The 56,354-nt window shown below is 61.5% G+C and carries 53 protein-coding genes and 1 pseudogene (2 of these 54 cut by a window edge); 31 read left to right on the top strand and 23 right to left on the bottom strand.

What is annotated here, in order from left to right; all coding sequences use genetic code 11:
* Window positions 1–1,631: the beginning of a transcription-repair coupling factor gene (gene mfd, locus P0Y58_21260; GenBank protein ID WEK29410.1), read on the bottom strand. The gene continues 1,819 nt to the left of window position 1, outside the view; the window shows 1,631 of its 3,450 coding nt (coding positions 1–1,631); its start codon is at window positions 1,629–1,631; its stop codon lies off the left edge, out of view.
* 167 nt (window positions 1,632–1,798) lie between these two features.
* Here mfd and P0Y58_21255 point away from each other — a divergent pair, with 167 nt between their 5' ends.
* The 3 genes from P0Y58_21255 (at window position 1,799) to sthA (ending at window position 6,070) form a co-directional block, all read left to right on the top strand.
* Window positions 1,799–3,262 carry a glyceraldehyde-3-phosphate dehydrogenase gene (locus P0Y58_21255; protein WEK29409.1) on the top strand — a complete coding sequence of 488 codons (1,464 nt, stop codon included), beginning with the start codon at window positions 1,799–1,801 and terminating at the stop codon, window positions 3,260–3,262.
* A 210-nt stretch (window positions 3,263–3,472) separates the two neighbouring features.
* Entirely contained in the window at window positions 3,473–4,471 is a 999-nt protein-coding gene (locus P0Y58_21250) for an FAD:protein FMN transferase (protein ID WEK29408.1), read from the top strand.
* Between the two features lie 204 nt (window positions 4,472–4,675).
* The gene (gene sthA / locus P0Y58_21245) at window positions 4,676–6,070 is read left to right on the top strand and encodes a Si-specific NAD(P)(+) transhydrogenase (GenBank protein ID WEK29407.1); all 1,395 of its coding nucleotides are present in this window, start codon (window positions 4,676–4,678) and stop codon (window positions 6,068–6,070) included.
* 48 nt (window positions 6,071–6,118) lie between these two features.
* Here the strand turns inward: sthA and P0Y58_21240 are convergent, their stop codons facing one another.
* Together P0Y58_21240 and P0Y58_21235 are read right to left on the bottom strand one after the other, a co-directional pair.
* Window positions 6,119–6,835, bottom strand: coding sequence for a glycerophosphodiester phosphodiesterase (locus P0Y58_21240; GenBank protein WEK29406.1), 717 nt, complete (start codon window positions 6,833–6,835; stop codon window positions 6,119–6,121).
* A gap of 31 nt (window positions 6,836–6,866) precedes the next feature.
* Window positions 6,867–7,451, bottom strand: coding sequence for a PilZ domain-containing protein (locus P0Y58_21235; protein ID WEK29405.1), 585 nt, complete (start codon window positions 7,449–7,451; stop codon window positions 6,867–6,869).
* A 93-nt stretch (window positions 7,452–7,544) separates the two neighbouring features.
* Between P0Y58_21235 and P0Y58_21230 the strand changes: the two genes are divergently transcribed.
* From P0Y58_21230 to P0Y58_21220, 3 genes are all read left to right on the top strand, one after another.
* Entirely contained in the window at window positions 7,545–8,795 is a 1,251-nt protein-coding gene (locus P0Y58_21230) for a lipoprotein-releasing ABC transporter permease subunit (GenBank protein WEK29404.1), read from the top strand.
* Between the two features lie 7 nt (window positions 8,796–8,802).
* Window positions 8,803–9,486 (top strand): lipoprotein-releasing ABC transporter ATP-binding protein LolD, encoded by a 684-nt coding sequence (gene lolD / locus P0Y58_21225; GenBank protein ID WEK29403.1) that lies wholly within the window; start codon window positions 8,803–8,805, stop codon window positions 9,484–9,486.
* 61 nt (window positions 9,487–9,547) lie between these two features.
* Complete coding sequence (locus tag P0Y58_21220; GenBank protein ID WEK29402.1) at window positions 9,548–10,789, top strand: lipoprotein-releasing ABC transporter permease subunit; 1,242 nt, start codon at window positions 9,548–9,550, stop codon at window positions 10,787–10,789.
* A gap of 121 nt (window positions 10,790–10,910) precedes the next feature.
* On the opposite strand, the gene P0Y58_21215 is transcribed toward P0Y58_21220, so the two are convergent.
* Both P0Y58_21215 and cinR read right to left on the bottom strand, forming a co-directional pair.
* Window positions 10,911–12,263, bottom strand: a complete 1,353-nt coding sequence (locus tag P0Y58_21215; protein ID WEK29401.1) for a heavy metal sensor histidine kinase — start codon at window positions 12,261–12,263, stop codon at window positions 10,911–10,913.
* Window positions 12,260–12,940 carry a two-component system response regulator CinR gene (gene cinR, locus P0Y58_21210; protein ID WEK29400.1) on the bottom strand — a complete coding sequence of 227 codons (681 nt, stop codon included), beginning with the start codon at window positions 12,938–12,940 and terminating at the stop codon, window positions 12,260–12,262. The genes P0Y58_21215 and cinR overlap by 4 nt, the downstream gene beginning before the upstream one ends.
* Window positions 12,941–13,245: 305 nt before the next feature.
* Between cinR and P0Y58_21205 the strand changes: the two genes are divergently transcribed.
* Together P0Y58_21205 and queF are read left to right on the top strand one after the other, a co-directional pair.
* Window positions 13,246–13,755, top strand: a complete 510-nt coding sequence (locus tag P0Y58_21205) for a cupredoxin family protein (GenBank protein WEK29399.1) — start codon at window positions 13,246–13,248, stop codon at window positions 13,753–13,755.
* Between the two features lie 68 nt (window positions 13,756–13,823).
* The gene (gene queF / locus P0Y58_21200; GenBank protein WEK29398.1) at window positions 13,824–14,654 is read left to right on the top strand and encodes an NADPH-dependent 7-cyano-7-deazaguanine reductase QueF; all 831 of its coding nucleotides are present in this window, start codon (window positions 13,824–13,826) and stop codon (window positions 14,652–14,654) included.
* Window positions 14,655–14,772: 118 nt separating this feature from the next.
* Here queF and P0Y58_21195 read toward each other — a convergent pair whose 3' ends face one another.
* Window positions 14,773–15,036, bottom strand: coding sequence for a DUF4404 family protein (locus tag P0Y58_21195; protein WEK29397.1), 264 nt, complete (start codon window positions 15,034–15,036; stop codon window positions 14,773–14,775).
* A 122-nt stretch (window positions 15,037–15,158) separates the two neighbouring features.
* Entirely contained in the window at window positions 15,159–15,725 is a 567-nt protein-coding gene (locus P0Y58_21190) for a phosphonoacetaldehyde phosphonohydrolase-related protein (GenBank protein ID WEK29396.1), read from the bottom strand.
* Between the two features lie 201 nt (window positions 15,726–15,926).
* On the opposite strand from P0Y58_21190, the gene P0Y58_21185 reads away from it, so the two are divergent.
* Complete coding sequence (locus tag P0Y58_21185) at window positions 15,927–16,634, top strand: VacJ family lipoprotein (protein ID WEK29395.1); 708 nt, start codon at window positions 15,927–15,929, stop codon at window positions 16,632–16,634.
* A gap of 33 nt (window positions 16,635–16,667) precedes the next feature.
* Here P0Y58_21185 and P0Y58_21180 read toward each other — a convergent pair whose 3' ends face one another.
* Window positions 16,668–16,967 (bottom strand): PilZ domain-containing protein, encoded by a 300-nt coding sequence (locus P0Y58_21180; protein WEK29394.1) that lies wholly within the window; start codon window positions 16,965–16,967, stop codon window positions 16,668–16,670.
* Window positions 16,968–17,248: 281 nt separating this feature from the next.
* Between P0Y58_21180 and P0Y58_21175 the strand changes: the two genes are divergently transcribed.
* The gene (locus P0Y58_21175; protein ID WEK29393.1) at window positions 17,249–18,430 is read left to right on the top strand and encodes a SpoIIE family protein phosphatase; all 1,182 of its coding nucleotides are present in this window, start codon (window positions 17,249–17,251) and stop codon (window positions 18,428–18,430) included.
* Window positions 18,427–18,909 carry an STAS domain-containing protein gene (locus P0Y58_21170; protein WEK29392.1) on the top strand — a complete coding sequence of 161 codons (483 nt, stop codon included), beginning with the start codon at window positions 18,427–18,429 and terminating at the stop codon, window positions 18,907–18,909. The genes P0Y58_21175 and P0Y58_21170 overlap by 4 nt, the downstream gene beginning before the upstream one ends.
* A 3-nt stretch (window positions 18,910–18,912) precedes the next feature.
* On the opposite strand, the gene P0Y58_21165 is transcribed toward P0Y58_21170, so the two are convergent.
* The 3 genes from P0Y58_21165 to dusA all read right to left on the bottom strand — a co-directional run bounded on the left by P0Y58_21165 (window position 18,913) and on the right by dusA (window position 23,188).
* The gene (locus tag P0Y58_21165) at window positions 18,913–20,778 is read right to left on the bottom strand and encodes an alkaline phosphatase D family protein (protein ID WEK29391.1); all 1,866 of its coding nucleotides are present in this window, start codon (window positions 20,776–20,778) and stop codon (window positions 18,913–18,915) included.
* A gap of 207 nt (window positions 20,779–20,985) precedes the next feature.
* Window positions 20,986–21,912, bottom strand: a complete 927-nt coding sequence (tal, locus tag P0Y58_21160) for a transaldolase (GenBank protein WEK29390.1) — start codon at window positions 21,910–21,912, stop codon at window positions 20,986–20,988.
* 256 nt (window positions 21,913–22,168) lie between these two features.
* Window positions 22,169–23,188, bottom strand: coding sequence for a tRNA dihydrouridine(20/20a) synthase DusA (gene dusA / locus P0Y58_21155; protein WEK29389.1), 1,020 nt, complete (start codon window positions 23,186–23,188; stop codon window positions 22,169–22,171).
* 182 nt (window positions 23,189–23,370) lie between these two features.
* Here dusA and P0Y58_21150 point away from each other — a divergent pair, with 182 nt between their 5' ends.
* On the top strand, window positions 23,371–23,658 hold the full coding sequence (locus P0Y58_21150) for a DUF1778 domain-containing protein (protein WEK29388.1): 288 nt from the start codon (window positions 23,371–23,373) through the stop codon (window positions 23,656–23,658).
* On the top strand, window positions 23,616–23,960 hold the full coding sequence (locus tag P0Y58_21145; protein WEK29387.1) for a hypothetical protein: 345 nt from the start codon (window positions 23,616–23,618) through the stop codon (window positions 23,958–23,960). The genes P0Y58_21150 and P0Y58_21145 overlap by 43 nt, the downstream gene beginning before the upstream one ends.
* Here P0Y58_21145 and P0Y58_21140 read toward each other — a convergent pair.
* The 6 genes and pseudogenes from P0Y58_21140 to P0Y58_21115 form a co-directional block, all read right to left on the bottom strand.
* A pseudogene (locus P0Y58_21140) lies at window positions 23,942–24,421 on the bottom strand (GyrI-like domain-containing protein). The gene P0Y58_21145 and the pseudogene P0Y58_21140 overlap by 19 nt on opposite strands.
* A gap of 88 nt (window positions 24,422–24,509) precedes the next feature.
* Complete coding sequence (locus P0Y58_21135; protein WEK29386.1) at window positions 24,510–26,066, bottom strand: hypothetical protein; 1,557 nt, start codon at window positions 26,064–26,066, stop codon at window positions 24,510–24,512.
* 146 nt (window positions 26,067–26,212) lie between these two features.
* Window positions 26,213–28,738: a TonB-dependent siderophore receptor gene (locus tag P0Y58_21130; GenBank protein ID WEK29385.1), complete on the bottom strand. Its 2,526-nt coding sequence runs from the start codon at window positions 28,736–28,738 to the stop codon at window positions 26,213–26,215.
* A 100-nt stretch (window positions 28,739–28,838) separates the two neighbouring features.
* Window positions 28,839–29,780, bottom strand: coding sequence for a FecR domain-containing protein (locus tag P0Y58_21125; protein ID WEK29384.1), 942 nt, complete (start codon window positions 29,778–29,780; stop codon window positions 28,839–28,841).
* The gene (locus P0Y58_21120; GenBank protein WEK29383.1) at window positions 29,777–30,262 is read right to left on the bottom strand and encodes a sigma-70 family RNA polymerase sigma factor; all 486 of its coding nucleotides are present in this window, start codon (window positions 30,260–30,262) and stop codon (window positions 29,777–29,779) included. Before P0Y58_21120 ends, P0Y58_21125 begins: the two co-directional genes overlap by 4 nt.
* Window positions 30,263–30,377: 115 nt before the next feature.
* Window positions 30,378–30,779: a GFA family protein gene (locus tag P0Y58_21115; protein WEK33376.1), complete on the bottom strand. Its 402-nt coding sequence runs from the start codon at window positions 30,777–30,779 to the stop codon at window positions 30,378–30,380.
* Between the two features lie 147 nt (window positions 30,780–30,926).
* Here P0Y58_21115 and P0Y58_21110 point away from each other — a divergent pair, with 147 nt between their 5' ends.
* The 6 genes from P0Y58_21110 to P0Y58_21085 all read left to right on the top strand — a co-directional run bounded on the left by P0Y58_21110 (window position 30,927) and on the right by P0Y58_21085 (window position 36,931).
* Window positions 30,927–31,454: a DUF3455 domain-containing protein gene (locus P0Y58_21110; GenBank protein ID WEK29382.1), complete on the top strand. Its 528-nt coding sequence runs from the start codon at window positions 30,927–30,929 to the stop codon at window positions 31,452–31,454.
* A 109-nt stretch (window positions 31,455–31,563) separates the two neighbouring features.
* A complete protein-coding gene (locus P0Y58_21105) occupies window positions 31,564–32,112 on the top strand; it encodes a sigma-70 family RNA polymerase sigma factor (protein WEK29381.1) in 549 nt (182 codons plus the stop codon).
* The gene (locus P0Y58_21100) at window positions 32,109–32,816 is read left to right on the top strand and encodes an anti-sigma factor (GenBank protein WEK29380.1); all 708 of its coding nucleotides are present in this window, start codon (window positions 32,109–32,111) and stop codon (window positions 32,814–32,816) included. The genes P0Y58_21105 and P0Y58_21100 overlap by 4 nt, the downstream gene beginning before the upstream one ends.
* Before the next feature lie 123 nt (window positions 32,817–32,939).
* Window positions 32,940–33,446, top strand: a complete 507-nt coding sequence (locus P0Y58_21095) for a sigma-70 family RNA polymerase sigma factor (GenBank protein ID WEK29379.1) — start codon at window positions 32,940–32,942, stop codon at window positions 33,444–33,446.
* Complete coding sequence (locus tag P0Y58_21090) at window positions 33,443–34,441, top strand: FecR domain-containing protein (GenBank protein WEK29378.1); 999 nt, start codon at window positions 33,443–33,445, stop codon at window positions 34,439–34,441. Before P0Y58_21095 ends, P0Y58_21090 begins: the two co-directional genes overlap by 4 nt.
* Window positions 34,442–34,594: 153 nt before the next feature.
* Window positions 34,595–36,931, top strand: a complete 2,337-nt coding sequence (locus P0Y58_21085) for a TonB-dependent siderophore receptor (protein ID WEK33375.1) — start codon at window positions 34,595–34,597, stop codon at window positions 36,929–36,931.
* A 53-nt stretch (window positions 36,932–36,984) separates the two neighbouring features.
* Here the strand turns inward: P0Y58_21085 and P0Y58_21080 are convergent, their stop codons facing one another.
* Window positions 36,985–38,505, bottom strand: coding sequence for an NCS1 family nucleobase:cation symporter-1 (locus P0Y58_21080; GenBank protein WEK29377.1), 1,521 nt, complete (start codon window positions 38,503–38,505; stop codon window positions 36,985–36,987).
* 294 nt (window positions 38,506–38,799) lie between these two features.
* Between P0Y58_21080 and P0Y58_21075 the strand changes: the two genes are divergently transcribed.
* Both P0Y58_21075 and P0Y58_21070 read left to right on the top strand, forming a co-directional pair.
* The gene (locus P0Y58_21075; GenBank protein ID WEK29376.1) at window positions 38,800–39,834 is read left to right on the top strand and encodes a L,D-transpeptidase; all 1,035 of its coding nucleotides are present in this window, start codon (window positions 38,800–38,802) and stop codon (window positions 39,832–39,834) included.
* An 83-nt stretch (window positions 39,835–39,917) separates the two neighbouring features.
* Complete coding sequence (locus P0Y58_21070; GenBank protein WEK29375.1) at window positions 39,918–40,634, top strand: murein L,D-transpeptidase catalytic domain family protein; 717 nt, start codon at window positions 39,918–39,920, stop codon at window positions 40,632–40,634.
* Between the two features lie 10 nt (window positions 40,635–40,644).
* Here the strand turns inward: P0Y58_21070 and P0Y58_21065 are convergent, their stop codons facing one another.
* The gene (locus P0Y58_21065; GenBank protein WEK29374.1) at window positions 40,645–41,349 is read right to left on the bottom strand and encodes an SDR family oxidoreductase; all 705 of its coding nucleotides are present in this window, start codon (window positions 41,347–41,349) and stop codon (window positions 40,645–40,647) included.
* Between the two features lie 99 nt (window positions 41,350–41,448).
* Complete coding sequence (locus tag P0Y58_21060; GenBank protein ID WEK33374.1) at window positions 41,449–42,342, bottom strand: LysR substrate-binding domain-containing protein; 894 nt, start codon at window positions 42,340–42,342, stop codon at window positions 41,449–41,451.
* A 199-nt stretch (window positions 42,343–42,541) separates the two neighbouring features.
* On the opposite strand from P0Y58_21060, the gene P0Y58_21055 reads away from it, so the two are divergent.
* The 4 genes from P0Y58_21055 (at window position 42,542) to P0Y58_21040 (ending at window position 46,747) form a co-directional block, all read left to right on the top strand.
* Window positions 42,542–43,096 (top strand): XRE family transcriptional regulator, encoded by a 555-nt coding sequence (locus tag P0Y58_21055; GenBank protein ID WEK29373.1) that lies wholly within the window; start codon window positions 42,542–42,544, stop codon window positions 43,094–43,096.
* A 27-nt stretch (window positions 43,097–43,123) separates the two neighbouring features.
* On the top strand, window positions 43,124–44,470 hold the full coding sequence (locus P0Y58_21050; GenBank protein ID WEK29372.1) for a glutamine synthetase family protein: 1,347 nt from the start codon (window positions 43,124–43,126) through the stop codon (window positions 44,468–44,470).
* A 75-nt stretch (window positions 44,471–44,545) separates the two neighbouring features.
* Window positions 44,546–45,319, top strand: coding sequence for a gamma-glutamyl-gamma-aminobutyrate hydrolase family protein (locus P0Y58_21045; protein WEK29371.1), 774 nt, complete (start codon window positions 44,546–44,548; stop codon window positions 45,317–45,319).
* Between the two features lie 69 nt (window positions 45,320–45,388).
* Entirely contained in the window at window positions 45,389–46,747 is a 1,359-nt protein-coding gene (locus P0Y58_21040) for an aspartate aminotransferase family protein (protein ID WEK29370.1), read from the top strand.
* A 162-nt stretch (window positions 46,748–46,909) separates the two neighbouring features.
* Here P0Y58_21040 and P0Y58_21035 read toward each other — a convergent pair whose 3' ends face one another.
* Window positions 46,910–48,010: an NADH:flavin oxidoreductase gene (locus P0Y58_21035; GenBank protein ID WEK29369.1), complete on the bottom strand. Its 1,101-nt coding sequence runs from the start codon at window positions 48,008–48,010 to the stop codon at window positions 46,910–46,912.
* Window positions 48,011–48,134: 124 nt separating this feature from the next.
* On the opposite strand from P0Y58_21035, the gene P0Y58_21030 reads away from it, so the two are divergent.
* Complete coding sequence (locus P0Y58_21030; protein WEK29368.1) at window positions 48,135–49,037, top strand: LysR family transcriptional regulator; 903 nt, start codon at window positions 48,135–48,137, stop codon at window positions 49,035–49,037.
* Between the two features lie 26 nt (window positions 49,038–49,063).
* Here P0Y58_21030 and P0Y58_21025 read toward each other — a convergent pair whose 3' ends face one another.
* Window positions 49,064–49,969, bottom strand: coding sequence for a LysR family transcriptional regulator (locus P0Y58_21025; GenBank protein WEK33373.1), 906 nt, complete (start codon window positions 49,967–49,969; stop codon window positions 49,064–49,066).
* Window positions 49,970–50,204: 235 nt separating this feature from the next.
* Here P0Y58_21025 and P0Y58_21020 point away from each other — a divergent pair, with 235 nt between their 5' ends.
* The 3 genes from P0Y58_21020 to P0Y58_21010 all read left to right on the top strand — a co-directional run bounded on the left by P0Y58_21020 (window position 50,205) and on the right by P0Y58_21010 (window position 53,282).
* A complete protein-coding gene (locus P0Y58_21020; protein ID WEK29367.1) occupies window positions 50,205–51,200 on the top strand; it encodes a zinc-dependent alcohol dehydrogenase family protein in 996 nt (331 codons plus the stop codon).
* Between the two features lie 201 nt (window positions 51,201–51,401).
* On the top strand, window positions 51,402–51,956 hold the full coding sequence (locus P0Y58_21015; protein WEK29366.1) for an XRE family transcriptional regulator: 555 nt from the start codon (window positions 51,402–51,404) through the stop codon (window positions 51,954–51,956).
* Window positions 51,957–52,094: 138 nt separating this feature from the next.
* On the top strand, window positions 52,095–53,282 hold the full coding sequence (locus P0Y58_21010; protein WEK29365.1) for an MFS transporter: 1,188 nt from the start codon (window positions 52,095–52,097) through the stop codon (window positions 53,280–53,282).
* A gap of 84 nt (window positions 53,283–53,366) precedes the next feature.
* On the opposite strand, the gene P0Y58_21005 is transcribed toward P0Y58_21010, so the two are convergent.
* A complete protein-coding gene (locus tag P0Y58_21005) occupies window positions 53,367–55,427 on the bottom strand; it encodes a TonB-dependent siderophore receptor (GenBank protein WEK33372.1) in 2,061 nt (686 codons plus the stop codon).
* Window positions 55,428–55,793: 366 nt separating this feature from the next.
* Between P0Y58_21005 and P0Y58_21000 the strand changes: the two genes are divergently transcribed.
* Both P0Y58_21000 and P0Y58_20995 read left to right on the top strand, forming a co-directional pair.
* Complete coding sequence (locus tag P0Y58_21000) at window positions 55,794–56,084, top strand: hypothetical protein (protein WEK29364.1); 291 nt, start codon at window positions 55,794–55,796, stop codon at window positions 56,082–56,084.
* Window positions 56,085–56,095: 11 nt separating this feature from the next.
* A protein-coding gene (locus tag P0Y58_20995) for a hypothetical protein (protein WEK29363.1) crosses the window boundary here: on the top strand, window positions 56,096–56,354 show its start. The gene runs 374 nt beyond the window's last position; 259 of the gene's 633 nt are visible here — the first part of the coding sequence; it begins with the start codon at window positions 56,096–56,098; its stop codon lies beyond the right edge, outside the window.

The raw sequence follows: 56,354 nt of genomic DNA, 5'->3' as shown, positions 1-56,354 counted from the left end.
AGCGGTGCCAGGGCATCGTCGCTGCCGGTGTAGCGGGCGATCAGGTGCAGGTTGGCCACCGGCACATACAGCTTGGCGTTCTCGGCGTATTCCAGGGTAAGAAATTCCGCCGCCTGGCCGTCGATTTCCAGGGTGGCCAGGCCCAGGTAGCGGCCGACGCCATGGTCGATGTGCACCACGGGTGCGCCTTCGCGCAGCTCGGTCAGGTTTTTGATGACCGCGTCGTTGGCGGTTTCGCCGCGTTTGTCGCGGCGGCGGCGCTGCATCACGCGCTGGCCGAACAGCGGGCTTTCCGCGACCAGGGCCAGGCCCGCGTCGTCCAGCACCAAGCCGTCATCCAGCGGCGCGATGGTGATTGCCAGGCGCTCGCTACCGGTAATGAAGTCGGCCCAGCCGTCGACGGTGTGCGGCCGCAGTTTCAGCCTTTCGAGCAGCTCCAGCAGCACTTCGCGGCGGCCCGCCGATTCGGCAGTGAACAGCACGCGGCCGGGGAACTGGTCGAGGAAGTTGGCCAGTTCGGCCAGTGGCTGGTTGGCCTTGGCCTCGATGGCCAGGTTGGGCAGGGCGCGCGCCGGGAAGCGCTCGCGGCCTGCGCCCGGCTCCAGGTCCTCGCTGCTGACCACCACCCGCGGCCATTGTTTGAGCCGGGCGAAGCAGTCTTCCACCGGCATGAACAGCTCGGCGGGTGGCAGCAGGGGGCGGCTGAGGTCGCCGCGGCGATCTTCATAGCGCCCGCGCACGTCGTTCCAGAAGTGTTCGGCGGCCTGCTCCACACCGGGCAGCGAAAACACCTGGGTGTCGGCTGGCAGGTAGTCGAACAGGGTGGCGGTTTCTTCGAAGAACAACGGCAGGTAGTACTCGATGCCAGCAGGGATGATACCGCTGGCCAGGTCCTGGAAGATCGCGCTGCGGCGAAAATCAACGTCGAAGCGTTCGCGGAAGCGTGCCTTGAAGCGAGTGACTTCCTCTTTTTGCATGGGGAACTCGCGTGCCGGCAGCAGGCGCACCGAGTCCACCTTGTCGATCGAGCGCTGGGTCTCGGGGTCGAAGGTGCGCAGTGTCTCGATCTCGTCATCGAACAGGTCGATGCGGTAGGGCAGTTTGCTGCCCATCGGGAACAGGTCGATCAGTGCGCCGCGCACGGCGAACTCGCCATGCTCGTAGACGGTGTCGACGCAGCGGTAGCCGCTGGCCTCCAGGCGCGTGCGCATTTGCTCCACGTCGATGGTCTGGCCCACGTCCAGCACCAGGCTGCTGCCCAGCAGGAAGCGCGTGGGGGCCAGGCGGTGCAGGGCGGTGGTGACCGGTACCACGAGGATGCCGTGGCTCAGCTCCGGCAGGCGGTACAGGCTGGCGATCCGCTGGGAAATGATGTCCTGGTGGGGCGAGAACAGGTCGTAGGGCAGGGTTTCCCAGTCGGGGAACGGCAGCACCGGCAGGTCCGGGGCGAAGAAGCGCAGCTCCTGCTCCAGACGGTCGGCGGCCTGGCTGTCGGCTGTCAGCAGCAGGGTGAAGCGGCCAGCGTTGCTGGCAGCCTCGGCGATGGCAAGGCTGAGGGCGGCACCGGGCAGGTTACCCCAGGTTTGTTTGCCGGCCGTGGCCGACAGTTTCGGTAGGCGCAGAACTGACACGGGAGATTGCACTCCAAGCGTTGCGGCAAAGACACCGATTGTACCGGTGACCGTGCCGGCTGTCAGGCTCGAAAGGGCGTGAACGCTGGCTTGCGTGACTGCGACAGGCGCTCATTGCCGGTTCCGCGTCGGGGCGTCATAATGTAGCCCCTTTTTTCTGTCCCTACATGTGGAAGGTTCCCGTGACTCAGAAGCCCGACCAGTGTCTTGGTGAGTGGATTGATCGTGAAGCTCTGGCTGAAGCGATGATCCCGCTTATCGGTCAGCTCTACCGCAACAACAACGTGGTGAGCTCGATTTATGGCCGTAGCCTGATCAACCGTTCGGTTATCTCGATCCTCAAGGCGCACCGCTTTGCGCGTCATCGTCAAGCTGACGAAACCGAACTGTCCGTCCACGAGACATTCCCCCTGCTCAAGGCCATGAGCGAGCTGAAACTGGGCGCCGCTTCGGTCGACCTGGGCAAGCTGGCCAACAAGTTCAAGCAGGAAGGCAATGGCCGCACTGCCGAGCAGTTCGTCCGTGAAGAGCTGGCCGACGTGGTTGGCCAGCAGAACGTATCGGCGCGCAAAGGCACCGACGTTGTGCTGTACGGCTTCGGCCGCATCGGCCGCCTGCTGGCGCGCATCCTGATCGAGAAGACCGGTGGTGGCGACGGCCTGCGCCTGCGTGCCATCGTCGTGCGCAAAGGTGCCGAGAACGACCTGGTCAAGCGTGCCAGCCTGCTGCGCCGTGACTCGGTGCACGGTCCGTTCGATGGCACCATCACCATCGACGAAGCCAACAACACCATCACCGCCAACGGCAACCTGATCCAGGTTATCTACGCCAAGAGCCCGAGCGAAGTCGACTACACCCAGTACGGCATCGACAACGCGCTGATCGTCGACAACACCGGCGTATGGCGTGATGCCGACGGCCTGGGCCAGCACCTGGCCTGCCCGGGCGCTGCTCGCGTGATCCTCACCGCACCTGGCAAGGGCGCGCTGAAGAACATCGTGCACGGTATCAACCACGGTGAAATCACCGCTGATGACAAGATCATCTCGGCCGCTTCGTGCACCACCAACGCCATCGTGCCGGTGCTGAAGGCTGTCAACGACAAGTACGGCATCATCAACGGCCACGTCGAAACCGTTCACTCGTTCACCAACGACCAGAACCTGATCGACAACTTCCACAAGGGCAGCCGCCGTGGCCGTGCCGCGCCGCTGAACATGGTCATCACCGAAACCGGCGCCGCCACTGCTGCTGCCAAGGCGCTGCCAGTGCTGAAGGGCAAGCTGACCGGCAACGCCATTCGCGTACCGACGCCGAACGTTTCGATGGCCATCCTGAACCTGAACCTGGAAAACGCCACCAACCGCGACGAGATCAACGAGTACCTGCGCCAGACCGCAATGCACTCGGAGCTGCACAAGCAGATCGACTACGTCAGCTCGCAGGAAGTGGTTTCCACCGACTTCGTTGGCTCGCGCCACGCCGGCGTGGTTGACGCTGAAGCCACCATCGCCAACGATAACCGCGTTGTCCTGTACGTCTGGTACGACAACGAATTCGGTTACAGCTGCCAGGTGGTTCGCGTGATGGAAGACATGGCCGGTGTGAACCCGCCAGCGTTTCCACGCTGATTCGCTTGTAAGGCAATGAAAAAACGGGAACCTTCGGGTTCCCGTTTTTTTTGCCTGATGAACTGATCGGGCATTTACTGTGTCTGTACTGGCCTCATCGCCGGCAAGCCAGCTCCCACAGGGATATCACACCCCTCAAGGCCGGTGGTGTCCTTGTGGGAGCTGGCTTGCCGGCGATGGGGCCAGTACCGGCAACCGAGAGCCCGAACCTTGCGCACAGCCTTGCTGTTCATCCTCCTGCTGCTCACCGCCTGCAACCAGGGCCCCACCCTGGAGCGCCTGGGCGGCCCGACCATGGGTAGCAGCTATAGCATCCAGTACGTGCGCGAGCCCGGTGGCCCGGCACCGTCGCAGGTACAGGCGGCAGTCGAAACCATCCTTGGCGACATCGATCAGCATTATTCGACCTACCGCGGCGACTCCACCGTCAGCCTTTTCAACCAGCTGCCCGCCCATCAGTGCATGCCCCTGCCGCCTGACATGCTCGAACTGGTTGCCCTTGGGCAGCACCTGGCCGAGCAAAGTGATGGCGCCTTTGACCTCACCGTCGAGCCGTTGCTCGACCTGTGGGGTTTTGGCCCGCAGGCCCGCCACGAGCAGGTGCCCGATCCGCAAGCCCTGGCACAGGTGCGCCAGCGTGTGGGCTACCGGCACTTGCATGTCGAGGGGCATACCTTGTGCAAAGACGCCCCGGTGCAGCTCGACTTCAACAGCATCGCCGCCGGCCACGCGGTTGACCTGATCGCTGCACGACTGCAGGCCATGGGCATAACCAGTTTTGTCGCCGAAGCCACTGGCGAGCTCAAGGCGGTTGGGCGCAAGCCCGATGGCAGCCCTTGGCGCATTGCACTGGAGCTGCCCCGCGAAGACCGCCAGATCGCCCGGCAGATCATTCCGGTCAATGGCCTTTCAGTATCAACCTCGGGTGACTATCGGCACTATTTCGAGGAGAATGGCCGGCGCTATTCGCACACCTTCGATGCCCGCCTCGGGCGACCTGTGCAGCACGACCTGGCCGCAGTCACCGTGCTGGATGCCTCGGCGCTGCAGGCCGACGGCTATTCGACACTACTGCTGATCCTTGGCCCTGAACGTGGCTGGGATTTTGCCGTGGCGCACGGCCTGGCCGCAGTATTGGTGACTCGGGCCGAGGGTGGCTTCGTCTCTCGAGCTACGCCCGCATTCGAACGGGCAGTGAAAGGCGATTGAAAGCGCAGGCAGGGAGGATTGCCGCCAGGGAATGGGTGAACCATATGTAGTGCGGGCAAAATTGGCCTACGACGCGACCAAGGGTTAATGTGCGCGGCGTTCACGCTTGATTAGACTGCACCCGAATTTTCTCATGACGCCCCGGCGGCATGATAGCGCCCCGCGAGCGACCGTGGCTTGCGGGCCAGTTCTGAAGGAGTACGCATGGCTGTCTACAACTACGACGTAGTGGTGCTGGGTTCCGGCCCGGCCGGTGAAGGCGCGGCAATGAACGCCGCCAAAGCAGGGCGCAAGGTAGCGATGGTCGATGACCGTCGCCAGGTCGGTGGCAACTGCACGCACCTGGGCACCATTCCGTCCAAGGCACTGCGTCACTCGGTGCGGCAGATCATGCAGTTCAACACCAACCCGATGTTCCGGGCGATCGGTGAGCCGCGCTGGTTCTCGTTCCCGGACGTGCTGAAAAGCGCTGAGAAGGTGATTTCCAAGCAAGTGGCATCGCGCACCGGCTACTACGCCCGCAACCGTGTCGATGTGTTCTTCGGCACCGGCAGCTTCGCCGACGAGCAAACCGTTGAAGTGGTGTGCCCGAACGGTGTAGTGGAAAAGCTCAACGCCAAGCACATCATCATCGCCACCGGTTCGCGCCCTTACCGCCCGGCCGACATCGACTTCCACCATCCGCGCGTCTACGACAGCGACACCATCCTCAGCCTCAGCCACACCCCGCGCAAGCTGATCGTTTACGGCGCCGGCGTGATCGGGTGCGAATACGCATCGATCTTCAGCGGCCTGGGCGTGCTGGTAGAACTGGTAGACAACCGTGGCCAGCTGTTGAGCTTCCTGGATTCGGAAATTTCCCAGGCACTGAGCTACCACTTCAGCAACAACAACATCACCGTGCGCCACAACGAAGATTATGAGCGTGTCGAAGGCCTGGACAACGGGGTAGTCCTGCACCTGAAGTCGGGCAAGAAGATCAAGGCCGACGCCTTGCTGTGGTGCAACGGCCGGACCGGCAACACCGACAAGCTGGGCCTGGAAAACATTGGCATCAAGGTCAACAGCCGTGGCCAGATCGAGGTCGATGAGGCCTACCGCACCACCGTGCCGAACATCTACGGCGCCGGTGACGTGATCGGTTGGCCAAGCCTGGCCAGTGCGGCCCATGACCAGGGGCGCTCTGCAGCTGGCAGCATCGTCGACAATGGCAGCTGGCGCTTCGTCAACGACGTACCGACCGGTATCTACACCATTCCGGAAATCAGCTCGATCGGCAAGAACGAGCAGGAGCTGACCCAGGCCAAGGTGCCTTATGAAGTGGGCAAGGCCTTCTTCAAGGGCATGGCGCGTGCACAGATCGCCGGTGAGCCGCAGGGCATGCTGAAGATCCTGTTCCACCGTGAAACCCTGGAAATCCTTGGCGTGCACTGCTTCGGCTACCAGGCTTCGGAGATCGTCCACATCGGCCAGGCAATCATGAACCAGCCGGGCGAACTGAATAACCTGAAGTACTTCGTCAACACCACGTTCAACTACCCGACCATGGCCGAAGCCTACCGGGTAGCTGCCTACGACGGCCTGAACCGGCTTTTTTGAGCGGCTCCGACCGGTGGCCTGAGCCGGTCGGAGAGACCGATTTCAACCCTACCCGAGGGTGGTCTTGGCCAAACCGGGAAAGTCTGTAATCAGGCTGTCCACGCCAAAGTCAGCGAGCCGGCGCATCAGTGCCGGTTCGTTGACCGTCCACACCGATACGTGCAAACCCTGGCCCTGTGCTTTCAGCAGGCGCTCGGGGGTGCACAGTGTCCAGTTCAATGCCAGCAGTTCGCAGCCGTAGTTCTGTGCCACCTTCAGCGGGTCGAGCCAGGCGTACTCGGCGACCAGCCCGCGTTTCACATCCGGTACCAGCTCCAGGGCCGCGCCCAGCACCTCGCGTGAGCTGGAGGTAATGGTGACCTTGTCCAGCAGGCCATACTGCTGGGCAAGTTCGCGAATCGCCAGTACGGTGGTGGCAGCGCGGGTGCGCGATGCGCTTTTTACCTCCAGCTGCCAGTGCTCGAACGGGCATTTCTCGAACAGCTCTTCCAGTTTCGGAATAGGGCAGGGCTGCACGTGGCCGGGGCCGCCGCTGCGCGCATCGATCTTCACCAGGTCGGCGGCAGGGTGCTCGACCACCTTGCCACGTCGGCCGGTAGTGCGCTTGAGGGTTGGGTCGTGGATTACCATCAGCTCGTTGTCGGCCGACAGGTGCAAGTCCAGTTCGCAGCGGGTGACGCCGTGGGACAGGCACTGGCGGAAGCTGTGCAGGGTGTTCTCGGGTGCTTCGCCCTTGGCGCCGCGATGGCCGTAGATCAGGGTCACGTTCGTTCCTTCAAATCAGGGGGAAATAGGCTCATGGGGCGGGATCGTTCTGTTCCAGCTGCTGACGCCGTTGCTGCTGCTGGCGCTGCAGTATGTAGCGAGCCAGCAGTTGACGCTGGGCGTCGGTCATGTCGATGAATTCGGTGCCGACCTCGAAGCCGCCCTCGGGGCGGGGGTCGCAATGGGTGACCTTGCCGCGTAGCAGCAAGCCATGGGCGCGCGGCATCAGCACCATCTTCACTTTGACCCGGGTGCCTGGGGCAATTTGTGTAGCTTGCGCAAATTCGATACCGCCTTCGGAAAGGATTACCGGCACAGGCTGGCCTACCTCGCCAAGCAGGGTCTGGGCAACGACTGCGCTGAGCAGGTCGAGGCGTTTGCTCTGCGCCCGCAGGAAGGCCGCGAGGGTGCGATCCTTGTCGCTCAACTGACGCAGCAGGTGCTGCGATTCGAAGTCGGACAGGTGCAGCTCGCTGAGCAGGTTGAACAGCGGAGAATCATCTTGCAATACATCTGGGTCAAGGGCTTCGGCCGCGCTGAGGGGGCTGATTTGAAGTGCGATCCGATCTTCGATGCGGTAGTATTCGCGGCGATCTTCTTCGTCTAATGTCGTCATGGCGAACCCAAGGTAGCGGCGGTGGTCCGAGTGTAAAGCCGCCGTAGGCGCCTCGCCACAAGGACGTTCCCTTTCATCCGAACAAGCCCCGACATGTTCAGACCTCTTTTCGCATTCATAGGCACGCGTTATACCCGTGCCAAACGCCGTAATCACTTCGTCTCGTTCATTTCCCTGACCTCGATGATCGGCCTCGCCCTGGGCGTGGTGGTGATGATCGTGGTGCTCTCGGTGATGAACGGTTTCGATCACGAAATGCGCACCCGCGTGCTGGGCATGATCCCCCATGCCACGCTGGAGAGCGGCCAGCCCATTGCCGACTGGCCTGCCCTTGCCCAACAAGTAAAGCAGAATCCGCAGGTGGTGGCGGTTGCGCCGTTCACCCAGATGCAGGGCCTGCTGACCCATGACGGCAAGGTGCAGAAGGTGCTGCTCAACGGCATCGACCCGGCCCGCGAGCGCGAGGTGTCGATCATCGACAACTTCGTGCTGCAGGGCCGCCTCGACCAGCTTGCACCGGGCGAGTGGGGCATCATGATCGGTGACAAGGCTGCGGCCAAGCTGGGCGTGGCCATCGGTGACAAGCTCACCTTCGTAGCCCCCGAAGTCAGCGTGACCCCGGCCGGCATGTTCCCGCGCATGAAACGCTTCACCGTGGTTGGCACCTTCCACGTTGGCGCGGGCGAGATCGACGGCTACCTGGGCCTGACCAACATCAGCGACCTGTCCCGCCTGCACCGCTGGAAGCCCGACCAGGTGCAGGGCCTGCGCCTGAAGTTCGACGACCTGTTCCAGGCGCCACGGGTGGCCTGGAGCATCGCCCAGCAGCTGGGCGACCAGGAGTTCTACAGCCGTGACTGGACCCGCACCCACGGCAACCTGTACCAGGCAATCCGCATGGAAAAGGCCATGATCGGCCTGCTGTTGCTGCTGATCGTGGCGGTGGCGGCGTTCAACATCATTTCCACGCTGGTGATGGTGGTCAATGACAAACGCGGCGACATTGCCATCTTGCGCACCTTGGGCGCCACGCCCGGGCAGATCATGCTCATCTTCATGGTCCAGGGCACGGTGATCGGGGTGATCGGTACCCTGATCGGCGCCGTGGTCGGCATTCTTGCGGCGCTGAATGTCAGCGCAGCGATCGCCGGCATCGAGAAACTGATCGGGCACAAGTTCCTCAACGCCGACGTGTACTTCATCGATTACCTGCCCTCGCAAATCCAGGCCCAGGACGTGTACATGGTCTGCGGTGCGGCGTTGGTTCTGAGTTTCTTCGCCACCCTGTATCCGGCCTGGCGTGCGGCGCGCACCCAGCCTGCAGAGGCGCTACGTTATGAGTGAGTCGCGCATGAGTGATAAAGCCGTTCTGAGTTGCCGCAACCTGGGAAAGTCCTACGACGAGGGCCCGGAGTCGGTGCAGGTGCTGTCCGGCCTCAACCTGGAGCTGCACGCAGGTGAGCGTATTGCCATCGTCGGCAGCTCGGGCTCTGGCAAGAGCACCTTGCTCAACCTGCTGGGCGGCCTCGACCGGCCAACCCAGGGCAGCGTCTGGCTGGCGGGCGAAGAGCTTTCGGCGCTGGGTGAGCGCGCACGTGGCCTGCTGCGCAACCGCGAGCTGGGCTTTGTCTATCAGTTCCACCACCTGTTGCCGGAGTTCACCGCCATCGAGAACGTGTGCATGCCGCTGCTGATCGGCCGCACACCCATTCCCGAAGCCCGTGAGCGTGCTGAAGCACTGCTCAAGCGGGTGGGCCTTGGCCACCGCCTGAACCACAAGCCGGCCGAACTGTCCGGTGGTGAGCGCCAGCGGGTGGCGATTGCCCGGGCACTGGTCAACCGCCCCGGCCTGGTGATGCTCGATGAGCCTACCGGCAACCTCGACCACCATACCGCCCAGGGCATCCAGGAATTGATGCAGGAGCTTTCCAACTCGTCGCGCACGGCATTCCTGGTGGTTACCCACGACCTCAATCTGGCGCGGCAGATGGACCGTGTATTGAAGCTCGACGACGGCCACCTGGTGGCGATCTGATCGACTGCCCGGGGTGGCAGGTGCCGCCCCGTTTTTCTGTTTTCATTGGGTGATTTCGTACATGTTCAGACCCTTGCCCATCTTCATTGGCGCGCGCTACACCCGAGCCAAGCGCCGCAACCACTTCATCTCGTTCATCTCGATGACTTCGATGATCGGCCTGTCGCTGGGTGTGCTGGCGATGATCGTGGTGTTGTCGGTGATGAACGGCTTCCAACGTGAAATGAGCTCGCGCATCCTTGGCCTGGTGCCCCATGCCGCCATCCTTGGCGTGCAGCCGCTGGACGACTGGCGCAAGGTCGCCGACGCAGCCATGCAGAACCCGGCCGTGATGGCGGCAGCGCCGATCACCGAAATGGAGGGCATGCTGTCGTACAAGGGTGCGATGCAGCCGATTCAGGTGGGCGGTATCGACCCGGCTGAAGAGGGCAAGGTCTCAATCGTCGGTCAGCACATTGTCCAGGGCCGCCTGCAGGACCTGCAGCCGGGCGAGTTCGGTGTGGTCATCGGCGAGCTGACGGCTCGCCGCTTTCGCCTGAACACCGGCGACAAGCTGACCCTGATCGTGCCGGAAATCAGCAAGGAGCCGGGTGGCATCACCCCGCGCATGCAGCGCCTGACCGTGGTCGGCATCTTCAAGGTCGGCGCCGAGCTGGACGGTTCGCAGGCCTATATTCATGTTGCCGATGCTGCCGAAATGCAACGCTGGGCGCCGGGCCAGGTGCAAGGCGTGCGCCTGAAGCTGCATGACCTGTATGCCGCGCCACAGGTGTCCAAGGCCATTGCTGCCGGGTTGGGGGACGCCTACCGCGCTGATGACTGGTCGCACACCCAAGGCAGCCTTTTCAGCGCCATGAAAATGGAAAAAACCATGATCGGCCTGCTGCTGATGATGATTATCGCCGTGGCGGCATTCAATATCATTGCCACCTTGGTGATGGTGGTGAACGACAAGGGGCCGGACATTGCCATCCTGCGTACCTTGGGTGCCACGCCCGCGCAGATCATGGGCACGTTCATGGTCCAGGGCAGCCTGATCGGCGTTGTCGGCACGCTGATCGGCGGCGTGCTGGGCGTGATTGCGGCGTTCAATGTCAGCCAGATCGTGGGTTGGCTGGAGAGGGTGAGCGGGCAGCACATCTTTACGTCGGATGTGTATTTCGTCAGCAGCTTGCCGTCGCAGTTGCAGTGGGGCGATGTGGTGATGATCTGCAGCGCTGGGCTGGTGATGAGCTTCCTGGCGACCATTTACCCGGCTTACCGGGCATCGCAGGTGCAGCCGGCGATTGGCCTGGCTGTTTGAGTAACAGCTGAGGGCCCTATCGCCGGCAAGCCAGCTCCCACAGGTATTGCGCAGTCCTTGAGCTTGACGCAATCCTGTGGGAGCTGGCTTGCCGGCGATGGGCTGCGAAGCAGCCCCGATTTCACCGATCCTGGCTAAACTCAATCACGAACCGGGTCCAGCCATCTGCACACTCCGCCCCGATGCGCCCGCCATGGGCCTGCACGATCGACCGGGTAATCGCCAGTCCCAACCCTGCATGCTCGCTACTGCCTTCCCGCCGCGCCGGGTCTACCCGGTAAAAACGGTCAAACAATCGCGGTAAGGCAGCAGGCTCGATGGCCGCCCCGGTATTGGCCACGCTGACCCTCGGCCCAGGCCCCAGCGTCACCCGTATCTGCCCACCCGCCGGGGTAAAGCGCAGGGCGTTATCCAGCAGGTTGGACAGCGCCCTGCGCAGCATATGTCGGTCGCCGTGCAGCTCTGCCTCGCCATCACGCAGCATTTGTACGCCGCTGTCTTCGGCCAGCGGTGCGTAGTACTCCAGCAGCGCATCCACCTCGTCATGCAGCGCCAAAGGTGCTTGCCCGGGCACCAGCAGGCCGTGGTCAGCCTTGGCCAGGAACAACATGTCGTTGATCATCTGTGCCATCCATTGCAGCTCTTCGAGGTTGCCATGCAGCGCCTCGCGGTATTCCTCAAGGCTGCGTGGGCGGGTGAGGGTGACCTGGGTGTGGGTCAGCAGGTTGGACAGCGGCGTGCGCAGCTCGTGGGCGATGTCGGCAGAAAATGCCGACAGGCGCTGGAACGCATCGTCCAGGCGCTGCAGCATGGCGTTCATGCTGCCGGCCAGCTCGGCCAGCTCCACGGGCATCTCTGCCACCGGCAGGCGTGTGGTGAGCGAGCGTGCCGACACGCTGGCGGCTACCTGGCCCATCTGCCGCAACGGGCGCAGGCCGCTACGTACCGCCCAGGCGCCGAGCAGCGCGGTGGCCAGCGCTGAAAGGCCGACAGTCAGCCAGATCAGGCGTTGCATACCCTGCAAGAAGTGCTGGTGGTGGGTGATGTCGAGGTACAGCGTCAGTTGCGGCGAACGTACTGCACCTTGGGCCAGGTGCACGGCCAGGCTGCGGTAGTCGGTGCCTTGCGCATGCAAGGTGGCCAGCCCGGCGGGCAGCGGTGCCTGCGGTAGCCCGTTGCGGCTTTCGAACCAGGTGGTGCCGTCGTTGCCGCTGATGCGCAGGGCCAGGTCGGCCTGGTGGCTCAGCTCTTCGCGCAGGGCGGGCAGGCGTGCCTGCAGCTCGGTTGGGGTCGCGATGCCCGCCAGTTGTGTGCGGAACACCGACAGGCGCGAGTCCAGCAGTTGCTGGTCGAGTTCGACGAAGTGCTGCTCGCTGGCCCGGCTGAACAACAGGCCGGCGCCGAGCGAGACGGCGGCGGTGCAGGCGGCAAACAACAGGGCCAGGCGGCTGCCGAGGGAGACCCTGCGCATCATTCCGTGCGCTCTTCGAGCACATAGCCCATGCCGCGCACGGTGTGGATGAGCTTGTTGGGGTGCGGGTCGTCGATTTTCAGGCGCAGGCGACGGATCGCCACTTCGATCACATTGGTGTCGCTGTCGAAATTCATGTCCCACACCTGCGAGGCGATCAGCGATTTTGGCAATACCTCACCCTGGCGGCGCAGCAGCAGTTCAAGCAGGGCGAATTCCTTGGCGGTCAGGTCAATGCGCTGGCCGGCGCGCTCGGCGCGGCGGCGGATCAGGTCCAGGCGCAGGTCGGCCAGGCTCAGGGTGGTGTCCTGGCTGGGGCTTGTGCCACGGCGCAGCAGGCTGCGCACCCGGGCCAGCAGTTCGGAGAAGGCGAACGGCTTGACCAGGTAGTCGTCGGCCCCCAGTTCCAGGCCATGCACGCGGTCCTCGACGGCGTCGCGGGCGGTCAGGAACAGCACCGGCGTGTCCAGTCCGGCCTGGCGCACGGCCTGAAGAATCTGCCAGCCGTCACGTCCGGGCAGCATCACGTCCAGGATCAACAGGTCGTGGTCACCGGTCAGGGCCAGGAACTGGCCGGTTTCGCCATCGGTGGCCAGCTCGGTACTGAAACCGGCCTCGCTCAAACCCTGGCTCAGGTACTGGCCGGTGCGGGCCTGGTCTTCGACGATCAGCAGTTTCATGTATTTACCAAGATGTCAGGAGAGACACGGTCACTGTGGGAGCGGGCATGCCCGCGAAGAGGCTATCACGGTGGATGGCAAGGGCTTCGCCCGTGTTCGCGGGCACGCCCGCTCCCACAGAGATTGCGCAACCTCTTGGATCTTGAACATGACAACTGCCCCACAGCGCGCGGGCTTTGGCTGAAATGATACGTGACGAAGTGCAGGCACGCCCGAACTGACAAAGTTGTAATCTTCCCGTCAGGTAGCTGCCAGTTGCCCCTGACTAAGGTGGTTACATTCTGTTGTGTATACCCGGAGTCATCATGAAACGCCTGTTCATTGCCGCCACCCTTGCCCTGGCCAGCCTGCCGACCCTTGCCAGCGAGGCGCAAACCTTCGCTTTTGGCGAGCCGGCCCCGGCGGTCAAGGCCACGCGAATGGTCAACGTGGTGCTCAAGGACATTGCTTTCGAGCCCAAGAGCCTGCAGGTAAAAGCCGGCGAGACGGTGCGTTTCGTGCTGGTCAACGAGGGCAAGCTGCCGCATGAATTCAATTTGGGTGACAAGGCCATGCACGCCGAGCACCAGAAGGAAATGGTCGCCATGCAGGGCAAGATGTTCACCGAGGCAATGAACCATGAAGGCATGGACCACGGTCAGATGATGGATCACGGCGGCGCCCATGGCCACGCTGGTGGCAACACTGTGCTGGTCATGCCCGGCCAGCGCGCCGAGCTGACCTGGACTTTCCGCAAGTCGGCGCCTATCGAGTTTGCCTGCAACGTGCCGGGGCATTACCAGGCGGGTATGGTTGGGGCGTTGACCGTCGAGTGACTTGCGCTCCAAGGCCGGGTGCAAAACCGGTAAACTAGGGGCAATTTCGAACCTCTAGGTCAGTTTCCATGCACCCTGCTGCCGAACACTCTCCGCTGGGCAAGTCCAGCGAATACATCGCCACCTACTCCCCGGAGCAGCTGTTCCCGATTCCGCGTACCGCCAAGTGGGCCGAGCTGGGCGTCACCGCGCAGACCTTGCCTTGGCAGGGCGTGGATTACTGGAATTGCTTCGAACTGAGCTGGTTGCTGCCGTCGGGCAAACCGGTGGTGGCAATCGGCGAGTTCGCCATCCCTGCCGATTCGCCGAACATCATCGAGTCCAAGTCGTTCAAGCTGTACCTCAACTCGCTGAACCAGACGGCGTTCGCCTCGCTGGGCGAATTGCAGGCCTGCCTGGAGAAAGACCTGTCCGCCGCCGCCGGCAAGCCGGTGGGTGTGAAGGTGCGTACCTTGGCTGAAGTCGAGGCCCAGGGCGTGGTGGCCTTGCCTGGGCTGTGCATCGATGCATTGGACGTTGCCATCAGCAACTACGAGCAACCGCAGCCAGAGCTGCTGCGCTGCAGCCCGGAGCGCGTGGTGGAAGAAACCTTGCACAGCCACCTGCTGAAGTCCAACTGCCCGGTTACCGGCCAGCCGGATTGGGGCAGCGTGGTGGTCGAGTACAAAGGCGGGGCGCTGGACCACGCCAGCCTGCTGACCTACCTGATCAGCTTCCGCCAGCATGCCGACTTCCATGAGCAGTGCGTCGAGCGCATTTACCTGGATTTGAAGAACCTGCTGCAGCCGGAGCACCTGACCGTGTATGCGCGGTATGTACGCCGGGGTGGGCTGGATATCAACCCGTACCGTAGCACCGGGGCGATCAACCCGGATAACAAGCGCCTGGTGCGTCAATAAGGTTCATGGGGACCCTGTGGGAGCGGGTTTACCCGCGAATTCGTCGGTGGCACCACCACAGCATTCGCGGCGGTTCGACGCCTCGATGAACCCGCTCCCACAGAGCACACTGGAGCGCTTAAATGCCCATGCTGTGCAACGAGTTGACGATGCTGCGCAGGGTCGCGGTTGCGTCCGGGTGATCAGCTTCGAAACGTTCGATCGCCAGATGGACGTTATCGACCAGGTTGTTGTCCGGCGTGGCTTCTTCAAGCTTCAGCTGCGCTTCGATCTGGCGCGCTTCTTCGTGCAACGCAACCAATTCCTCTTCCGAAAGCGGTACGTTGCGGTCCAGTTGCTCGCGCAAGTTGTTCAGGCGCTCTTGCAATTCGCGGGCAGGCATTGGCATTTCTCCATCAATGGCTTGGCAAGCCATGGACCTCCGCAACGCAGCAAAGGTTCTGGCCTGTCTTCAGCGTAATCCACCTGCCGCCGCTTTGCATGATCCGCGTCAAAGGTGCTGTATCAGGGTTTTTCACCTTTGCGCCGGCGCTGGGCGATGTCCTGCAGGCAGGTGTCCAGCGCTTCGAGGTGGTCGATCACCGAGTGCACGCCCAGCCCGAACAGTTCCAGCGTGGCCTTGCCGCGGGCCACGTCCTGTTGTTGCAAGGTCATGGCTTGCCATTGCCGCGAGCTGCGATCGCAGAACGGGCTGCACGCGGCCAGGCCCACCGTCCACAAGCCCGCGTTAAGGCCGGACTGCAGTAGGCGCGGGTCGCCGCTGACCAGTACGCAGCCGTCCAGGCGTTCGCTGTCCAGGGTCATCAGTGCCTGCCAGCAGGCGTTCGGGGCCGGCCAGCGAACGCCGTTCACTGAATGCCCCGGCAACCAGTCGGGCAGTACGTGGGCCAGGCGCTTGCTTTGGGTGACGCCAAGGTCATCCAGCCAGATGCACGGCACCTGGTGCTGACGCAGGTTGGCGAGGGTCGCCAGGGCGCCGGGGGCAGGCGAGGGGGCGCCGCCATTGGCGGCCTGCACCAGGCAGCCGCGCAAGCCGAACAACACAGCAGTGAAGGCGGGTGCAGCGTCCATGGCAACTTCCCCCAAATACTCCGCAGGCTATGCGGTGATTGTTACCGGCCTGTGACATTGACGCTTATGCAACAGTTGTTCACAAAATATTGAGCAAACATGTGTAAAGCTGTTTATCAGCCCGCAAGCCTCTATACTGCCGCCTTACCAGCAGCGCGACCCGTTGCGCTTGCGGCCGAGAAATTCGATGGAGAGACATCTATGCGTAGGATCGGTGCCAGTGTGATCGAACGAGTCACCCAGGCCTGTGTCTGCGCCAGCATGCTGCTGGCGCCCGTGGCAGCCACCCAGGCAGCCACCGAGGAAGATCCCTGGGAAGCGGTCAATCGCCCGATCTTCCGCTTCAACGATACCCTCGATACCTATGCCCTCAAGCCGTTGGCCAAGGGCTACCAGGCGGTCACCCCGCAGTTCCTTGAAGACGGTATCCACAACATCTTCCGCAACCTGGGTGATGTGACCAACCTGGCCAACGACGTGCTGCAGCTCAAGCCCCATGCGGCGGGCGTGGACACTGCGCGCCTGATCGTCAACACCACTTTCGGCCTGGGCGGTTTCTTTGACGTGGGCACCAAGATGGGCCTGCAGCGCAACGACGAGGACTTCGGCCAGACCTTGGGCTACTGGGGGGTGCCGAGCGGCCCTTACGTGGTCATCCCGCTGCTGGGGCCAAGCACCGTGCGTGACGGCGTAGCCAAGTACCCGGACACCTACACCAAGCCCTACCGTTACATCGACCACGTGCCGACGCGTAACTCGATCTTCGCGCTGGACGTGATCGATACCCGTGCCGGCCTGCTGTCGGCCGAGAAGCTGATTCAGGGTGACAAGTACATCTTCATTCGTAACGCCTACCTGCAGAACCGCGAGTTCAAGGTCAAGGATGGCGAAGTCGAAGACGACTTCTGACAGGTTAACCAGGGGCGCAAAGCGACCCCTGGTTCAATGCATGGCCAGCACGCGCAACCCGAACTTTTGCTGCCCATCCGGCTGGTCGGCAATCCACACCACTTCGGTGCTGGCATGCAGCCCCTTCAGCGCCGGGTGGTCGGAGTCGATCTGCACTTCAACATGATCCCCCACCAGAAAGCGCTGTGGGGCCTGCACCTGCATGCCGCCGCTGGACAGGTCCAGGCACACGGCTGCGATCACCTGACCTTCGTGCAGCAGGGTGACCCCGGTGTCGATGCGCATGCGCATGAAATCGCGTTTTTCGCTGTGGCTTGATGGCGTGTGGGGCATGCTGCATCCTTCCCATCGGGTTGCGCTGGTCGACTTTCTTATAACTCCCGGTGATTTGCCCTGTAAAGAGCGGCGAGGTCGACCCTTGCATGCTTGAAACGCCTGCCGGATGGGAGTACCGTCTGCGCCTTACAAGGTAGCGCTCACAGTTGCCTGGCAGTTGCCGGACAGGTGTTCTTGTCCTACAACTCAAGTAGAGTGTGACCACAAAGAATTCCCGTAGCTGGCCGTCTGCTTTGCCGACACCGCTGCACCAACCCAAATCGGCGCCGTTCGCCCACATGCAGAAAACCAGTGCAACGCTGCTGATTATCGATGACGACGACGTGGTCCGTGCGAGCCTCGCCGCCTATCTTGAAGACAGTGGCTTCAGCGTCCTCCAGGCCGGTAATGGCCAGCAGGGGCTTCAGGTCTTCGAAGAACACCAGCCTGACCTTGTGATCTGCGATCTGCGCATGCCGCAGATGGGCGGCCTCGAACTGATTCGTCAGGTCAGCGAGCGTGCGCCGCAGTTGCCGGTAATCGTGGTGTCCGGTGCCGGGGTCATGAGTGATGCGGTAGAAGCCTTGCGCCTGGGCGCCGCCGACTACCTGATCAAGCCGCTGGAAGACCTGGCCGTGCTTGAGCACTCGGTGCGCCGTGCCCTCGACCGGTCGCGCCTGGTGCTGGAAAACCAGCGCTACCGTGACAAGCTCGAAACCGCCAACCGCGAGCTGGAGGCCAGCCTGCACCTGCTGCAGGAGGACCAGACCGCTGGTCGCCAGGTGCAGATGAACATGCTGCCGGAAAGCCCCTGGGTGGCCGGCGAGTTCGCCTTCGAGCACCAGATCATCCCGTCGTTGTACCTGTCGGGTGATTTTGTCGACTACTTCCGGGTGGACGAGCGGCGCATTGCCTTCTACCTCGCCGATGTTTCCGGGCATGGCGCGTCGTCGGCCTTTGTCACCGTGCTGTTGAAATTCATGACCACGCGCCTCATGTTCGAGCTCAAGCGCAGCAGGATGCGCGAGTTCAAGCCGTCGGAAGTACTCAGCCACATCAACCGCGGCCTGATCAATAGCAAACTGGGCAAGCATGTCACCATGGTCGGCGGGGTGATCGACGAAGAGGCTGGCCTGCTGACCTACGCCGTTGGCGGTCATCTGCCGTTGCCGGTGCTGTACACCCCCGGGCACACCCGCTACCTGGAGGGCCGCGGCCTGCCGGTGGGTCTGTTCGATGAGGCTACCTACCAGGACCTGGTGGTCGAGCTGCCACCGCAGTTCAGCCTCAGCCTGATGTCCGATGGCATTCTGGACCTTTTGCCGGGTGATACGCTCAAAGATAAAGAGGCTGCCTTGCCGGAGATCGTCAAGGCAGCAGGTGGCAGCCTGGATGGGCTGCGTCAACGATTCGGATTAGCTACGCTTGGGGAGATGCCGGATGATATCGCCCTATTGGTGTTGAGCAGGAACCTTCAATGAGTACCGGTAGAATCCAGTTCGCCGAGCAGAGCGGCACCTTCGTACTGAAGTTCGTCGGTGAAGTGCGCCTGACCCTGTGTTCGGCGCTGGATGCCACGATCGAGAAGATTTTCACTGCCTTGAACTTCTCGGCGATTGTCATCGACCTGACCGAAACCGAGAGTATCGACAGCACCACCTTGGGCCTGCTGGCCAAGTTGTCGATCCTGTCGCGGCAGAAGGTCGGTTTGTTGCCGACCGTGGTTACCACCAACCCGGACATTTCCCGGTTGTTGCAGTCGATGGGCTTCGATCAGGTGTTCAACATCGTCGATCGCCCGATCCCATGCCCTGAGTGCCTGACCGACCTGCCATCGCAGGACCAGAACGAAGACGTGGTGCGCTCCAAGGTACTGGAGGCGCACAAGATCCTCATGGGCCTTAACGACTCCAACCGCGAAGCCTTCCACGACCTGGTCAATGCGCTGGAGCGGACCTGATTTTCAACCAATGAACTCGGTAGCCTCACCCCCGCCCGCATCCAGCTGATACACACGCATCGGGCGCCCCTGTTCATCAAAGAACACCTGCCCCAGCCCCGCGCCATTCCACAAGCGCTCCCCGGCCTTGCTGTGGCTGGGCGTACGCGGCACCACTTCCATCTCCCGGCGCTTGGTAAACCAGTTGAGTGGCGAACGCGGCGCATACAGCCAGCGGTTGAGCCGGTCGAGCACATCCAGCAGGCGCCGGGGGAACTCGTTCTTGATCCCGCTACTGGTCACCTGCCACAAATGCGGGCTGCGCTGGCGGTGGCGGATCAGCACTTCATAGACGAACGAGTAGTGCACATCCCCGGACAACACCACGTAGTGCCCCGGTGTACGCGAGTGGCGGAAGATGTTTAGGATCACCTGCGCCGCGCCCCGGTGCGCCATCCAGTTTTCGGCATCCACCAAGAGTGGGTAGCCCAGCCAGCTGAACACCTTCTGCACGCTTTCGATCAACTTCACACCAAAAATCGGCGCAGGCGAGACGATGACAGCTGACGGGTGGTCGAGCAGCGCTTGCTGCAACTCGCTAAGCGCTTCCCAGTCCAGCAGGCCAGACGGCTTTGCCAGGTTGCTTTCACTGCGCCAGCGGCGGGTACGGGTGTCCAGTACCAGCAAAGGTGGGTTTGTCGGCAGGCTGAATTGCCAGCCCTGAAAACGCAGCAGTTCGCCGATCAGTTCATCGCGGGCCTGGCTGCACAGTGTCTGGCATTGGCTGCACAGTGTCTGGCATTGGCTGACCAGTGACTTGCAGCTGTCCGGATCGTTGCCCCAGGCCTGACACAGCAGGTAGCCGAGCAGGGCATTGCCGATGATCCGCCGCGAGAAAGGGTGGCCATAGGCGGTTTCTTCCCACTGTGCCGAGAGGTTCCAGTCATCGGTGATGTCGTGGTCGTCGAAGATCATCAGGCAGGGCAGGTGGGCCATCACCCGAGCCACCTGGCCGAGGTTCCCGGCAAATGCCTGGATCAGCGGCTGCTCCTGCCGGTAACGGGCCTGGCGCTGGTCGCTGAGCCCACTGGGCATGGCCATGTCCACCAGCTGCCAGGGCACGGGTGACCACACCAGCAGGTACATGGCCATGACCTCGGCAAAGGTCACCAGGTGGTTGTCGGCGTTGCTGGACGAGAAGATCGGCTTGCGCTTGCCGCCAAAAAAACGCTCGCGCAGCGTTTCGTTGGTTTCCTGCGCTGGCAGCAGGTCGGCGCGGTGATAGTAGCTGGCCGGGTGCTGGTACAGCGCCTGGCTATCGGGCACCACGGCGCCCTCCAGGTGCTCGTCGAACAGGCCCAGGCGCTCGATCAGGCTATGGATGGCACGCAGCATCGGGCCGGCGACATCGTCGGCGTACACTTGGTCACCGGTCATCAGCAGCACAGCCGGGCGGTCTTCAGGCTGCTGGCAGGCCAGCAGCAGGCGGTCAGCACACAGCAGGCCATCTGCAGCGGGGTGGTGCGGCTTGCGGCAGGAACCGTGCAGCAAGTGGTCGAGCCGGTCGCGCAGCACCAGGCTTGGGCGCTGGGTGCCGGGGTAGAGCAGGTGCGGCGCCCAGCCAGCGATGCCTTGGCCGTTGATCAGCAGGTCGTAGTCGAGTTGCTGGTTGCAGGGCAGAGGGTTGGCGAAGTGGATATCCAGCAGGTGGATGAAGGCGTGCTGGCCGACCGGGACGACCTGGCAATCCACCGTGGTCTCGTTTGCCGTGAGGATGAACTCGGGTTGCAGCGGTTGTGTAGCGACCAGCCAGATGGCCAGGCGCTGGGGTTCCAGGCGGCGCAGCACTGGGCCAGCGAGGATAAGGGGCAATGGAGTAGAGGGGGTCATTGACAGCTCGGGTGGCTATGCGGGCCTCTTCGCGGGCACGCCCGCTCCCACAGGTCAGGCGGTGCTTTCAAGCACTGTGGAGATCTCTGTGGGAGCGGGCGTGCCCGCGAAGGGGCCCGAGAATTCAATACACAACAAAGGCTTGGCAAAACAAAACGGGCGGAAAATGCTGAACACTTCCCACCCGTCAGGCAAACCCGATATGTATCAGGCTTTTTCAGCCATCAATTTCTCCAGCTTCTCCTGATCCCGCGCAAACTGGCGAATACCCTCGGCCAGTTTCTCGGTGCCCATGGCATCTTCGTTCATCGCCCAGCGGAACTGGCTTTCATTCAGCTGCTGCTTGGCCTCGCCGGCATTGCCCGGCTTGAGCACGCGCGGCAGTTCACCTTGGTCATCGCTCAACTGCTGCAACAGCTCGGGGCTGATGGTCAGGCGGTCGCAGCCGGCCAAGTGCTCGATCTGGCCGATATTGCGGAAGCTGGCGCCCATGACCACGGTGTTGTAGCCATTGGCCTTGTAGTAGTTGTAGATGCGCGTCACCGACTGCACGCCAGGGTCTTCGGCGCCCACGTATTCCTTGCCGGTGCTCTTCTTGTACCAGTCGTAGATACGGCCCACAAACGGTGAAATCAGGAAAACCCCGGCATCGGCACAGGCCTGGGCCTGGGCGAAGGAGAACAGCAGGGTGAGGTTGGTCTGGATGCCTTCCTTTTCCAGCTGCTCCGCGGCGCGGATGCCTTCCCAGGTGGAAGCCAGTTTGATCAGTACGCGATCACGGCCAACGCCGGCTTTTTCATACAGCTCGATCAGCTTGTGCGCTTTGGCCACCAGCGCCGGTTCATCGAACGACAGACGAGCATCCACTTCGGTGGAGATACGCCCCGGAATGACCTTGAGAATGCCCGAACCCACGGCCACCGCGAACTTGTCGCAGGCCAGGTCGACATCACCTTTGGCATCACCCTTCACCTGCTTGAGCAGGTCGGCGTAGCCGGGGATGGCGGCGGCCTTGAGCAACAGCGACGGGTTGGTGGTGGCATCGACCGGCTTCAGGCGGGTGATGGCATCCAGGTCCCCGGTGTCGGCGACCACAGTGGTGAACTGCTTGAGTTGTTCCAGCTTGGAAGTCATGGGCGTGCTCTGTCCTGTGCATTTACTCGACATTACCCGAGCCCTGACAGCCGCTCAAGGGGCTGTAGGAAAGGTGAAGATTCGAGTGCCAGGCCGCCGTGAGGTTCCGCATACACAAATGCTGAAGCTTGCGATCCCTTGCAGGAGCAACGGTGTTGCTCACCACCTGAAAGCTGACGCGATCCCTGTGGGAGCGGGCTTGCCCGCGAACACGGGCGAAGCCCGTGCCATTCACCGCGTTAGCTGCATGGGCTGATCACCGCCCGTGCAACAACTCCACCGCCTGATCAAACACCGCCAACGGCTCAGCCGCTTTGTGAATGTCTGCCGACAGCAGCTGACGGAAGCGCCGCGCCCCCTTGAAGCCTTGGGCCAGCCCCAGGATATGCCGGGTAACATGGTGCATCGCGCCACCACTTTCCATGTGCGCCACAATATAGGGCCGCAATTGCGCCAGCGCCTGGCTACGGCTGATTACCGGTGCCTCGCTGCCAAACAGCTGCTGGTCAACCTCGGCCAGCAGGTAAGGGTTGTGGTACGCCTCACGCCCCAGCATCACACCGTCGAAGGTTTCAAGGTGCGCCTGGCATTCTTCCAGGGTCTTGATCCCGCCGTTAAGCACAATCTCCAGGTCCGGGAAGTCCGCCTTCAACTGCGCTGCCACGTCATAGCGCAGCGGCGGAACCTCGCGGTTCTCCTTCGGCGACAGCCCTTCCAGAATGGCGATACGCGCATGCACGGTAAAACTCCGGCACCCCGCCTCGCGCACCTGCCCGACGAAGTCGCACAGTTCGGCATAGCTGTCGCGGCCATTGATGCCAATGCGGTGCTTGACCGTTATCGGGGTCGATACCGCATCACGCATGGCCTTCACGCAATCGGCCACCAGCGCCGGATGCGCCATCAGGCAGGCGCCGATCATGTTGTTCTGCACCCGGTCGCTCGGGCAGCCGACATTGAGGTTGACCTCGTCGTAGCCCGCTTGCTCGGCCAGGCGTGCGCACGCGGCCAGGTCGGCCGGCACGCTGCCGCCAAGTTGCAGCGCCAACGGGTGCTCGGAGGCATCGTGGCGCAGGAAGCGGTGGGCGTCGTTGTGCAGCAGGGCACCGGTGGTGACCATTTCGGTGTAGAGCAGCGTTTGCCTGGAGAGCAGGCGCAGGAAGAACCGGCAGTGGCGGTCGGTCCAATCCATCATCGGTGCAACGCTGAAGCGGCGTGACGGCTCAGGGCGCGTGGTTTCTGGCTTAGAGCCTGGGTTAGCGGTCGTATCGTTCAACGCTTTCGGTACCGAATACAGGATTTTGGGGGCGTCGTAGCACATTGCTGGGTGTGGCTTAGCAAATGCTTGCAACAAAAAGGATCTGCGTTTCTCTAGGCTGGCGGGTAGTTTACCAAGAGAGCATGGTATCCGTCTGGAAACAGGTCGAGTGCCCCGTCCACAGCCATTGAGAGATAGCCATGTCGTCTCAAACCACAGAACGTGATAAGCCCGTACTGATCAATATGCGAGTGAATACCAGGATAAGTCGCCTGATCGACGCGGCTGTAAAGCTACAGGGAATGGACAGAACCAGCTTCATCCTGGAGGCTGCCTGCCGGCGAGCAGAGGCAGTGATCATGGACCGGCAGCCGTTCCCTCTCAGCGATGAAGCCTTTGGTCGTTTCGAGCAGGCACTGGAGCAGAACGCGCTAAAGGATAACAAGTGCCTGCAGAAACTCATGTCCAAACCTGCCCCGTGGAGTTGAGCAAGCCTGTAAAAGTGAGTGAAGTTCATGAACTCGGTGGTATTGGCTGTGGCGAACGCTCTATCGACGAGTATCTTAAAAAGCGGGCAAGGAATCGCCAGCAGGAAACACTGGCTGTGGAGTATGTGACCTGCTTCAATCGTATCCGCCAGGTCGCTAGCATCTTCACCTTTTCGAGCGGCTCGTTCGCCCGGCAATCTATGTCTCCCAAGAAACTGCAGCGCAATACGGCTACCGCACACCCGAATACCACTACTGGGCCGATGGGGCGGGCAAGCCCGGCCTACTTCAACGGCACATAAATATCCGTTTCCCACTGCTCCAGCGGCGTTTCCGGGTGCACGCTCAGGTACTGGAAGAACAACGGATGGTCGCGCAGTTCTTCATTGCTTGACGGCAGCCAGTCCCGGTAAAGCGGGTAAATGGTTTCGCCAATGTAAGCCGGCGAGCCGCTATGCCGAATTACCGCGCAACGCCCCCCCGATATAACCCGTTCATGCACGCCGAATTCATTGGGCTGCACCGCCTCGCGCATTTCGCCACACACGGCGAAGCGAAAGGCGTGGGGCGGGGTGGTGTCTGGGTTGTCGTAGGGGATGCCGAACGTGCGGCTGCTGGCCACCGGCGACTGGCCGCTGGTTAGACGCCATTGGCGAAAACGCGCGACGCTTTCATTGACCAAGGCGGGCGACCCTCGGTGTTCGAACGCGGCCACGCGGGTTTCGGCGAAATCCACGATACGGATCTGCATGGTGATACTCCTGCAAAGTTCGAGGTGCCTAGCCGTGTGCTTTGTTACTGTTTGTCTTGACCCTGCTGTGGCTTCCAGCGACTTTGCCAAACCCAGGTGCTCAGCGGCGATAGCCATTCAGTTCCATCAGTGCCGCTGCAGCCCGCTGCGGATCTGGCAGGGCCAGCGCCTCGCGGTACAAGGCCTGATGCACCGTGCAAAGCGTGCCGCGATCGTGCGACCTGAAATGCTCGTAAGCCTGAGGCAGGCGCTGTTCGACGCGTCGGAAAACGGCGTCCAGGTCCGCGTCTACCGTCACCGGTACCGGTACCGGTGGATCATCCGCGCGCAGCGGCATGGCGCTTTCAAATACGCGTACCCCAGCCGCCCTTCGGCTGGCCTCGACCTGCTCCGGTATCGGGCCACGCACTGGTTTGCCCGAAATAAACGCCCAGCAAGCCTCTGAGTCAATCTGGGCCAGTGCGCCGAGGAAGTCGAGCTCGTCTCGCAAGAAGTCCAGCGCCACCGGCGCTGGCGCTTGCAGCATAGCCCGCCTGAGCAGCTCATTTTGCCGCTGGATGATCGTGGTGTTCACCGCGTCAAATCGCTCGGCTTGCTGCAGTGCCTCGGCGAACTGGCGCTTTTCGGCCGCAAACTGTTCGGGGGCTTTCTGCTCCATGGTTCGCATCAGCGCAGAGCGGCGCAGGTAGGCCTCGAGTTGGCCGGGCTCGCGCAGGCGTGCCAGCCACCGGTCGGCAAAGTCAGCCGGGTCGGCAAGCCTGGTGACGATGCGTTCACGGCGCAGTGTGTCCCTGTCGGGGAACCACATCGAGTCTTGGTGGGTGTTGAGCACCTGGTCGATGAAAGCTCCGCTCAGGCCATCGTCGAGCAGCGCCTGGCGATACATTTCTGCGACTGTCGTTGAGCTCGCACCGGTGCCATACAACCCACTGGCGTGATAACCCAGTCGCCCCTCTGGCCCCAGCCAGCGCTCCCGCCCTGCCTGGTACACCAGGGTGCAGGCACTCAGGCAATTGCCATTGGTGTAGGTGATCAACCCCTTTTCTTTGACCAGCTTGGCGATGGCCTGCGCCTCGATGAGCAAGCCTCCGGTGCTGTCCAGCTGAATACGCGTCACCTCGGGGTGCGCATCCAGTTGCTGGCGCACGGCCTCGGCGCTGCCTGGCGGCAAGCCGCCGGCAATCCCCAGTTCGTCCCGCGCCAGCAGGGTGATGTGGTGAGACGGGATCTGCTGCGGATCGCGCCACAGTTGCCAGGCAGACTTGAGCGCCTCCTGGCCGTCAGCCTCGGCCAGGCTGTAAAGGGCATAGGCGCAATCAAGCAGGATCAGTGCGTACACCAGCCGTATCCACAGCATCCGGCCACCCTGGGCCCGATGCCGGCGAGCGGAGCGCCAGGTGCCGACGCCTTGCCAGATCGACATGGCAATCATGAATACCAGTATTGCGGCAAAGGCCACCAACAGGATGCCCAGGCTGCCGACGCCGGGCGGGTATTTACGTACCAGCGGCTCAAGCCCTAACAGAGGTAGCCAGATTGCCGAAAGCAGCACACTGTTGACCCAGAACGACCGGGCCAGTGAAAGCTCGCCGCGCCAGTGCCGAATGAAGTAGGAGGCACGCGGCCGGGCAGGTGACGGGTCGAGAGAGCGGTCCATGCGTTACAGCATCCTTGGCTGGGCTAATGGCAAACTGCCGCGCACGCTAGCGAAGGCGGTCGGTTACTGCAAGGGCAGTTTTGGTTCGATGGGCACAGTCCCCGGCGTGAGGGTGCCGGGGGTTTCGTTCCAGCCCCTGAAAATACCTAGAAGCTGTACTTCACATTGACCATCAGGTTACGCGGCGCGCCCCAGAAAACCGTGCCGTAGTTGCCAATGCCGCTGTAGTAGTGCTTGTCGAACAGGTTGTTGACGTTCAGGGTTGCCTTCAGGTTGCGGGTAAAGTCATAGCCACCAACCAGCCCCACCAGCGCGTAGGCCTTCTGCTCAAACTTGGCAGCCGGGTCATCGATCGCATACCAGTCCTCATCGCTTGGCTTGAAGAAGGTCGAACTCTGCCAGTACGCATTGCCGCCCACGGTGAACTTGCGCCAATCGCCCGGCAGGCGGTAGCTGGTCGCCAGCTTGAGCAGGTGTTGCGGCTGGTTGGTCGCCACGCGCTGGTCATCAGCATCGTGAGATTCGGCGAAGGTGTAGCCCGCCATCACTTGCAGGTCCTTCAGCAATTCGCCGTTTACTTCCAGCTCGACGCCGCGGGTGGTGACGCCTTGCGCCGCCCGGTAGGCGCTGCCGCCACTTGGCGTGGTGCCGCCGGTGAGCACCGCGAAGTTGTCCTGCTTCAGCTCGAACAGGGCCAGGCTGGCATTCAGGCGGTTTTCGAAGTAGGCCCCTTTGATACCAATCTCATAGCTTGCACCGGTAAGGGGGTCGATGGGCTTGCCGTCCGCACCCAGGCTATAAGCCTGCGGTTTGAAGATGTCGGTGTAGCTGGCATACACCGTGTGGTACCGGTCCAGGTCGTAGGTGACGCCAGCGTAAGGCACGATTTCGCTTGAATTGGTGGCGCTGGCCGGCAGGCGGCGACCGATGGCGTTGATCGTGTCGATGTCCCATTTGTAGTCGACGATCCGTGCCCCCACGATGACAGCCAGCGCGTCGGTGGGTTTCAGAATGGTTGCCGCGAAGCCTACCTTCTGCCGCGCCTCGATATCGAAAGTGGACCACCATTCGAAGTTGGTCGGGGTATCGCCGTAGCCGTTCCACTGGAATACATCGTTGATCACGCCATTGGTCACGCCATCATCACGCTTGGAGGTGGACTTGGTGTGGGCGATGCTGTAGCCGAACACGGCTTCATGCACGCGCCCACCCAGCGTGAACGGGCCGCGCGCATAAAGGTCCAGGCCTTTTTCCTTGCTGGTGGTGTTGAATTTGCTCGCGGTCCCGTTGTTGTTCACCGCGCCGGTTTCGGGGTCGATGTTGCCGCCGACAAAGCCATGGGAAATGCTGCCGTCTGCCTGGATGGCCTCGCTGCTGATGCCCGAGATCAGCTCGCGCGAGCGGTAATCGCGGCTGCTGATTACGCCCTTGAGCACCCAGTCGTTGTCGAAGGTATGGGCAAGTTCTGCAAAGGCGCGCTGGGTTTCCTGGTTACGCCAGGTCCAGCGGTCGGCGGCGTTGGTGTCACGGTCGAACTTGACCGTACGGCCATCGAGAAAGAACGCCGGCAGCGCCCCGGTGGTGCTGCCGTTGTCGTAGTTTTTCTGTACGTCGTAGCCGAGGGTGAACAGGGTGCTCTCGCTCAGGTCGGCTTCCAACACGCCATAGAAGGTGTTCTGCTCGCCGGTCAGGTACTCGACGTAGCTGTGCTGGGCTTGAGTGCCTGCGACCATGCGGCCACGGACGGCACCGCTGTCGGTCAGCGGGCCGGCCAGGTCGAAGTCGGCCTGGTATTTGTCCCACGACCCGGCACCTGCACCGATACGGCCCTGCAGTTCGGCAGTGGGGCGCTTGCGCACCAGGTTGATGACCCCCGAAGGGTTGCCGGAACCGTTGACCAGGCCGGTGGCACCCTTCAGCACTTCGACCCGGTCATAGACCAGGCTGTTGCCAATGCTGTAGTTGTCGCGCAATGAGCCGCCGTCGGAGGACAAGCTGGGCACGCCATCGAACTGGTAGTTGTCCAGCTTGAAACCGCGTGAATAGAAGGTAAATGCTTCAGAGCTTTCCTGGTTGACCGTGACGCCGGGCGTTTGCTTCAGCACTTCGGACACACTTTGCAGGTTCTGGTCATCCATCTGCTGGCGGGTGACCACGCTGATCGACTGCGGGGTTTTGCGCAGGCTCAGGTTCAGGCGCGTGGCGGCGGCGGTTTCGCCAGTGGTGTACGAGCCGCTTCCCTCGGTGGTCTGGCCCAGGCCCTCACCCGTGATGGTGGTTGCGCCCAATTGCAGCGTCGAAGCTGCTTCGGTCTGGCTCACCAGCACATAGTCGTTACCCACCCGCTGGGCCTTCAGGCCACTGCCGGCCAGCAGCTGGGCAAACCCCTGTTCGATGTTGAAGCGGCCGTGCAGCCCGCTGCTCTGCCGACCCTGGGTCAGCGCCGCATCGAACGACAGCAGCACATCGGCCTCGCGGGCAAAGCGGTTCAAGGTGGTCAGCAACGGCCCCGGTGCGATGTCGTAGACACGGCCGGCCTGTTCGGCATGGGCTTGGGCGCCCTTCGACAGCAGCGGGGCCAGCAGCCCGGCCTGCAGCGCGATGGCGCTGCCAAGCAGAAAGGAGGTGAGGTGTTTTCGGCGCGGGTATGGGCAGCTTGTTGTTCTGGGCATGACAGCTCCTTCAAATGCCTGATTGGGCGGTTTGCAGGAGAGCTCGAACGAGAGAGGCCAATCCGACAATGCAGCTGATAAATATTTGCACCTGATGCTATTACGTGGCTGGCATCAGCCGGACCCAGTAGCGCGTCCAGGTGCTGATCTTCAGCTGCAGCGCCTCTGCGATCGCCACCAGGGCGCGGTCGGTGTCGTCCAGTGGATAGACCCCGGCCAGGCGCAGCCCGGCCACGTCGTCACTGCAACTCAGCACGCCAGGGCGGTAGCGCTGCAGTTCGGCCAGGGCGCGGCGCAGCGGCCAGCCGTCGAGTACCAGTTGCCCTTCGCGCCACGCCGTGCGCGCCAGGTCGGCCGGGCGTGGCTCGGGGAGCGGACCGTTGTCGAAAGCCAGCGCCATGCCTGCGTCAACCCGCACCGAGTGGGCGCTCGCAGTGTTGTGTACCGCGACGGCGTGTTCGACAACGGACAGCTCGGTGCAATCGGCATGCAGGCGCACAGTAAAGTCAGTGCCCAGGGCGCGCATGTCGCCGTGCACCGTGCGTACGCGCAGCGGGCGAGGGTCGGCGGCAGTGTGCACGGCGATTTCGCCGCCGAGCAGCACGATCAGGCGCTGCTCCGCGCTGTAGCGGATATCGACGACCGAGGCCGTATTGAGCGTCAGCCGTGTGCCGTCCTGCAGGGTGAGGCTGCGGCGTTCGCCGGTCGCGGTACGCACATCGGCCAACCAGACGGGGGCGTTGCGATAGCCCGTCCAGGCCACCCCGGCAACGCCTACGCCGAGTACCAGCGTCTTCAGCAACGTACGCCGTCCCGTTTCGATCTGGCCTGCGGCAAGGGTGTGCCGGGCCAGTGGGCCATGCACGCCGGCAAGGCCCGCCTGCAACTGCTCCAGGCGGCCCCAGGCCCAAGCGTGCAACGGGGTCTGATCGAGCCAGGCTTGCCACTGTGCCCGGAGCTGCGCGCACTCAGGTGCTGCGAGAACGCGCGCATGCCAGTGCGCCGCTTCGCGCAGGGCCTGGCGCTGGTCGGCAGGGCTCATAGCTGCGCGTCGAAAGCGAACAGCAGGCAGCGTTCGGTGGCCTTGGCCATGTACTTCGTCACCGAACTGACCGACACACCGAGGCGTTGTGCGACCTCGGGGTAGGTCAGGCCATCAAGTTGCACGTACAGGAAGGTATCGCGCACTTTCTGGCCAAGTCCGTCGAGCATGGCGTTCAATTGCATCAGGGTTTCCAGCATCAGCAGGCGTTGCTCGGGGGAGCACTCCTCAAGCACCGGCTGGTTGGCGAGGAACGCCAGGTAAGCCTGCTCAAGGTTGTGTCGGCGCAGTTGGTCGATCATCACCCGGCGTGCCACGGTGGCCAGAAAGCTGCGTGGCTCTGCCAATGGCTGGCGTAGCGCGCTGCTGATCAGGCGCACAAAGGTGTCTTGAGTGATATCGGCCGCCCGGTCTGCATCACCCAGGCGCCTGCGAATCCAGCCTTGCAGCCATTGACTGTGGTCGCGGTACAGGGCGTGCATTTCATCATGCTGGGAGGATGCGGGCGGCTGCGGGTAGGGCACCTGGATCTTCCTGATTATAAAGTGCGGATAAGAATTGATCGCAATTATAGGGATATCAGGGTGCTTTGCAATGTCAGTCGGCCAGAGGAACAGCGCTGCAGGCCGCGTACCACGGGGCGGCAGAATCGACGTGAAGGTGTGTCTGTTTCTTGGGCAGGAATGGCGTATCCAGTGTGCCCAGCGCTATCGATATCCAGTCGGCAAACTCACCTTGTGAGCGTGACCAGAACAAGGTCGAGCCGCACTCCACGCAGAACTGCCGCACCACCGTCTGCGAGGAAGCATAGGTCTTGATACTGGTGGCGCCGCGAAGGATGCGCAGCATGCTGCGCGGAACACTGCCGTATGAGGCGAATGCTGCGCCGTGGCCTTTGCGGCATTGGCTGCAATGGCAGTGGCTCACCGCTTTTGGCGGGGTTAGTAGCAAGTAACTGACCGCTGCGCACAAGCAGCTTCCTTGGTATGCCTCTTTCACTGGTGCTTCCGTGCAGGTGGAAAACGCCAGCGTACACCCCAGGCGAAAAAATTGTTTGGGTCGCTGCATCCAGAAGGGCACTTGGCGGGTAGTCCTTGTCAGGCAGTCGAAAATTGCCTGACCCATGACCCTCAAGGAGTTCGCCCCATGATCATCAAGCCCGCTTTCTCCCTGCTCGCCACCTGCCTTGTACTCGCGTCTGCTGCCGCCCATGCCCAGTCGGGCGTTCCGGAGGCAGTCAAGGTTCCCGATGGCCACGCCATCCTGCTGGAAACCGTCGGTGTCGGTGAGATCACTTACGAATGCCGCGACAAGGCCAACGCGCCAGGCCAGATGGAATGGTTTTTCGTCGGCCCCAAGGCAGTGCTCAACGATCGCAGCGGCAAGCCTGTGGGTGACTATTTTGGTCCTCCGGCCACTTGGCAGGCCAAGGACGGTTCAAAAGTGACCGGCACTCAGCTTGCCGTAGCCCCAGCGGCCAAAGGCGATATCCCGTATCAACTGGTCAAGGCCAACCCTGCCGAGGGCAAGGGCGCAATGCAAGGGGTCAGCTACATCCAGCGCCTGGCTACCCGCGGTGGGGTAGCGCCTTCCATGGATTGCACGGCACAGAGCAAAGGCGCGCAGCAGCAAGTCAAGTACCAGGCGGATTACGTGTTCTGGTCAGCCAAGTGACGAGGGCCTGAGCTGCACACCAGCGATTGATCATCTACGCTGCTGGACGTGCCCCAGGCCATTAAGGCAGGGCATCGTCCAGGTTTCATGACCAAGGAACGACACCATTTTGAATTCGCCTGTTGTTCCATTTGATTTCGAGGGCTGTCTTGCAGCGTGTGCTCAAGGGGACCGCCACGCCTTGCAGGCGCTCTATGAACATGAGGGGGCACGTTTGCTGGGCGTCGCCCGGCGCATCGCGCGCGACCAGGCGAGCGCAGAAGATATCGTTCACGATGCCTTTGTCCGTATCTGGACACGTGCCGCCAGCTTTGACCCATCGCGCGGTTCTGGCCGGGGCTGGGTCTACAGCATCACCCGTCACCTGGCGCTGAACTTTGTGCGTGACAGCCGCTGGGAAGCCGAGCTGGATGAGCCTGGCATGATCGCGGCTGTAACACTCGCTCCGGAGTTGGACGACCTGCAGCTGTGGTCGGGCTCGGCGAAAATCTATCGCTGCCTTGAGCAACTGCAACCCGCTCCCCGGCGCTGCATCCTGCATGCGTATGTGGACGGTTGCAGCAATGCCGAAATCGCAACCCTGCTGGGTGCGCCGTTGGGCACCGTGAAGGCATGGATCAAGCGAAGCCTGAAGGCCCTGCGGGAGTGCATGACATGAAGCAAACCCCTGGTGATGCCAGCGCCGAGCACCTGGACGACCTGGCGGCTGAGTATGTGCTGGGCACCTTGAGTGGCGAGCAGCGTGCGGCCATGCAGGGCCGGTTGGCAACAGAGCCGGCTTTACGTGCCGCAGTTGACGCATGGGAGGCTCGCCTGCTCGAACTGACCACCCGGGTTGAGCCCGTCACCCCGACCCGCCGCTTATGGGGCCGAATTGAGCGCAGCCTTGAAGAGGCCAACCCGGCCAGGCGCCAACGTCCTGCCGGTTGGCAGCGACTTGGCCTGTGGCAGGGGCTGAGCGCTGCGGGGCTTGCGGCGAGCTTGCTGTTGGCCTTCGCGCTGTTGACCAAGGCGCCGCCTGTGACCACGTACATGGTGGTGCTCGTAGCACCGTCGGGCCAGGCCCCAGGGTGGGTAGTGCAAGCCAACGATGCGAGCATGATCGAACTGATCCCGCTTGGCGTGGACGATGTTCCCGAAGGCATGACCTTGCAGTTCTGGACCAAGGGCGACCAGTGGCGCGCACCTGTTTCGCTGGGGTTGGTCAAACCGGGCGAACAATACCGCGTGCCGCTGAGGCGCTTGCCTGCGCTTGAGCCGAACCAATTGTTTGAACTGACCCTTGAGAAAGCGGGAGGCTCTACCACTGGTGCTCCAACGGGCCCGGTGAAGTTCATCGGCCGTGCAGTGAAAGTGATATGAGGCGGCCCCAATGGCTGCCTATCTGACTGACTGACTGACTGACTGACTGACTGACTGGCTTGTCGAGTCTCAGTCAGGCGCATATGATACTAAGTCTCATTTGCACGACTTGTATGACTACCCATGGCATCCGTCGACACCGCTCAGCTGGTCGCTCTCTACGAACAGCAACACCGTTGGTTGCGTAGCTGGCTGTATCGGCAATTGAGTTGCCCGCACCGCGCCGCTGACTTGATGCAAGATACCTTCATGCGGCTATTGGCCAGCAACGAGCCGCTCGAAGTCCGCCAGCCACGGCCGTTTCTGGCGAAGGTGGCGCGCAGCGTCTTGTCCAACCACTATCGCCGGGTGCGCCTGGAAAAAGCCTATCTCGATGCGCTGCAGATGGAAAACGAAAGCGTGCTGCCAGACGTGGCGACCCAACTGATTATTTTCGAGACATTGGTTCGGCTCGACGAGGCACTCTGCAAACTGGACATTGCCGTCAAAAAAGCCTTCCTCTGGTCACAGCTGGATGGGCTCAGCCACGGGGAAATTGCCGAGCGGCTGGGCATTTCGATCGCCACCGTAAAGCGCCACATCATCAAGGCGGGTGCGCAATGCATGCTGGTGACGGAAGCGCTGCAATGACGATCAGCACAAACGCCTTGCCCCGAGAACCCTCGCTGTCACCAAAAATGTGTGAACAGGCCATGGAGTGGTGGCTCGATATGCAGGAAGCCAGTTTCGACTCACCGGCACAGGCCGCCTTCATGGCATGGCGTAATGAGCACCCCTTGCATGAGGCTGCCTGGGAAAGAGCCTTGGCGCTGGGGGAACAGCTCAACTCATTGCGCACCCAAGGCGACCCAAACCTTGCCCGGCAGGCCCTGTTGGTCACTTCCCGGGAAGGGTTGAGCAGGCGACGGGCAATCAAGGGCCTGGCCTTGCTGCTGAGCGCAAGCGCAGCTACCTGGATGGCCCGCGACAGCGAAATGGTGTCACGTATCAGCGCCGATTACGCCACTGGCGTTGGTGAGCAGCGACGTGTCGCGCTGGCCTCCGGCGTGTCGGTTGAACTCAATACCCGCAGCGCGTTGAAGGCTCGCCAGGCAGATCATGGCTGGCACCTTCGCTTGTTAAGCGGCGAGGTGCTGGTCGACACGGTGTTGAACCAGACGCTGTTTGTTGAAACCGCCCAGGTTCGGGCTCAGGCGTCTTCGGCACGTTTCACGGTACGGCAGTTTGACAATGGTTCAACGCAGTTGGCGGTCTATCGTGGCTCGCTTCAGGTAATCCCGATGCAAGCCAGCACGTGGGCGTCCCTGCAAGCCGGACAACAGGCACGCTTCGGGCCGATCGGGGTGCTCGATCAAGGTGCGTTGCAAGCGGGTACACCGGCCTGGGCTGAAGGCATGATCGTCGCCAACGGCCAACCGCTCCAGGCGTTTCTCAATGAACTTGGGCGCTATCGTCATGGGCATCTTGGTTGCGACAGTGCCTTGGCCAACCTGCAGGTATGGGGCACCTACCCGTTGGCAGACAGCGATCGGATCATCGATGCCGTCGCCCAGACGCTGAAACTGGATGTGCAGCGCTTCACTCGCCTGTGGGTCAACTTGAGGCCCTTGGCGGCTACCGTCTGACACATTTTTCGTCCTTGATGAGCCGTTTTGATTTCTGGTGAGACTCATAGGCCATAAACCAAAATCATCGGGAAACATCACATGCATCGTTTGAGCAATTTGCCGCCCTACGCAAGCTCGTTAGCCTCCGCCCTTGGCGGCGCCTGTGTGGTAATGGCCGCCACCGCATCGCCTGTGTGGGCAGCCACCGACAGCCGCTTGCAGCACTACGAGATTGCCCCGGCGCCGCTGGGTGTTGCGCTCAATCAACTGGGCCAGCAAGCCCATTTGCTGTTGACGTTTCCCAATGACCTGGTTGCCGGGCAAACCAGCCCGGGCCTGAGTGGTGACTACACGGTCGAAGGCGCTCTGGAGGCGTTGCTTGCAGGCCGCCAACTCATTGCGGTGCGCCAGCCCGATGGGCAATACATCCTGCAGGGGGCGCCGGCTTCCACCGGCGTGGAGCTCCAGAGCATTTCCATTTCGGGCAAAGCCCCCGGGTCGACGACTGAAGGCACCGGGCTCTACACCACCTACTCGTCCAGCAGTTCGACCCGTCTGAACCTGACGCCCAAGGAAACCCCGCAGTCGTTGACGGTGATGACCCGCCAGCGACTGGATGACCAGCGCCTGACCAACCTCAGCGACACCCTCGATGCCACGCCGGGCATTATTGTGTTGCGCGACGGCCAGGGTGCCGAGTCCGACGGCTATTTCTCTCGCGGCTTCGAGGTTCAGAACTTCGAAATCGACGGCGTACCCACCGTCAAACGCATGGACAACTACACCCAGAGCATGGCCATGTACGACCGCGTGGAAGTGGTACGCGGTGCCACCGGCCTGATCAGCGGCCTGGGCAGCCCTTCGGCGACCATCAACCTGATCCGCAAGCGTCCAACTGCTGAGGCTCAGGCCAGCGTCACCGCAGAAGCTGGCAATTGGGACCGCTATGGCACCGGTTTTGATGTGTCTGGCCCTTTGACCGAAACCGGCAATGTACGCGGTCGCCTGGTCGCTGACTTCAAGACCGAGCGGTCCTGGATAGACCGCTACAAGCAGGACTCGCAACTCATCTACGGCATCACTGAATTTGACCTGAGCGAAGATACCCTGCTGACCATGGGCTTCAGTTATCAGCGCACAGATGTCGATTCGCCGATGCGTTCCGGCCTGCCGACACGTTTCACCGACGGTTCACGCACCCAGCTCAAGCGCTCGCTTAACTCGGCGCAAACCTGGTCGTACAACGACCATGAACAGACCAGCTTTTTCACCTCGATCGAACAGCAGTTTGCCAATGGCTGGAGCGGCAAGGTGGAACTGACCCACTCCGAAAACACCTTTGACGAAGTCTTCAACTACGTCAACGGCGGCCTGAACCCGGATGGCAGCGGAACCACCCAGTTGCCGGTGCGTTTCTCTGGCACCCCGCGCCAGAACAATATCGACGCCTACCTGACCGGCCCATTTGGCCTGCTTGGGCGCGAGCACGAGTTGATCGCCGGCGTGACCTTGTCCAACTACTACGAGAATGTGCCGAGCTACGGCGGCTGGAAATACGACTACTCCGGTTCCCCGGCCGGCGCGATCGACAACCTGCTGAACTGGAATGGTGATTCGGTCAAGCCGGAGTTCAACGTCACCGGCAAATCCACCACCGACGAAACCCAATACGCCGCCTACCTCGCCACGCGCCTGCACGCCACCGATAACCTGAGTATCTTGCTGGGTAGCCGCCTGATCGACTGGCACCGTGACATCGAAGACAAGCCCTACGACGGCGCGCAAACCAAGACCAAGGAATCGGAAACCGGTGTCTACATTCCGTATGCCGGCGTGGTGTACGACGTCAACGACACGTGGTCGTTGTATGCCAGCTATACGAAAATCTTCAACCCGCAATCGTCCTGGGTTCGTGACATCAACAACAAGCCGCTGGACCCGATGGAGGGCACCGGTTACGAAGTGGGTGTGAAAGGCAGCCACTTCGATGGCAGGCTGAACTCCAGCGTCGCCTTGTTCAAGATCGAGCAGGACAACCTGGCAATCTGGATCGACACGCCCGGTGGCAACACCTATAAATCCGAACAGGGCACCACCACCAAAGGCGCCGAGTTCACCCTGGACGGCGAACTGGCCGAAGGCTGGCAGGCATCCGCCGGTTATGCCTATGCCGTCAGCACCGACGCTGACGATCAACGCATCGTGACCTCGCTACCCCGTCACAGCCTGAAGACCTTCACCAGCTATCGCCTATCGGGGATTCTGGACAAGGTCACCCTTGGCGGCGGCGTGAACTGGCAGAGTAAAACCGGTGCCGACCTGCACACCTTTACCCAGGGCAGTTACGCCGTCACCAACCTATTGGCTCGCTACGACTTCAACCAACACTTGAGTGCGTCAGTGAACCTGAACAACGTATTCGACCGCGAATACCTCAGCTATGCCGGCGACCACGGCATGTACGGTGCGCCACGCAACATCATGACGGGCATCAGATACAACTTCTGACGTTCGTACGCACCGTTTGCAAGTCTGCCAGGCCAGCTAACGCCCAGAGGCGGTCAATGATGTGCGCTATCCACCGCAATGCTTTCACCGCAAACCTCGGCGTAGCTGGCGCTGCGGTTGGCGATGGCGTAGTGGATCAGCGCGCCCAGGCCGGCGCCGAAGAACCAGGAGAACTGCGACAGCGACTCGAACGCCGGCACCAGCGCCAGCACGATGGCGATCAGTGCAGCCGGGATGAACGCCGCCACGGCGCGCAGGTTGACCCCGCCGCTGTAGTGATAGGCGGCTTCCGGGCTTTCGCTGTACAGCTGCGGCAGGTTCACCCGGCTGCGGCGTACCAGGTAGTAGTCGGTGACGATGATGCCGTACAGCGGGCCGAGCAGGGCGCCCAGGCCACCGAGGAAGTACACGATCACTGACGGGCTGTTGTACAGATGCCACGGCAGGATCACCACCGCGATGCCAGCGCTGAGCAGGCCGGCGCGGCGGAAGTTCAGCAGGTTCGGCGCCAGGTTGGCGAGCACGTAGGCCGGGGCGACGAAGTTGGCCATGATATTCACCGCCACGGTGACGATCAGGAAGGCCAGACAGGCCAGCACCAGGCCGGCGGTGTTCGGGATGGCGGCAACGATCTCGGTCGGGCCCTGCACCAGCTTGCCGTCGATGCTGAACTGCGCACCGGCCAGCACCACGGCAATCAGCGCGAAGCCCAGCATGTTCACCGGCAGGCCCCAGAAGTTGCCTACGCTGATGGTGCGCCGGTCCGGGCAGTTACGGGTAAAGTCGCAGAAGTTGAGAATCATGGTGCCATACAGCGAGACCCATAGCGCGGCGGCGCCCAGCACCTTCAGCCACATTGTGGAGCCGGTCGGCGCATTGCCGCTGGACCAGGCAATCGACAGGCCACTGCGCCAGTACATCCAGCCTGCCAGGCCGGTGAAAGCGACCAGGATGATCGGCCCGGTGATGGACTCGAAGCGGCGCACCATCTCCATGCCATAGGCAAAGATCGCCACCTGTATGCACCAGATACCGAAGAAGGTGAGCCAGCCCAGGGTCGACAGGCCGAGGATCGAGTTCTGATCGTAGGCCTTGAGATCTGGCGCGATGGCGGTCAGCAGCACGCGCAGCACGACCGAGGCGAGGTAGGTCTGGATGCCGAACCAGGCGATGGCGATCACCGCGCGGATCAGTGCCGGAATCTGTGCGCCATGGATGCCGAAGCTGATCCGGCACATGACGGGGTAGGGCAGGCCGGTCTTCTGGCCCATGTAGCCGGAAAGGTTCATCAGGCCGTAGATCACCAGCGCGCCCAGCGCGAAGGCGGCGAGGATCTGCGCGCCACTCATGCCCAAGGCGAACAGGCCGATGGCGAAGGAATAGTTGGCGATGTTATGCACATCGTTGGTCCACAGCGCGAACAGGCTGTAGCGCCCCCAGGTGCGGTTTGCCGCGCGGGTCGGTGCAAGGTCGGCACTGTACAGGCGCGGGCTCAACGCCAGCTGGCCGGGCCCGGCCGTATCGGCGGGGAGCGCATCGAGCTGGTCAACATCGGAACGTGAAATCGACGCCATCGGAACTCCGTGATGGTTGTGTACTTTTATTGTTGGTCTTGTATACACACAAGATTCGTACCAATCCATGCGTTTGGGGGTGTCCGTGGCTTTCAGGCCTTCATCCGACTTTTTGCGTACTGTGTTGCGGTCTTGGGTGGGAATATTGTGCACACTAACTGTGCAAAGTTGTTACCACCTGCGCAGTGTGTGGGCGCGAGCAAGCCTGATAGCTTGGGCGGGCGCGTTGAGCGGGTGGCTTTGCGGGGGATGTTCCGACTAAGCTGGCGGCAGGGTTCTATGGGGGGCAATGGGATGTTGCATGTACCGTTTGGCTTGGGCCTTTTACTCGCTGTTACCTTGGTCGAAGCGGCGCCACTCCAGGTGCCCACCCCGGCCGCACTCAGGAGCCAGCTTGAAAGCCTCAAACCTGGCCAGTTTCTCTGGTACCCGCAGGTCTCGCCGGTGGGGCCGGTGACCGTAGTGGTCAGCCTCACCGAGCAACGCGCGTACGTTTATCGCAATGGCATCGCCATCGGCGTCAGCACCGTGAGCAGCGGCAAGGCAGGCCGGGAAACCCCCACCGGGGTATTCAGCATTCTGCAGAAAAAGGTCGAGCATAAGTCCAGCCTCTACAACAGCGCACCGATGCCCTACATGGAGCGCCTGACATGGGACGGCATTGCCCTGCACGCCGGCCACCTACCGGGGTACCCCGCCTCGCATGGATGCGTGCGCCTGCCGATGGAGTTTGCCAAAAAGCTGTATGAAGTCACCGGCTTCAGTTCGACCACGGTTATCGTTTCCGACACCAACAGTGCCCCGGTGGAGGTGTACCACCCCGGTGTGCTGGCGCCCACGGTCAGCGATGGCAAGGCCCAGGGCCCGCTGGTGCTGAGCAACCAGCAATTCTGGAGCGACCCGGACCCGACGGCGGGGCCACTGTCGATCCTGGTCAGTCGTGCCGACTTGCGTGCCTATGTGTATCGCGGTGGGCAGCTGATCGGTTCGGCACCGGCACTTTCGCTTGAAGAGCGACAGCATCGCAGCGGCATGGCGGTGTACTCCCTGCTGCAAAAGCCCTCCGCGCTGGCACTTGATGGCGGGCTACCCCTGCGCTGGTCAGTGGTGGGCCTGAGCAACCCGGAGTACGGAAATACGCCGTATGAGCAACTGGGGCAATTGAGTATCAACCCGGAGTTCCGCCGTCATCTACGCGCGGCGATGGACGTTGGCACGATGCTGGTGATCACCGACTGGGCATCGACCCGGGATACCCGCAGCGATGGAAAATTCACGGTAATCAGCACCGAAGGCGCTGAAGAATCCAAACCATTGGTCAAGAAGTGATCGGAATTGCTGGGGTAATCAAGCAAAGTAGCCGCTTTTGCCTGCAATCAAGGCAAGAAAAATCAGGTTCAACCGGGTATTCCATGTCGATGTTCAAACCATTGCGGGGCGCTTTCCGGCTCTCCGTGGCCAGTATTGGCCTGCTGTTCCTTAGCACCTGGCAAATCGCCTGCGCGCAACCGCTGCCTAGCGCCGCCGAGCTGCAGCAGTTGGCGCCGAGCGCCAGCCTTTCGACCCTCGCCCTGGCGCTCACTGCCTACGCGTGCGCCAGTCACAGTGACCCGGACAAGTTGCTGACGGTGATCGATTATTCCAAGGCCTCGCGTGACAAACGTTTGTGGGTGTTCGACCTACGTTCCAGGAAACTGTTGTTCGAAGAGTGGGTCGCCCATGGCAAGAACAGCGGCGCCGATGTGCCGACCGCGTTCTCCAACGCCCCGAACAGCTATCAATCTTCCATTGGCTTGTATGAAACCGGTCAGACTTACAGCGGCAAGCACGGGCGCTCGCTGCGCCTGCAGGGGCTGGAGCCGGGGTTCAACGACAACAGCATGTCGCGGGCGATCGTGATGCATGCCGCGGCATATGCCGACCCCAAGGTCGTGCCCGGTCTCGGTCGCTTGGGGCGCAGCCAGGGCTGCCCTGCCGTTCGGCCGGCAATTGCCGGCAAGCTGATCGAGACGCTACAACGCGGCAGCTACGTGTTTGCCTATTACCCGCAGCAAGACTGGCTGAAGAAATCGCGGTTCCTTAACGCCCAGAGTTGCCCGCTGGTCAATCAATCGGTCGCCAGCAAGTAACTGGCATCAATCAGACGCTGCGTGTCACGCCGCCATCGACCTTGATGTTCTGCCCGGTGATGTAGGCAGCGCCTTCGCTGGCGAGAAACGCGATGGTGGCGGCAACTTCCTCGCTGGTGCCGTAACGTTTGAGCGGTACGCTGTCGCGGCGTTGTTCGGTGGCCGGCAGGCTGTCGATCCAGCCCGGGAGCACGTTGTTGATCCGCACGTTATCCCCGGCGAAGTTGTCGGCGAAGATCTTGGTGAATGCGGCCAGGCCCGAGCGGAACACCGCCGATGTCGGGAACAGCTCGCTCGGCTCGAACGCCCAGGCGGTGGAAATGTTGATGATCACGCCACCTTTCTGGCGTTGCATGTAGGGGGTCACCAGGCGAGTCGGGCGAATGACATTGAGCAGGTAGGTGTCCATGCCCTTGTGCCAGTCTTCGTCGCTGATCTCCAGGATTGGCGCACGCGGACCATGGCCGGCGCTATTGACCAGCACGTCGATGCGGCCCCACTTCTGCACCACGGCGTCGACCAGACGCTGCAGGTCTTCAACCGACTCGTTGCTGCCGGTGACACCAATGCCGCCAAGCTCGGCCGCCAGGGCCTCGCCCTTGCCCGAAGAGGAGAGGATGCCAACCTTGAAACCGTCAGCGGCCAGGCGCCGTGCTGCTGCCGCGCCCATGCCGCTGCCGCCGGCCGTGATAATCGCAACTTTTTCTACTGACATGCTGCCTCCAGAACGTGAACGGTGGATTGCTTAGGTACACATACCTTAGCAGCGGCTCCAGCAGCGGGGGAGACAGCCAAACTTTACCGTGACAGTAGATTAACTATTGTTAGCCTGTTGCTTCAGCCAGCGCTGCACGACGCCTAGCGACTCGGGCTGTTGCAGCTTTCGTGGCCAAACCAGGTAGAACGACTTATCGAGCTTGAGCTGCTGAACGAAGACCTGAGTCAGCCTGCCCGCGACGATGTCTTCGCCGACAAATGCCAGGCTGGCCAACGCAATACCCTGACCGCTGATTGCCGCATCGATGGCCAGCGAGGTCTGATTGAACCGCAGGTTTTTGGCAGTCGGCTGCGCGTGTTGCGGAAACAGCTGCGCAAGGAACTGCGGCCAGAAATTATGAGCGTCGTGCAGCATGATGAAATCCTGAAGCTGCGCAAAGCTGGCGGGGACATGGGTGCCCTCGAACAGCTTTGGGCTGGCGACGGCGACGATGCGCTGCTCCATCAACAGTTCGCTGTTCAGGCCTGCTCCGATCTCGGGTTTGCCATAGCGGACTGCGATATCCACGCCATCGGTGCTGAAGTGCGACAGCCGGTCTGTGGCCAGCACCCGCAGGTCGATTTCCGGATGGCTTTGCGCAAAGCTGCCCAGCCGGGGGATAAGCCATTTAGAAGCAAAGGTCGGGGTAACGCTGACCGTCAGGTGAGCCGCTTGTGGCCGCAGTAGGCGCGTTGCCTCATCGATCATCGCCAAAGCGCTGCGAATGCTGCCGCTGTAGCCCACGCCTGCATCGGTCAGCGCCAGGCCCCGCGGGAGGCGCTCGAACAAACGAAGGTTCAGGTTCGCTTCCAGCCCACGTATCTGTTGAGCAACTGCTGCCTGGGTCACGCCCAGCTCCTCGGCCGCCAGGCGGAAGTTCAGGTGGCGGGCAACCACTTCAAACACGCGTAGGGCGTTAAGTGGGGGCAGTTCAGGGAAACCGTTTGGCATGACGATGGCGATGGCCGGGCTGGAATTCACCGCCGAGGCTACTCCCTGCGCACCCGTAAAGAAACCCGGGCCAACGTTGCCGATCCAGATCGCGGTACTGCGCGACTGCGCGCATTTCCATCTTCTGGCTTGACTCGTGAAATTTTTCATGTATTTTTTCATGAAAAATAACACTAAAAATTTCACGGCAGCCCAATCGATGAAGATGCACGAAGAGGTAGAAGCCCTCGCGATCCTTATTCACGACCTGCGCAAATTCAAGAACCTGACCCTGGGCGAACTGGCCGAGCGCATCAACCGCTCGGTCGGCTTCCTCTCGCAGGTTGAACGCGGTGTGTCGCGCCCTACCGTGGCGGACCTCACCGCCATCAGTGAAACGCTGGGTGTGTCGACCGCGTACTTCTACAACCTGAGCAAACCCCGCGGCATTGGTTGGGTCACGCGCCCCCACGAGCGGCGCACGCTGTACCTGGAGTCGGGCATTACCGATGTGCTGGCTTCGCCCACCATCGCCGGCGCCTTCTCCATGCTCGACAGCCATCTTGAGCCAGGCGCCAGCAGTGGCGAGGCAAACTTGAGTGACCGTTCCGAGCAGGGGTGTTTCGTGCTTGAAGGCGAACTCACGGTATGGATGGACCACGGCGAGGCCGTGACCCTGCAGGCCAACGACTGCTTCCAGGTGCAGCCCCACGCGCAGTTCCGTTACGCCAACCTGACGGAAAAGCCCACCCGCGTGCTCTGGGTCTTCAATTGAATTCGTTCACCTCACAAGGATAAGAAGATGAGTGTCATCTTTGCGGACCTGCTGGCTGAAGTGCGCGCGTTTCGCGCAGAGCACCCGGCAATACGTTATGTCGACCTGATTGCGCTGGATATCCCCGGGCACTTCTACGGCAAGCGTTACCCGATGGACATGCTGGAAAAAGTTGCAGCCGGCGCACCGCTGAAACTGCCGCAGAACTGCATACTGTTGGGCACCCAGGGTGGCCTGTACCCGATCGGTGACTACTGCTTTGCCGACGGCGACCCGGATGCTGCCCGGCGGCTGGTGCCGGGTACCTTGAAGCCGGTGCGCTGGGAAAAGGAAGTGATTGCGCAGATGCTCATCACTTCCGACGGCACCGCCAAGCCTGTCGAGTTCGAGCCCCGTGAAGTGCTGGCCCGCGTGCTTCAGCGCCTGGCCAAACGTGGCATCCGCCCGGTGGTGGCCTTTGAACTGGAGTTCTATCTGTTCGACCGCAAGCTCGACAACGGTCTGCCGCAGTACCCGCGCGACACAGCGACCGGGGACGAAGACGACCAGCCGAACATGCACATCGAGCGGCTGTCCCGCTTCGCGTCGGTGCTTCACGAGATGGTCGATGGTGCCAACGAGCAGGGCGTGCCGGCGAACGTCATCACCGCAGAGCTGGGCCCCGGCCAGTTCGAAATCAACTTCTCCCACAGCGACGATGCTCTGAGCGCGGCGGACTGGTCGGCGCTGTTCTGCCGCAGCACCCGTGGTATCGCGATGAAACACGGCTACCGTGCCAGCTTCATGAGCAAGCCGTACCTGGACGCGCCGGGCAGCGGCATGCATGTGCACGTCAGCCTGTATGACACTGCCGGCAACAACATCCTGGCGGGCGCTGAACAGCGCAAGCTGCGCCACGCGGTAGCAGGGTGCCTGGAGCTGCTGCCCCACTGCATGCCGATTTTCGCCCCCAACCACAATGCCTATCGCCGCTACGGCGCCATGGTGAACGCGGCGAGCATGGCCAGCTGGGGCTTTGAAGACCGTGATGCGTGCATTCGCATCCCCGAGTCCGACCCGCGCAACCTGCGCATCGAACACCGCCTTGCGGGCGCCGATGCCAACCCGTACCTGGTGTTGGCGGCGATCCTGACCGGCATGGAGCATGGCCTGGACCGCGGCGTCGAGCCCATCGCACCGCTGAACGAAAACCGCCAGAGCGGTATCGACTTCCCCAAGGATGCCCTCGGTGCACTGGCCGCCATGCGTCACCACCCGGTGGTCAACGAAGGCCTGGGCAGTGAGTTCGTGATGGTCTATTGCGAAAACAAACACCAGGAGCAACTGGACTTCATGCGCCACATCGATGCCCGCGAATACCGCTGGTTCCTGTAGGTGCCGAAGTTCCAACAGCGACGCTGCACCCTCCCTTTCAATACAACGCGCAATATGGATTTGCCGGAGGAAGATATGCCCCGTGTGCCCGTTATCGGCATTACCGCATGCACCAGCATGATCGAGCTGCATGCCACCCAGACCATCAGCGAGAAGTACGCACGCGCGGCAGCCAAGGCGGCGTGTGGGCTGCCCATCGTTATTCCCAGCCTCGGTGAGCTGATGGACAGCGCCGATATTCTCGATGTGGTGGATGGGCTGATCTTCACCGGTTCGCCGTCCAACATCGAGCCGTTCCACTACAACGGCCCGGCCAGTGCAGAGGGCACCCATCACGACCCGCTGCGCGATGCCACCACGTTGCCGCTGATGCGTGCAGCCATCGCCGCCGGTGTGCCGGTGCTCGGCATTTGCCGTGGCTTCCAGGAAATGAACGTGGCACTGGGCGGCACCCTGCACCAGAAGGTCCACGAGACCGGTGTGTTCATGGACCACCGCGAAGGCAAGGGTGAGCCCATCGACAAGCAATATGGGCCGCGCCACACCATGCATGTAGAGCCCGGCGGCCTGCTCGACCGCATGGGCTTGCCGGCGGTCTTCGACGTCAATTCCATCCATGGCCAGGGCATCGATGTACTGGCCCCGGGGCTACGGGTGGAGGCGCTGGCACCCGATGGCCTGGTGGAAGCGATTTCGGTCCAGAACGGCAAGGGGTTTGCCCTGGCCGTGCAATGGCACCCCGAGTTCCAGGTCATGGATAACCCGCATTACCTGACCATCTTCCAGTCCTTTGGCAAGGCCTGCAGGCATCGCTCGGTACTGCGCCAGCGGCTGTTGCTGTCTGCCTGAACAGCCGCCTTGCCCACCTACAAAAAATACCCGCGCAGCACAGCTGCGCAACTTGATGGAGTGAAGTCAATGAGTGAACAGAATTCGCAGACCCTCGCTTGGCAATCGATGAGCCGCGACCATCACCTGGCCCCGTTCAGCGATGTGAAACAACTGGCCGAGAAAGGCCCGCGCATCATCACCTCGGCCAAGGGCGTGTACCTTTGGGACAGCGAGGGCAACAAGATTCTCGATGGCATGGCCGGCCTGTGGTGCGTGGCGGTCGGCTATGGCCGCGATGAGCTGGCCGAGGTCGCCAGCCAGCAGATGAAGCAGCTGCCGTACTACAACCTGTTCTTCCAGACCGCGCACCCGCCTGCGCTGGAACTGGCCAAGGCGATCGCCGATGTGGCGCCCGAAGGCATGAACCACGTGTTCTTCACCGGCTCCGGCTCCGAAGGCAACGACACGGTGCTGCGCATGGTTCGCCATTACTGGGCGCTGAAAGGCAAGAAGAGCAAGCAGGTCATCATTGGCCGCATCAACGGTTACCACGGCTCAACCGTGGCGGGCGCAGCCTTGGGCGGCATGAGCGGTATGCACCAGCAGGGCGGGGTGATCCCGGATATCGTGCACATCCCGCAGCCATACTGGTTCGGCGAAGGCGGCGACATGACCGAGGCCGACTTTGGCGTATGGGCAGCCGAGCAGTTGGAGAAGAAGATCCTCGAAGTCGGCGTGGACAACGTTGCCGCCTTCATCGCCGAACCGATCCAGGGTGCCGGTGGCGTGATCATTCCCCCGCAAACCTACTGGCCGAAGGTCAAGGAAATCCTGGCCAGACACGACATCCTCTTCGTCGCCGACGAAGTGATCTGCGGTTTCGGCCGTACCGGCGAGTGGTTCGGTACCGACTACTACGACCTCAAGCCTGACCTGATGACCATCGCCAAGGGCCTGACCTCTGGTTACATCCCTATGGGCGGGGTGATCGTGCGTGACGAAGTGGCCAAGGTCATCAGCGAAGGCGGCGACTTCAACCATGGCTTCACCTATTCCGGCCACCCGGTGGCGGCTGCGGTGGGCCTGGAGAATCTGCGGATTCTGCGTGACGAGCAGATCATTCAGCAGGTACACGATAAAACCGCGCCGTATCTGCAGCAGCGCCTGCGCGAGCTGGCCGACCACCCGCTGGTGGGCGAAGTGCGCGGCCTGGGCATGCTCGGTGCGATCGAGCTGGTGAAGGACAAAGCCACCCGCGCCCGTTACGAAGGCAAAGGTGTGGGCATGATCTGTCGCCAGCACTGCTTCGACAACGGCCTGATCATGCGCGCCGTGGGCGATACCATGATCATCGCCCCGCCGCTGGTGATCAGCATTGAGGAAATTGACGAGCTGGTGGAAAAGGCCCGCAAGTGCCTGGACCTGACCTACGAGGCTGTTCGCTAAGGGCGAGCACGTACTTCGGGAACGGCGCGGGCTTTCAACTGTGGAACGGCTTACTCGCACCTGCAGATCGCGGCCTGATCCTGCAGGCGCCGAGGATAGTTCACGGCCAGGTCAACCTGGTCGGTCACTACTGATGTGCGCCGAACCCCCTGTCATGGTTTTCTAGGCTTCGAACTCACCCGCCTTGATATTTGCAATCGGTCCGAGAATCGATGCATCGAAGGGTGCGAGAGGCTTCCCCTCAAGTAGACGGCTCGGGAAGTCTGGATTTGCCAGCGCTGCTTTCCCCAGGGCGATGATGTTTGCGCCGTCGCTCAGCGCGGTATCGAGATGCTCGGGCGCGTGAAGGCCGCCATTGGCGATCAGCGCCGGGGTCGGTGCATACCGTCGGGCGAGCTCGATCAAGCTTGCGCTGTTGCTGGTGAACGCAGGCTTCCACGCTTCGAACTCGGTTACGTGGATGAAATCGACACCTGAATCCTGCAGCGAGCCGAAAATGACTTCGGCGTCCGCTTCGCCCCCAGCCCATTTGTGCTGGAAGTCATTGACCTTGCCTTGGGATATCCGGACGCCGACCGGCACAGCACCCACTTCGACCCTGACTGCTTTGACGACCTCAAGCGTTAGCTGGATTCGCTGGTGCGTGCTGCCACCCCAGCGATCCCCGCGTTGGTTGGCGTAGTCGGTGAGGAATTGGTCGAGCAAGTAGCCGTTTGCCCCATGTATTTCAATGCCGTCGAAGCCAGCTTCCGTAACTGACCGCTTGGCCGACTGGGCAAATCCGGCGATGGCGTCGGCGATGTCCTCATCGGTCATCGCCTTGGGAACAGGGTACGAACCCTCACCAAAGTAAAAACGCATCTGTTCGCCTTTGGGCTGAACCGATGAGGGCGCTATCGTGTGGTCAGAAAATCGGTTCGCTTGGCTAAGCGCCCCAGCGTGCATGATCTGAGCAAAGGCGGCGCTGTGATGAGCGTGAATCCGATCAGTTACCACGCGCCATGCACGCGCCTGCTCTGGGTCGGTAATACCCGGCTGGAAAGGGTAGCCCTGGGAAAATTGCCGGTCGGTATAGATACCTTCCGTAATCACCAGGCCGAACCCTCCCTTGGCAAACCGCTCGTAGTACCGTGCCATGGCGTCGGTGGCTTTGCCATCCTGCGTGGCGCTTACGCGAGTCATGGGCGCAACTGCCAGGCGATTGCGCAGGGTGAGCCTGTTAATATCGTAAGGCGTTAGAATTGCTGCTATTGAATCCGGCATACAGTCACCTCGTAGTTCCGTCGATTGGCAATTTATTTCATGCCATTCCCGAATCCTACGAAGCTCATACCGGCAGACCTAGCCATCTGGTTGTTTAGCCGGCTTAACATAATTTGAGGTAATCATGCTGGTTCTAGACCTGCGCATCTATATGGCTGTAGTGACAGCGGGCAGCCTGTCAGCGGCTGCTCGACAGCTGGATGTTGTGCCGATGCATGTCTCCCGCAGGATTGCTGCGCTAGAGAAGGAGATCGGGGTTCGACTGTTCCAGCGAACCACCCGCTCTGTCTCGCTTACAGCTGAAGGCGAAGCGTTCTTACCCTATGCCCGCACGATGATTGAGGCTGAGGAAAGCGCACTGGAAGAGCTCCAGCCTTCTGCAAGCCGTGTCACAGGCTTGCTGCGGGTAACGGCGCCGAGTGTCTTCGGACAATCCATAGTGTTGGAGATGCTCCCACGGCTATTGCTCAACTACCCCGAGCTGCGCGTTGAGCTGGATGTTTCAGACACAGTGGTCGATATGGTCAGCCGCGGATTCGATCTTGCTCTGCGAGTCGCTCCACTTGTCGACTCCGAGCTGGTAGCAAGGCAGGTATCGCCGAATCCACGGGTGCTCTGTGCCTCTCCAAAGTACTTGGCGCAGCACGGGGTGCCTCAGAGGTTGTCAGATCTGGAGTCACACCAATGCATCGTGCTGCAGGCTGTCCCAAAGTGGCCATTTGTGGTGAATGGATCAATCATTCGGCGCCGTATGGAGGGCAGGGTCAGCATCAGTAACGTGGGGGCGGTACGCGACGCTGCAGTGCGAGGGCTGGGGGTGGCACTGCTGGCCTACTGGGACGTCATTTCTCAGATCAACGATGGCACCCTGGTAGAAATCAAACTGTCGGATGCCGGGATGGAGGCGCTGTCGGTGTGGGCCGTCACACCATCACGCCGGTATGTCCCTGCGCGAGTGAAAGTGTTTTTGCAGATGCTCGAAGCAGACATGGCCATGCGGAGTCGTGATCGTGCCCCGGTTTCCTGACGGCCAGCGAACCCCTGTCGACGGCTTTACCTGGTTGTCATTACCTGCTCTGTGAACTCAGCCGTGCAGAACGCCAAGAAGCTGGTCAGCTTGGGGGTGCTACGGCGATCTCGGGAGTACAGCACGCTGATCGGCGGTGACACGGGCGGATAATCTGGAAGAACCTCAATCAGTTGCCCTGAGCGTAGTGCGGTTCGTACCAACTCCAGCGGCTGGAGGATCAGCCCCATGCCAGCCAGACAGGCGGTTAACAGAGGTTCGCTCTGATTAACCATGAATTTGCTGGTGATCGGTACCGCGAGCGAGGCGCCATCTGTATCTCTGAAGGTCCAGTGTGTTCTTAGCTCTGAGTGGGTAAAGCCCAGGCACTCATGCTTTGCAAGGTCTTCGGGATGCACGATTGATGGCTTGGTTGCCAAGTACGAAGGTGCAGCACATAGCACTAGAGGATACGGCCCCAGCCGCCTCGCGATCAGGCTGCTGTCTGCCAGATCCCCCACTCGAAACACTACGTCGTAGCCGTCGCTTACTACGTCCACCAAGTGATTGGACAATGTCAGAACCACCGTCACTGCAGGATGGGCCTGCATGAACTTGACCAATCTCGGCGCGAGTATCTGATTTCCAAAGGTAACCGGGGCGTTCACGCGAAGCCGTCCTACCGGTTTACCTCGTGCTGATTCCGCGAGCCGCTCAGCGTCCTCGAACTCATCCAGTATTACCCTGGCCCGATCCAGGAAGGCCTCGCCAAACTCGGTAAGGCTTTGCTTGCGAGTTGTCCGGTTCAGCAGCTTCAACCCCAAATGCTGCTCAAGCGCCTGAACGTGTTTGCCCACCAGCTGAGGGGACATGTCCAGGACGTTTGCAGTAGCGGAAAACGAGCCGGTTTCAGCGACCTTGAGAAAGGTTCGCATGGGCGTGAGAAGGTCCATTATAAAAAAATAGTTTCCAGTCTTGAGGGTTCTTGACGCTTTTTCTGCCTCGATGGGCGATGAAGAATGCTTCCATCGAATTTGGCAGGGGGAAGTGTCATGACGCACTTCGCAATCGTTTATCACAGGAAGCCGGCCACACTCAACTTCAGGCCGAGGCCGGCGCACGTGGTGCGAGGCAGTTGGCCTGCCGGATTAGAGCGTTTAGCCGATTTCAAAATACGAGATTCTTTTGATGACTGACTCTATGCGGGCGCTAGTCCTACACGATTTTATTAATAACCAGATGGTTGAGAGCAGCGTACCCCGCCCTCAACCATTGGCAGGTCAGGTGCTGGTGCGTGTGGTCGCGAGCGGGGTAAACCCTATCGACTACAAAATTCGCACTGGCAATGCCCCGTATGCCATGCCAGCGCTTCCAGCCATCCTCGGCACTGACCTGGCGGGTACTGTAGAGGCAGTGGGCGACGGGGTTGACCGTTTCACTGTAGGAGATGCGGTCTACGGCTTGGCCGGTGGCGTCTTTGGCATGCCTGGCAGCCTTGCAGAGTTCGTTGCAGTGGACGCTGCACTGCTTGCATTAAAGCCCAGAGGGCTGAGCTTCCGTGAGGCCGCAGCGCTCCCGTTGGTAATGCTCACTGCATGGGAAGGGCTGGTCGACGCTGCTCATGTTCGCCAAGGACAGCGCGTATTGATACACGGCGGCGCTGGTGGGGTTGGCCACATTGCGGTGCAGCTCGCCAAGGCCTTTGGGGCCGAAGTCTACGCCTCTGTCTCTGCAGCCAAGTCGCCGGTAGTACAAGCGTATGGCGCCATACCCATTGACTACCAGTTGCACCAACCTGCCGAGTACGTTGAAAAGCACACCGGCGGCAAAGGCTTCGATGTCATTTACGACACTGTTGGGGGCGCGACCCTTGATGCGTCATTCGAAGCGGTTGCCCATCGTGGCCACATTGTCAGCTGTGCTGCTTTTGGTACGCACGCACTGGCAACTGGGTCTTTACGCGCGATGACGCTGTCCGGCGTGTTTGTGTTGTTGCCCATGCTTACCGGCAACGGGAGAGCGCACCATGGTAAGGTCCTTGAGGAATGTAGCCGCTTGATTGATGAGGGCAAGCTGAAGCCAAACCTCCATCCTCGGCGTTTCTTCCTGCATGAGGCAATGGAAGCCCACAACCTCGTAGAGTCAGGCAATGCTCAAGGGAAAGTAGTGATCGAGGTCTGCTGAGAAACGTGCCCATGCTGACAACCATGGTTTCACAGGCATGGCCACGTTGCTTCTGATCCTCAATGAACGGAACCACGCCCCGGTTTGAACCCCTGCGCGCTGACGCATCACCCTCGCCGTTGCGTGAACAATTTTGCTTTGTGAAATGAATCATGTACTTTTCAGGGCATTCATTTCCCGTCCGAAAGTCGCGATTCAACTATGAAAGTGCACGAAGAAATCGAAGGCCTGGCAGTACTGATTCGCGACCTGCGCAAGTTCAAAGGCCTGACCCTGGGCGAGCTGGCTCAGCGTATTGGCCGTTCGGTGGGTTTTCTGTCCCAGGTCGAGCGGGGCGTATCTCGCCCAACCGTGGCTGACCTCACGGCTATCAGCGAAGAGCTGGGCGTCTCGACCGCCTACTTTTACAAGCTGGACAAACCCCGCGAGCTCGACTGGGTCACCCGTCCACACGAGCGGCGCACGCTTCACCTGGCCGGTGGCATTACCGATGTGCTGGCATCCCCCACGATAACCGGCGCGTTCTCCATGCTCGATAGCCACCTGGAACCGGGGGCCAGCAGTGGCGAGGAGTACCTGGACGACAGCTCGGAGCAGGGCTGCTTCGTGCTCGAAGGCGAGTTGACCGTGTGGCTGGGTGGCGGCGAGCCGGTAACGCTGCGCGCCAGTGACAGCTTTCAGCTGCAACCCCACGCCAGTTTTCGTTACGCCAACCTCACCGACAAGCCCACCCGTGTGCTTTGGGTGTTCAGCTAACGGCGCACCCGCATAGGTTGGTTGTCACTTACCTTCAGATCACGAATCCTGGATTTACCCTGTTTGTGCGTGCCACGCACACTGTGCGCCTGGTCCAACTACTCAGGGTCTCTCATGCACTTCCAGGATGAACGCACCATGGCTGTGTCAAAGCCCCTGTTCAGCTTGTTCTGTTTTGCCAGCTACCTGTTGTCGCTGTCTTATGGATCGACCTTTCTGCTGGCGTTGCTGGTGGGGACGCAGGGTGGCAACGAGCAGGATGCCGGCCATGTGATTTCCGCCGCCATGCTCAGTACATTTGCTGCCGTGCTGGTGTCCGGGCACTTGTCGGACCGTCTCGGTGCGGCACGCTCGATTGCCCTGTGCGGCCTGGCGCTGGTCGTTGCTAACATCGGGTTTGCCGTAAGTGCCAGCCACCAGTACCTGATGATGATGTTCGGCTTGCTGCTGGGTGTGGGCTGGGGCGTTTTCTACACCTTGGGCCCGATCATCGTGGCGATGATCGTCCCGCCGGCACAGCGCGCACGGTACTTTGCGCTGCTCTCGGGCAGCATGATGAGCGGCATCGGCTCGGCGCCCCTGGTCGGGCGCCTGGCAAGCCAGATGGGCCTGCCGGTGACGGCAACTTTTTATGTTGCGGCGCTGGCCAGCCTGATCGGCGTGGCCTTGTTCTGGCGTATGGCGACCGCGTTGGGCCAACTACCCAACCGCTTTAGTGCTGCTGTGTCCAGGCTGTCCTGGCAGGCTACCCAACAAGTCCTGGGCTCAAGGGCCTTGTTCCCGATCCTCATGGTTGGCCTGGGCGGTGCGATTTTTGGCGGGCTGTCGAGTTTTCAAACGAGCTATGCCCACGAAAAAGCACTCGATTACTCGCTGTTCTTCATTGGCTTCATGAGTGCTGCAATTGCCGGGCGCATGTTTGTCGCCGGGCTGGTGGTCAGGCGCGACCCTTACCGGATGTCCTGCCTGCTGTCGGGGCTGATCGTTGTATCCATGCTGATGTTCACGTTTGTTGTCGCCGGTAGCCTTGCATACATACTGGCGGCGATTGTGCTGGGTATCGGTTATGGCCTGACCTATTCGGTGATCAACGGCCTTGCAGCGAACGAAGCGCCAGAAGGCACAACGACCCAGTCCCTGCTGTTGTTCAGCCTTTCTTATTTCGTCGGTGTATTCGGGTTTCCGCTGCTCGCCGGCAAAGTGATCATCGATCAAGGGTTACCGATGATGCTGCTGATCCTGCTGGGTATTTCCTTGCTCAATTGGTCTATCACGCTGGGGCGGTTGGTTTGGCGCAAGGCCCGCCTGCGCAGCGCCATGGCGTAGAATTGTCTGCATGCGCCGCGCGGTCGGCGCTTCATCTCGCAGGCGCTGAAAGCGTCGCGGCGAACATCCAAACCAGAGATCTGCTCAATACTTCCAGGTCACCGAAGCCGTCAGGTTGCGTGGTGCACCGTAGCTGGCGGTTGTCGCATTGTTGTACAGCGACAGCAGGTATTTGCGGTCGGTGACGTTGTTCAGGTTCAGCGACGTGCTCCAGTTGCTGTCGATGTCGTAGCTGGTCATCAAGTCAACCAGGCCGTAGGCGTTCTGGTGGATGGCGCTGTTGGTGTCGTTCTCGACGCCAGTCTGCCAGCTGACACGGGCGCCAACCTTCATCTGTGGCAGGGTCGGCAAGCGGTAGGTGACCATGCCGCGCAAGCTGTGGGTCGGCACATATTTGCGCGCACGCTCGCCGTTGTCATCGTCAATGCGCACATAGGTGTAGCCAGCGAGCATGTCCAGCCCTGGCACCACTTCGCCGGAGGCTTGCAACTCTACGCCGTGGCTCTTGAAGTCGCCCGGCGTGTAAACCTCCTGAACCCCATCGAAACCCGCATCCACAGCCACGTTGCGCTGCTCGGTCTTGAACAGCGCAGCGGTCAGGTGCAGGTGGTCGTCCATCACGCTGCCTTTGACGCCAACTTCCATGCTCTTGCCCTCCAGAGGGTCGAGCAGCTTGCCGTCGGTACCGACCACGTTGTACTGCGGGTTGTAGATTTTGGTCCAGCTGCCGTAGACGCTCCATGCCGCGTTCAGGTCGTAGACCAGGCCAGTGTACGGCGTGACTTTGCCATGGGCGCGCGTGGAGTGTTCTGAACCATAGCTCTCACCCTTGCCGTCGGCGCTGAGCATACGTGCACCGGCTATCCAGTGCAGGTTATCCGCCAGGCTGAAACGTGCCCCGGCGAATACGCTTTTCTGCGTGTCCTGGAAGTTCTGCGCCAGGCCCTCACTGGTGACGCCGAACGACGGCATTGGCGTGTTGCCCGCCAGGATGCCCGAGAACGAAGTGTTGAAGAAACTGCCATGTTCCAGGTCTTCGTCATACTCCTGGCCTTTCTGATGGGTTCGCCCATACGCGGCCCCGAAGGTCAGTTGGTGCTCGCGACCGAACAGGCTGAACGGGCCTTGCACCTTGGCCTCGCCCAGCAACTGGTGCGCCTCGCTGCGGGTGTGGTTGGCATACGCGTCGGCAACATCCGCGGAGACGCCCCCCACATAAAGCATGTTGGTGTTCTGCTTTTCCTGCTGCCCGGTGGCCGTGAGCGTGGCGTTCCAGTCATTGCCGAAATCATGCTTCAGTTCGACGAAGGCTCGCTGGGTGTGCAGGTTCCAGTAGGTCCACGGCTGCCCGATGCTATTGCTGCGCCCGCTGTAATGAATGGCATTGCCGTCGTTGTCCACCAGCGGCAGATTGCCCCAGGTGCTGCCATTGGAGTCACTGTTGTGCTGGGAGAAGCCCACGGTCACAGTGTCGGCGTCGGTCACATCGACTGCCAGCAGCCCTGCGGCAACGTTACGCTCGTGGCTGTAGCGGTCCATCCACGAATTGCCCTTGTCGTGGGAGTAGATGAAGCGGCCGCGCACATTGCCGCTGTCGGTCAGCGGGCCGGCAACATCGACGTCGATTCGGCGGCTGTCCCACGAGCCGACGCTGGTATCGACCTGCGCCTGGAAGGTGTCGGTCGGGCGTTTACGCACGAAGTTGACCGTGGCCGACGGGTTGCCGGCGCCGCTCATCAAACCATTGGCGCCGTGCAACACGTCGATCTGCTCGTATTCGGCCAGGTCCTGGTCGCCTACCAGCGTGCTGCTTACGAAGGGCATGCCAGTGCCGTCGTATTCGAAGGTATTGATATCGAAGCCACGCGAAGTGAATTCGGTACGGTCGGTTTCGGTTTGCTCGACGGTTACCGACGGTGCTGCGCGCAGTGCGTCCTTGATACCTGTGATCTTGAAATCGTCCAGCGCCTGCCGGGTGATGGTCGTCACGCTTTGAGGGGTCTGTTTATCGGTCAGGCCCAGTTTGGTGGTACTGGATGCCGCCCTGCCTTCGTAGCCCTGGCTTACGCCATCTACTGCTTCGCTCGTGCTGTCGATCTGGGTCGCGGGCAGCGTGAGGTTGTCGGCGGCATGAACGACAGGCATGGCGCTGCATGCGCCGACCAGCAGGAGGCGGACGGGGAGGTGACGTTTCAAGACGAGTTCCTGAGGCGGGGAGTGGTAAAGGGTGCGATTTTTCTGCGAATGAGAAGCTACAGCAAGTAGGAATTTATATTGATAAATAATATTTCATGCTTCTTCACCTCTCACGAAGCAGGGCCCGGTGAATAGCAGCCATGAAAGGGTTGGTTACATTGGCCTGCGGCATCTTGCGGCTTTCAGGGCCATAGTTCATGCGTGTTCCGGGTTATCGCTCGAATCGATAGGCGCACCGCTGGTCGCGTTGGCATCGCTAACGGTAGATTTGATTTGGTTTTTGTACGATGATTTTCGTATTGGCAAGGATGAGCTATGAAATTCGGCTTCAGGGAGGCACAGCGCGCGGTGATGGCGGCGCTCGAAGCAGGGGAATACCAACATGTTTCTCGGGGGGAGATCGATATCAAGAACCTGCTGGCCACAGGGGAGGTGTCAGCCCGCGAGGTTGCCGACGTCATTCGCTCATGCCGGGGCATTCACCACGCAAGCAGCCCTCACCACGCTGTCGCTGCCATCGAGGTGCATGTACTCAGACGGGATGGCTGGTACATCAAGTTCTTTTTTATCGAACCAGAGACCTGGTTCATAAGCGTTCATCAGTGAGTACCCAGATCATGAAGATTCTGTTGGAAGGGGATAGCGGAGAAGCACTGTGCGAGCACTGCCAGGCAGTGGTGCCCACTCGCTATACCCGCCGGGATGTACCGTTCAGCGATGGCAAAGGGAAGGCCAAGGACATTCTGGTGGGCGTGTGTACCCGTTGCGAGGCTGTGGTCGCGCTTCCACCGCAATCCACGCCAGCCATTCACGAGGCGCGCATGCAGCAGTTCAAGTCTATCGAGGCGCGTTTGCCGGCCGTCTACGTGGACGTGC

This window comes from Candidatus Pseudomonas phytovorans (genome assembly GCA_029202525.1).
GTDB lineage: Bacteria > Pseudomonadota > Gammaproteobacteria > Pseudomonadales > Pseudomonadaceae > Aquipseudomonas > Aquipseudomonas phytovorans.
This window is presented reverse-complemented; position numbering and strand designations above follow the sequence as displayed.

Bases quoted from the DNA above. Each gene is read 5' to 3' on its own strand.
- P0Y58_21255 (WEK29409.1), top strand. From the start codon at position 1,799: ATGTGGAAGGTTCCCGTGACTCAGAAGCCCGACCAGTGTCTTGGTGAG.
- sthA (WEK29407.1), top strand. From the start codon at position 4,676: ATGGCTGTCTACAACTACGACGTAGTGGTGCTGGGTTCCGGCCCGGCC.
- P0Y58_21235 (WEK29405.1), bottom strand. From the start codon at position 7,451: ATGACGACATTAGACGAAGAAGATCGCCGCGAATACTACCGCATCGAA.
- P0Y58_21230 (WEK29404.1), top strand. From the start codon at position 7,545: ATGTTCAGACCTCTTTTCGCATTCATAGGCACGCGTTATACCCGTGCC.
- lolD (WEK29403.1), top strand. From the start codon at position 8,803: ATGAGTGATAAAGCCGTTCTGAGTTGCCGCAACCTGGGAAAGTCCTAC.
- P0Y58_21220 (WEK29402.1), top strand. From the start codon at position 9,548: ATGTTCAGACCCTTGCCCATCTTCATTGGCGCGCGCTACACCCGAGCC.
- P0Y58_21215 (WEK29401.1), bottom strand. From the start codon at position 12,263: ATGATGCGCAGGGTCTCCCTCGGCAGCCGCCTGGCCCTGTTGTTTGCC.
- cinR (WEK29400.1), bottom strand. From the start codon at position 12,940: ATGAAACTGCTGATCGTCGAAGACCAGGCCCGCACCGGCCAGTACCTG.
- P0Y58_21205 (WEK29399.1), top strand. From the start codon at position 13,246: ATGAAACGCCTGTTCATTGCCGCCACCCTTGCCCTGGCCAGCCTGCCG.
- queF (WEK29398.1), top strand. From the start codon at position 13,824: ATGCACCCTGCTGCCGAACACTCTCCGCTGGGCAAGTCCAGCGAATAC.
- P0Y58_21195 (WEK29397.1), bottom strand. From the start codon at position 15,036: ATGCCTGCCCGCGAATTGCAAGAGCGCCTGAACAACTTGCGCGAGCAA.
- P0Y58_21190 (WEK29396.1), bottom strand. From the start codon at position 15,725: ATGGACGCTGCACCCGCCTTCACTGCTGTGTTGTTCGGCTTGCGCGGC.
- P0Y58_21185 (WEK29395.1), top strand. From the start codon at position 15,927: ATGCGTAGGATCGGTGCCAGTGTGATCGAACGAGTCACCCAGGCCTGT.
- P0Y58_21180 (WEK29394.1), bottom strand. From the start codon at position 16,967: ATGCCCCACACGCCATCAAGCCACAGCGAAAAACGCGATTTCATGCGC.
- P0Y58_21175 (WEK29393.1), top strand. From the start codon at position 17,249: ATGCAGAAAACCAGTGCAACGCTGCTGATTATCGATGACGACGACGTG.
- P0Y58_21170 (WEK29392.1), top strand. From the start codon at position 18,427: ATGAGTACCGGTAGAATCCAGTTCGCCGAGCAGAGCGGCACCTTCGTA.
- P0Y58_21165 (WEK29391.1), bottom strand. From the start codon at position 20,778: ATGACCCCCTCTACTCCATTGCCCCTTATCCTCGCTGGCCCAGTGCTG.
- tal (WEK29390.1), bottom strand. From the start codon at position 21,912: ATGACTTCCAAGCTGGAACAACTCAAGCAGTTCACCACTGTGGTCGCC.
- P0Y58_21150 (WEK29388.1), top strand. From the start codon at position 23,371: ATGTCGTCTCAAACCACAGAACGTGATAAGCCCGTACTGATCAATATG.
- P0Y58_21135 (WEK29386.1), bottom strand. From the start codon at position 26,066: ATGGACCGCTCTCTCGACCCGTCACCTGCCCGGCCGCGTGCCTCCTAC.
- P0Y58_21130 (WEK29385.1), bottom strand. From the start codon at position 28,738: ATGCCCAGAACAACAAGCTGCCCATACCCGCGCCGAAAACACCTCACC.
- P0Y58_21125 (WEK29384.1), bottom strand. From the start codon at position 29,780: ATGAGCCCTGCCGACCAGCGCCAGGCCCTGCGCGAAGCGGCGCACTGG.
- P0Y58_21120 (WEK29383.1), bottom strand. From the start codon at position 30,262: ATGCACGCCCTGTACCGCGACCACAGTCAATGGCTGCAAGGCTGGATT.
- P0Y58_21110 (WEK29382.1), top strand. From the start codon at position 30,927: ATGATCATCAAGCCCGCTTTCTCCCTGCTCGCCACCTGCCTTGTACTC.
- P0Y58_21100 (WEK29380.1), top strand. From the start codon at position 32,109: ATGAAGCAAACCCCTGGTGATGCCAGCGCCGAGCACCTGGACGACCTG.
- P0Y58_21095 (WEK29379.1), top strand. From the start codon at position 32,940: ATGGCATCCGTCGACACCGCTCAGCTGGTCGCTCTCTACGAACAGCAA.
- P0Y58_21090 (WEK29378.1), top strand. From the start codon at position 33,443: ATGACGATCAGCACAAACGCCTTGCCCCGAGAACCCTCGCTGTCACCA.
- P0Y58_21085 (WEK33375.1), top strand. From the start codon at position 34,595: ATGGCCGCCACCGCATCGCCTGTGTGGGCAGCCACCGACAGCCGCTTG.
- P0Y58_21080 (WEK29377.1), bottom strand. From the start codon at position 38,505: ATGGCGTCGATTTCACGTTCCGATGTTGACCAGCTCGATGCGCTCCCC.
- P0Y58_21075 (WEK29376.1), top strand. From the start codon at position 38,800: ATGTTGCATGTACCGTTTGGCTTGGGCCTTTTACTCGCTGTTACCTTG.
- P0Y58_21070 (WEK29375.1), top strand. From the start codon at position 39,918: ATGTCGATGTTCAAACCATTGCGGGGCGCTTTCCGGCTCTCCGTGGCC.
- P0Y58_21065 (WEK29374.1), bottom strand. From the start codon at position 41,349: ATGTCAGTAGAAAAAGTTGCGATTATCACGGCCGGCGGCAGCGGCATG.
- P0Y58_21060 (WEK33374.1), bottom strand. From the start codon at position 42,342: ATGCCAAACGGTTTCCCTGAACTGCCCCCACTTAACGCCCTACGCGTG.
- P0Y58_21055 (WEK29373.1), top strand. From the start codon at position 42,542: ATGAAGATGCACGAAGAGGTAGAAGCCCTCGCGATCCTTATTCACGAC.
- P0Y58_21050 (WEK29372.1), top strand. From the start codon at position 43,124: ATGAGTGTCATCTTTGCGGACCTGCTGGCTGAAGTGCGCGCGTTTCGC.
- P0Y58_21045 (WEK29371.1), top strand. From the start codon at position 44,546: ATGCCCCGTGTGCCCGTTATCGGCATTACCGCATGCACCAGCATGATC.
- P0Y58_21040 (WEK29370.1), top strand. From the start codon at position 45,389: ATGAGTGAACAGAATTCGCAGACCCTCGCTTGGCAATCGATGAGCCGC.
- P0Y58_21035 (WEK29369.1), bottom strand. From the start codon at position 48,010: ATGCCGGATTCAATAGCAGCAATTCTAACGCCTTACGATATTAACAGG.
- P0Y58_21030 (WEK29368.1), top strand. From the start codon at position 48,135: ATGCTGGTTCTAGACCTGCGCATCTATATGGCTGTAGTGACAGCGGGC.
- P0Y58_21025 (WEK33373.1), bottom strand. From the start codon at position 49,969: ATGGACCTTCTCACGCCCATGCGAACCTTTCTCAAGGTCGCTGAAACC.
- P0Y58_21020 (WEK29367.1), top strand. From the start codon at position 50,205: ATGACTGACTCTATGCGGGCGCTAGTCCTACACGATTTTATTAATAAC.
- P0Y58_21015 (WEK29366.1), top strand. From the start codon at position 51,402: ATGAAAGTGCACGAAGAAATCGAAGGCCTGGCAGTACTGATTCGCGAC.
- P0Y58_21010 (WEK29365.1), top strand. From the start codon at position 52,095: ATGGCTGTGTCAAAGCCCCTGTTCAGCTTGTTCTGTTTTGCCAGCTAC.
- P0Y58_21005 (WEK33372.1), bottom strand. From the start codon at position 55,427: ATGCCTGTCGTTCATGCCGCCGACAACCTCACGCTGCCCGCGACCCAG.
- P0Y58_21000 (WEK29364.1), top strand. From the start codon at position 55,794: ATGAAATTCGGCTTCAGGGAGGCACAGCGCGCGGTGATGGCGGCGCTC.